A 57,671-nucleotide genomic window follows, 5' to 3' on the forward strand; every position below is an offset into this window, starting at 1 on the left:
TCTTTCTAGGAATTAGCCTACGCAAAACCGCTTTGCGCTTTTGCTGGAAATGCTTTAGCGAACAACAAGAACCGGCACGGTGCTGCGTGTGACCACTTCGTGTGTCTGACTACCAAGCAGCAGGCCCTTCAAGCCACGGCGCCCATGTGATGCCATCACAATCAGATCATTGCGCAATTCTTTTGCGGTTTCGATGATTGAGGTGGCGGGATGCTGTGCCACGACATGTAATGTGTGAATTTCAACGCCAGCTTCGCCCGCCAGTTCGCGGGCGCGCGCAAATGCGGCGTCAGCGTAATTGTTCCATTCTTCTTCGTAACGCTCGATGAATGCTGGGCTATCAGTAAAACCACCGGGCAGGCCGGAAAGCGAATAGGGCGCGGTAACGGTAAGGACAGTCACCTTGCTTCCCATGGCTTTTGCTGTGTCAAAGCCATGAATAAGGCCGCGTTCTGCAAATTCTGAGCCATCAGTGGTGATCAGGATATTCTTATACATCATGCCCTCGCTTTGTCTTTATGAACAATTAAAGTAGGTAGCCTAGCAGAGTGATCATATCAAACAGCTTATGCGTTGATATTAGAATAGAATGGGACTTCGTTAATCCATGCCACTTGATTGCGATACTTTTCATGCGAGTTGGGTTGCAACTGTCCTTAACCTAGACTGGCCGTCCCGAATATCCACGCAGATTGATGATGATTCCGAGCGCGTAAAGCTTCAGAAGCAGGAACTGGTGCGGATGTTTGATGAGGCGTCCGAACATGGCATCAATGCCGTGATTTTTCAGGTTTCACCGGCCGCTGATGCTTTCTATAAATCTGACTATCTGCCTTGGTCGTCCTATCTGACAGGCAAACTGGGAAAAGACCCGGGATTTGATCCCTTGCGGTTTGCGATTTCAGAAGCACACAAGCGCGGAATAGAGCTTCATGCATGGCTTAATCCCTATCGTGTTTCGATGGATATTCGCCCCGCAACACGCAAAGAACTGATAAATTCGTCCAGCGATTCCCCGGCCAGTGTTTACAAAACCAATCCCGGTTGGGTTGGCATATCTGCGGAGCGCTATGTGCTTGACCCGGGTATACCGGCCGTACGCAATTGGGTGACAAACATCGCAGCCGAAGTTGTTCAGAAATACGATGTCGATGGTATCCAGTTCGACGACTACTTCTATTACGAAACGCAAGGCTCACCGCTCAAGGACGACAAGACATTCAAGCGTTTCGGGACACGCTTTTCCAGCAAGCAAGATTGGCGGCGCTACAACACTTACACTTTGGTGCAGGAAATCTCGAACAAGATCAAAGCGATCAAACCGCATGTTCGTTTTGGCATAAGTCCTGGTGGTGTCTGGCGCAATCAAATGGACGATCCGCTCGGCTCGCCAACGCGTGCCGGTAAAACCAACTATGATGGCGACTTTGCCGATACACGTGCCTGGATTAAGGATGGTTTGATCGATTATATTGCTCCGCAGGTCTATTGGTCATCAGGTCGCAAAGATGTGCCTTATGGCCCCATCGTAAAATGGTGGGCGGATACTGTCAGGGGTACAAAGACTGATCTTTATATCGGTATCGCGCTTTATCGCGCTGGGAGCGCGACCAAGACGGAGCCCGAATGGCTCGCCGGAAATGGCGTGGATGAAATCAAGCGTCAGCTTGATCTCAACAATGCCATACCAGAGGTCAAAGGCAGTATACTTTTCCGGCACGGTTTCCTGTCGGATTCCAAATTTAAAAGCGTTTCTGCGTATCTGAAAAAGAGCTGGGGCAAGTGCCGCGCCCGAAAATAATGCGACGAAATGCGAGTAATTATTATCTCATTGATTTAAATCAAAGAAAATATCTGTGCGCTGGTGTTAGTGATTGATTGTTGTCAGGTTCCACCAGAACTGATGGCCCGGGATGTCGAGGCCCAACCAAAGCGACATCCCGGCTAAGAATCTCTTATTCAAGGATCTGTCGAGCGCACCAGCGCGATCTTTTTTTGCAGTGTTGCCCCGATCGACAGCCAGCGGGTGCTGTCAACATTGCCCTCCATCTCTCTCAATCAGCACCCGCGAATTTTCTCATATGGATTATGATTTACTGCATGAAGTTGTGGTTCATTTGGGTATAGTTACTTTCAATGAATGTGTGCGTTCTCGATTTGAATACAGTTTTTCGATCTGACAGCGGTTGACTGAAGTACGTGGTTACTGTGCGACCAAAGAAATGATGATGCAGAGGATGTTTGGGTATGGGGTTCAATCGCAAGCAGTGGATCGCAACTGGTATTGTCGTAGTTCTGGCCGTCGGGGGCTACTATGCCTTTAAAGCATTGAGCGCCCCCGGATTGCCGGAAGGTATTGCTGCCGGAAACGGGCGAATTGAAGCCGTCGAGATCGATGTATCCACCAAAAGCCCCGGACGCATCCGCGAAATTCTGGCCGATGAAGGGCAGTTTGTTGAGGCCGATGAAGTTCTGGCGCGCATGGATACTGCCCAGCTCGAGAGTCAGCGCAAACAGGCGGAGGCGCAACTTCGTCGCGCAGAAATAAGCATTGAAACAGCCAAGAGCTTGGTTGCCCAGCGTGAAGCCGAGCAGACCTCGGCACAGGCAATAGTCGCGCAGCGCGAGGCGCAACTGGATGCCGCCAAACGCCGTCTCGTTCGTTCGCAACAACTTTCAGAATCACGCACGGTCTCCCAGCAGGTGCTGGATGATGATCGCGCTACGGCACAGGGTGCTGAGGCAGCCGTAGCGGCAGCCAAGGCGCAACTGGCTGCAACAGCGGCTGCAATCAGCGCTGCACAAGCTCAAGTTGTTGATGCGGAGGCCGCCGTTGAAGCTGCAAAAGCGGCGATTGCCACCATCGACACGGACATCAACGATGCCACATTGCGTTCGCCGAAGCCGGGCCGTGTTCAGTACCGCGTTGCTCAGCCGGGTGAAGTGCTGTCGGCTGGCGGACGCGTGCTTAACCTGGTCGATGTCAGCGATGTCTATATGACTTTCTTCCTGCCGACTTCACAGGCTGGCCGAGTGGCCATAGGTGCTGACGCGCGTATCGTACTTGATGCAGCACCTCAATATGTGATCCCTGCCACGATCAGTTTCGTAGCCGATGTTGCGCAATTCACGCCAAAGTCGGTTGAGACGGAGGAAGAGCGTCAGAAGCTCATGTTCCGCGTTAAGGCAAAAATCCCTCAGGAATTGCTTCAGAAATATATTCAGCAGGTCAAAACGGGACTTCCGGGCATGGCTTACGTGAAACTTGACCCAAGTGCTGAATGGCCGAAAAACCTTGCGGAAACAGTAAAATGATTGCGGCTTCGATAAAGGCTGGCGTGGATGACGGCAGCTTTGTCATCCGCGCCGACGGCGTGAAGCTGTCTTATGGATCAACGGAAGCATTGCGCGACATTTCGCTCAACGTGCCTTCAGGTTGCATGGTGGGCTTGATCGGCCCCGATGGCGTTGGCAAGTCAAGCCTTCTGTCGCTGATTGCTGGCGCTCGCGTTATGCAAAAGGGCAGGGTAGAAGTTCTGGGTGGCGACATTGCCGACAAGCGCCATCGCCGGTCGGCGTTTCCGCGTATTGCCTATATGCCGCAAGGGTTGGGGAAGAATCTTTATCCAACGCTCTCTGTCTTTGAGAATATAGAGTTTTTTGGTCGGCTGTTTGGCCATGACAAGCATGAGCGCGAACGCCGCATTGCCGATCTTCTGGCGCGGACGGGCATGTCGCCTTTTGCGGATCGTCCGGCGGGTAAGCTTTCCGGCGGGATGAAGCAAAAGACCAGCCTTTGCTGTTCGTTGATTCACGACCCCGATTTGCTTATCCTTGATGAGCCGACAACGGGCGTTGACCCCTTGTCCCGTCGCCAGTTCTGGGAACTGATCGACGATATCCGCAAAGATCGCCCCGGCATGAGCGTTATTGTGGCCACCGCCTATATGGAAGAAGCGGAGCGTTTTGACTGGCTTGTTGCGATGAATGATGGCCAGATTCTTGCGACCGGTACGCCGCACGAACTGCTTGAGAAAACCAAGACACCCAACTTGGATGCTGCCTTTATTGCGCTTTTGCCGGAAGAGCTTACGCGGGATCACACCGAAGTTGTTATGCCCCCGCGCGACGTAAATGCAGATAGCGGTATTGCAATAGAAGCCGAGCATGTCACTGTGCGATTTGGCAATTTCACTGCCGTCGACAATGTGAGTTTTCGTATTCCTCGCGGTGAGATCTTCGGCTTTCTTGGCTCGAATGGCTGCGGTAAATCCACGACGATGAAGGTCTTGACTGGTTTGTTACCCGCAAGCGAAGGCACAGCCAGGCTGTTTGGACGTGAGGTCGACCCGAAGGATATCGATATACGCCGTCATGTTGGCTACATGTCGCAGGCGTTTTCACTCTATTCCGAACTGACCGTTCACCAGAATCTGGAGCTTCACGCCAAACTGTTTGGCATGGCAGAGGACGATACCAAACGCAGAATCAAGGAACTAACCCAAAGGTTTGATTTGGCTGGGGTTTTGGATGATCTGCCCGACTCGATGCCGCTCGGTATCCGCCAGCGCCTGTCGCTGGCTGTGGCGCTGATCCATTCGCCGGATATTCTCATTCTTGATGAGCCTACTTCTGGCGTCGATCCGGTTGCACGCGATGCTTTCTGGCAAATCCTTGCCGATCTGTCCCGGAACGACAATGTCACGATTTTCGTGTCGACACATTTCATGAATGAAGCGGAATTGTGTGATCGTATCTCTCTGATGCATGCCGGTAAGGTGTTAATCAGCGATACGCCAAAAGCCATTACCGCAAGCCGCAATGCAGCAACACTTGAAGACGCTTTCATTGCATATCTCGAAGAAGCAATTGGCGAAACAGCGCCTGAGAAGGAAGTTCAGGAAGCTGTGAAGGTTCAGCCTGCAAAGGTTGAGAAAAGCAAGACACCAACGGTTAGCTGGCTGCCAAATCCTCGGCGAATGCTGGCTTTTTCGCGTCGGGAAGCACTGGAGTTAAAGCGCGATCCGATCCGGGCGACATTGGCCATTCTCGGTACTGTGATCCTCATGTTCGTGATTGGATATGGTATCAATCTCGATGTCGAGGATCTTACATTTGCGGTTCTGGATCGTGATGATACGACGATCAGCCGGGATTATACCCAGCAGCTTGCAGGTTCCCGGTATTTCACCGAAAAAGCACCCATCACCGATTATGATGATCTTGATCGGCGGATGCGTAAGGGTGAAATCAGTCTGGCGATTGAAATTCCGCCGAATTTCGGTAGCAATGTCGCGCGTGGCCGTCCTGTCGAAATAGGTGCGTGGATTGATGGCGCCATGCCGACGCGTGCGGAAACCCTGCGCGGTTATGTTCAAGGCATGCACGCTAACTGGCTGACGCAAAAGGCGCGCGAACTTTATGGAAGCGCGGCCACTGTCGGCAATTTCAATTTGGAAATTCGTTATCGCTACAACCCGGACGTCCAGAGCCTTGTAGCCATGGTGCCGGCGGTTATCCCGCTGCTTTTGCTGATGATCCCGGCCATGCTGGCAGTTCTGAGTGTCGTGCGAGAGAAGGAGCTTGGCTCGATCATAAATTTCTATGTGACGCCGGTGACGAAGTTTGAGTTTCTGCTCGGCAAACAGCTACCTTATATCGCGCTGGCCTTCCTCAACTTCCTGATGCTAACCGCCTTTGCGGTTTTCATATTCCGTGTGCCGTTTACAGGCAGTTTCCTGACCTATGCCACGGCAGCGCTTCTCTATGTCATCATAACAACTGGTATGGGCTTGGTGATCTCTACCTTTATCAATAGCCAGATTGCAGCGATCTTCGGCACTGCATTGCTGACGCTCATTCCGGCGGTGCAATATTCCGGCATTATCGACCCTGTCTCGTCTTTGCAGGGGGCTGGTGCCTTTATTGGCAAGATTTATCCGACGACTTATTTCGTGACGATTTCGCGCGGGACTTTTTCGAAGGCGCTGGACTTTTCCGATCTCGCCGGATCATTTGTGCCACTGCTCATTACCATACCGGTTCTAACCATTCTTGGCATTCTACTTCTCAAAAAACAGGCGGGCTGAGATGCGGATTTCCAATATTTTCCAGCTTGGGGTCAAGGAACTGCGCGGGCTGGCACGCGACCCTATGCTTCTCCTGCTCATCGTTTACGCCTTCACGCTTGCGATTTATACGGCTGCGAAAGCTATGCCGGAAAACCTCAACAACGCGGCGATTGCAATCGTTGATGAGGATCAGTCGCCAGTTTCTGGCCGTATCACAACTGCGTTTTACCCGCCGTATTTTGTGCCTCCGAAGCTTATCACCTCTCATGAGATGGATCAGCGGATGGATTCCGGCCTCGATACGTTTGCGCTTAATATCCCGCCAAACTTTCAGCGCGATCTGCTCGCCGGGCGTTCGCCAACCATACAGCTGAATATCGATGCAACCCGCATGAGCCAGGCCTTTACCGGTGGCGGTTATGTACAGTCGATTGTTTCCAGCGAAGTGAACGAGTTTGTTAATCGCTATCGTGGCGATGCAGAAGCGGTCGTAGGATTAGGTTTACGTGCGCGGTTCAATCAGGAACTGAACAAAGGCTGGTTTGGAGCAATCACCAATGTCATCTCATCGGTGACCATGCTTTCAATTATTCTGACAGGCGCAGCGCTTATTCGAGAGCGTGAGCACGGCACTATCGAGCATTTGCTGGTCATGCCGGTGACGCCACTTGAGATTATGGTATCCAAGGTTTGGTCGATGGGTATGGTGGTGCTGGTGGCAACGGCCTTTTCGCTGATTGTTGTTGTGCAAGGCATTCTGGCAGTACCGATCAATGGTTCGCTGACTCTGTTTTTAGCAGGAGCCGCATTGCAGCTTTTTGCGACGACAAGCCTTGGCATCTTCCTCGCAACGATTGCTGGATCAATGCCGCAGTTCGGGCTTTTGCTTATGCTGGTTCTGCTACCGCTGCAGGTTCTATCAGGTGGTACAACGCCGCGCGAAAGCATGCCGGAAATTATCCAGAACATCATGCTGGCGGCACCCAATACCCATTTCGTAATGCTCGCGCAATCGGTGCTGTTTCGAGGCGCGGGATTGAGTGTTGTGTGGCCGCAATTGCTGGCCATGATTGTGATAGGAAGTGCTCTTTTCTATTTTGCCTTGCGTCGTTTCCGCGACTTCCTGAGGTGATAAATCTATATAATTGAACAATTTATACTGCTTCTCTCTGAATGTGATTCAGATGGGGCAGATTGTTGCAGTTGATAATTTGCCTTCGCCTTGCTATCGCTCGGCACAGGAAACGGTTCTGTCCGCAAGGATGGATGAAAAGGGAACACGGTGAGGCTCGTTTGAAGAGCCGAGACCGGGACTGCCCCCGCAACTGTAACCGGCGAGTCATCCTCCTATGATCGTATGTTGCGATCATAGCCACTGAACATTCAAGTTCGGGAAGGCGGAGGACCGATGAAGACCCGGAAGTCAGGAGACCTGCCGTATCCAGTCACCCATGGCTGACACGAGGGGTGTCCAGTCGCGGCCGTCCGTAGCGGTGACATTGTGAAATGTTGCCGTGGGACAAATACGGGGTACTTGCGCCCTGATTTCTGACACCTGCGGTGAAGCAACGCTTGCGCGCAGGGAGTGGAAATAAATGCATATTCTCAAGCTATCGACATACCTCGCATCGACTGTTCTGGCGGTTTTGCCGCTGGACGCTTTGGCCCAAACGAGGGCGAGTGAACAGGATGGTGTTGTGCTCGATACGATCGTCGTCACACCGTTGAGGCGTGCAACATCGTTGCAACGCTCCACTTCATCTGTCACGGTCATTGATCGCGACCAAATCGATCGATCAGCAGCGCCCGATCTGCAATCGCTGCTTCAATACTATCCGGGAATTTCGATCACCACCAATGGCGGGCAGGGATCATCTTCCAGTCTCTATATTCGCGGCATGTCATCGAAACAGACAGTGGTACTGGTCAATGGCGTGCGAACTGCTTCGGCCACGACGGGTGCTACAGCGCTTTCCAATATTCCGCTCAGTTCAATTGATCGGATCGAAATCGCAAAAGGTGCGCATTCCTCGCAATATGGTGCCGATGCGATGGGGGGCGTCATCAACATTATCACAAAACAGGGTGGGGCCTGTGGTGAGCGTTCCTTCTGCGGCAGTGTGACGACGGGTGTAACCCATCCATGGGGCGGTTATGCTTCGGGTTCGCTTCAGGGGCGCAGCAAAGATGGTATAGACTATGCTTTTGGTGCTGCTGTCACAGGCACGCAGGGATATAATTTTACAACGCCGGAAGCTTTTGGCTATGAGCCGGATCGCGACGGTTTTCTGCAGGGGTCGTTCAACTTTTCCCTGTCGAAAGATTTTGACTGGGGTAAGATTTATACCGATGGACTCCTGAGCCGTGGACGTAATCAGTATGATGCCAAAGCTCCTTCAGCAAATGAAGCTTACACAACAGCATTCAGCGGCAAGCTGGGCGCACGTATCGATCATAGCGCTGACTGGTCTTCGACCATCGAGTTGAGCTCTGGTCTCGATCACAGCCGAAATTTTCGTAAAGGCGTTAGTGGATCTGATCTGTTTGAAACCAAGCGCTATGGGATCTTTGCCTCGACGGAAAAGCAGTTTGAAACCGGTAATTTTTCCCATGTCGTGACAGGTGGCGTTGAAGCTTACCGCGAGGAAGTGAATGCGACGACCGACTATGCCAAAACAAGTCGAGATCTGGCTGCCGTATTCGGCCAATATTCGCTTGAATATGAAGCGCTGCGCTTTGATGGTGGTGTGCGCTACGACTATAATGAGCAGTTTGGCGATATCGTTACGTATAATCTTGGCGCGAGCTACGAAATTCTGCCGGATCTCGTGCTGCGTTCGTCGTTCGGCACCGGCTTTCGTGCGCCTACCTTCAATGAGCTTTACTATCCCGGCTATGCGAATCCTGATTTGCAGCCGGAAAAATCGAGGTCTTACGAGATTGGTCTGAATTGGCAGCCGTCCATCGATACAAGTCTTGATCTGGCTTTCTATAAGACTTGGCTTCGTGATGCGATTATGAGTACGGCGCCGTCCTATCTGCCCTACAATATCGCGCGTGCAGAAGTGACGGGTTTTGAAGCAACACTGTCTCATAGCTTCAACGAGATGTGGGCAGCGAAAGGCTCACTCGACCTCAAGAAGCCAATTGATGAGGAGAACGATAGCGATCTTCCATATCGTGAGCGGGTGAAGGCTACGGCTGAAGTGAATTTCAAGCCGGTTGATAAGCTCGATCTAACGGCTCGGTTGCTTTATGGCGGTTCGCGCTACACAACTGCCTCGAATACCAAGAAGCTTGATCCTTACGTTACGGCGGATTTCATCGCACTGTATGACATCGACATGCAGTCGCAGCTGAAGCTTTCGGTGGAGAATATCTTCGACAAGGATTACCAGACAACATCCGGCTATAATGCTCCGGGGCGCAGCTTCAATATTGGGTTGACGCGGAATTTCTGACGAGATGCGCAACATGAATACGCAGTCCAGATTATGGAAAAGCAGGTTTGGCCTTCTGGTCGGCCTGTTTCTCGCTGTGTTTCATACCGCTCACGCGGATGGACTGCCCAAGCGTGTGGTGTCGATCAATGTCTGCACAGATCAATTGGCGATGTCGCTGGCAGATGCCACGCAGTTGCAGTCAGTATCGTATCTTTCGCGTGATCCGCTCCTCTCTGTGATGACGGAGAGGGCAAGTGAGTTGCCGGTCAACCATGGGCAGGCTGAGGAAGTCTTCCTCATGAAACCTGATCTGGTATTGGCAGGCACATTTTCTTCGCGTGCGACAGTCGGATTATTGCGGGATTTGGGTATTCGGGTAGAGGAATTTGCGCCTGCACGCTCCTTTGAGGATATCAAGGCGCATATGAAACGTATGGGCGAATTGCTCGGAAAGGAAACCGAAGCGGCGCAGCAAATTGCCAAAATGGATGCAGCGCTTTCAGCCATCCAAAAGCCGGAGCATAAACAGACCGTTGCGCTTTATTATGCGAATAATTACACGGCGGGGCGCGGCACGCTAATTGATGACGCGATCCGTCTGGCCGGGCTTGATAATATTGCCGATAAGGCGGGCGTTCGTGGCTCGGCTATGTTACCGCTGGAACTGCTTGTCATGGAAAAGCCCGATATTCTGGTGCGTGGATCGCGCGGGAGGCCACCGGCTTTGGCATTCCAGAACTTCGAGCATCCGGCACTGCGTGCGCTTGAAGGGAATACGCGAAGCGTGGCACTCAACGATAATCTGACAGTATGTGGCGGGCCGTTCAGTATTGAAGCTGTTGCGAAGCTCGCGGAGGCTGCACGTGACTGAAACTGGTCGTTTTTATCTGCTGCTTGTTATTCTCGGCTTGATGGTTCTGGTGCTGTTTGTGCTCTCGCTGCTGGTTGGACCAGCCTCCATCAGCGCCGGCGAAAGTATTCGGGCGCTATTAACCGGGAAGGGCGATGTAATCGTGCTGGTTATGCGCGAGATCCGTCTGCCGCGTGCTTTGCTCGCATTACTGATCGGTGCCTCGCTGGGGCTTTCAGGCGCTGCCCTTCAGGGCTATTTGCGAAATCCGCTCGCTGAGCCGGGATTGCTTGGCGTGAGTTCATCGGCCTCGCTTGGTGCGGTGATTGCGATCTATACGGGACTGTCGCAGGCTTTCCCGCTGGCTTTGCCATTGCTGGCGCTGGTCGGTGCATTTGTGTCAGTTTTTCTGGTAAAGACGCTAGCCGGACAACATGCTGGAACACTCACTGTTATTCTGGCAGGTGTTGCCGTAACCAGCCTTGCCGGGGCAATGACGGCACTTGCGCTTAATCTTTCGCCCAATCCATTCGCTGCGATGGAAATCGTGTTCTGGATGCTCGGTTCTCTGGCCGACCGGTCTATGACACATGTTTGGCTCGTAGCACCCTTCATTCTGATCGGTTGGGTGATGCTATTTTCGCTGGGGCGTGCGCTGGATAGTCTAACACTAGGATCAGATGCTGCGGCCAGTATGGGCGTCAATCTTTCTCGCGTTCAGTTTCTTGCGGTCCTTGGCACCGCTGCATCGGTTGGTGCATCGACGGCTGTGGCCGGAGCAATCGGCTTTGTCGGGCTCGTGGTGCCACATCTGTTACGTCCACTGGTCGGCTCGAAACCGTCGCGGCTACTTGCTGCCAGTGGCTTTGGTGGAGCAGCCCTTCTACTGGCTGCCGATGTGCTGGTGCGCGTGATTATGCCGGGGCGCGAATTAAAGCTTGGAGTGTTAACGGCAATCATTGGCGCGCCGTTCTTCCTGTGGCTTGTCTTCAAGTATAGGAGGCGGCTGGTATGACGACACTTTCAGTCCACAATCTCGATGTTTTGCTGGGGCGCAAAACCGTACTTGAAGCCATTAATTTTAAGGCTGGTGAGGGCGAGTTTATCGGCCTGATCGGTCCGAATGGTGCAGGCAAGACCACGTTGTTGCGCGCGCTTTTGGGGCTTACGTCTTCGACAGGCGATATTCTGCTCGATGGCTCGAACCTAAGAAGAATGCATGTCGCGGATCGTGCCAAAATAATCGCATATCTGCCGCAGGAGCGTGATGTTGCCTGGCCGGTAACAGTCAGAATGCTGGTGTCGCTCGGACGTTCGGCGCTGAAGCCTGTGTTTGCAGGGTTGGACCATGACGATGAAGCGGCCGTCGCGACCGCGATGCAGCGCATGGGCGTCGATCAACTGGCGTCACGTCCTGCCAACGAGCTGTCGGGCGGTGAAAGAGCACGCGCCTTGATAGCGCGCGTATTGGCGCAGGACACGCCGGTGATCATGGCTGACGAGCCTGTGGCCGGGCTGGACCCGGCTCATCAGCTGGAACTGATGGAGCTTTTCGCCGGGCTTGCCAGCGAGAGCAAGACAGTGATCGCCTCGCTGCATGATCTTGGTCTGGCTGCGAAGTATTGCACGCGGCTGATTGTGCTTGATCGTGGGAGGCTTGTTGCTGATGGTGCGCCGGAAGCGGTGCTCAATCCGACGCTATTGAAAGAAGTCTATGGAATCGATGCGCGGCTAATGAAAATTGACGATGAAGTCATCCTGCACACACGTAAACGATTACGCTAGTTATTCCCCATTTTTTACTAAAAAATTTTCAGATTGGCGGGATTTTTCCACCGAGAGGTTAAAAAGCCCGAATTTCAACCAAACCTGCTTGCTCTTACAATTTCTTGTGATTAACCAATCATCTTCAAATACCGTTGAAATTGCGCTGAAAGGATGAGAAATCGTGAAGCAAGCAACGAGCGGAAAACGCAAAGGCGGCCGCAAAGCGCTTTGGGCAGCTGTAGCGCTTGTCGCGATCGCCGCTGCTGGTGCAGTCGGATACAAGATTACACTCGAAAAGACCATCAATGCGCAACTTGAAAGACGTGGCGGTAAAGCTGCCTCCGTTACCGCCGATTTTCTTGGTAACATCAAGCTGACTGATGTGGTTCTGCCGTTGAAAGATGGCGCAGATATCACGATTGGGTCGATTGAAGGACGCCCGAAAGTTTTGTTCCTGAGCGGCATGTTGGATGCCAAGGACGTCAAAACCGAGATTGCACAGTTTAAAATTGCGCTGCCAAGCGTTCGTATCGACGATGCAAATTTCGATATTGGAATGCTACGTGATACGTTTGGTAATGGCGAGTTGACGCTTGCAGAACGCGTAGGTCGTTTTTCTGCGAAGCGTATGTCAGTTCCGGAAATAAATATTGTTCAGATATTGAACGATAAGGAACAGAAGACGTCTTATAAGGATGTTACGCTCGAAGATATCGTTAACGGCCATGTCGCTCGCTATACTTCAAGTGGTGCTACATTTGATCTCGATCTTTCGCTGCCAGATGAAAATGGCACGATCAATGAAGAGCGGATGGCGGGAACTATTGGCACTTCGGAAGGCAAGGATATCGACGGTGTTTTCATCGCACGTCTTTATACTGAAGCTGCGGGTCCAAACGATACTGAAGCCCAGCCCGTATATGGTCCGTTTTCTGCCAAGAACATCGTCGTGAAGGCCACCAAGTCTAGCTTTAGCTACGATGAAGTTCGCAGCAATGGCATTACCATGCGCCTGCCTGCGCAGCCGTTCACAGAAATATTGCGGAAGCTGGATGCAGCACAAAAGATTGATTCACTTCCGCCGGAAGAGCAAAAAGAGTTCTTTGCAAATCTGATCGGCCTTTTCGATACTATTGGCAAGGGCGATGTAGAACTGCTCGGCATGAAGATCCAGCCGAGCGATCCTGAAAAGGGTGAAGGCGCCATCGAAAAGATGGCAATGTCATTTGACAACAAGACGTTCGATATGTCGCTCGACGGCTTCTCTGCCGGCAATGGCACGGACTATATCAAGTTGGACGAGTTTTCACTCAAAGGCTTCAACTGGGGGCCTTCGGCAGAGGCTGTTAAAAAGTTTGTAGGCCTTAGCGAAGAGGAAATGGAGAGCTTTCCTTTTACAACAATGCTGCCCGAATTTGGCACGATCGTTCTCAAGGGGATCGATGCAGACCTCCCATACGACAATAATGCATTTGACGATATTGATATTGAAGATGAAGACGGTAATCCGGTACCAAAACCTGATGGTTTGCCACATCGTCTGAAGTTTGGTCTCAAAAGCTATGAGATCGGTCTGAACAAGCCGCTTAATGGTATTCCCACCGATATTCGTGTCACCTACGAAGACATGTCGTTGCCTGTCCCTCAGGACAGCAATGAGGAAATGTATAAGCAACTGCGCGCGCTAGGCTATGACCGGATCACGATTTCATCGAACCTTGAAGTGAATTGGGACGAGGCGAGCCAGAGCCTTGTGATCAAGGATCTCTCTCTAAGTGGCAAAGATATGGGCAAGGTGACCATGTCTGGCCTGATGGGGGGCTTTACCAAGGAGTTTTTCTCCGGTGATAAGGTCCTGACTCAGGTCGCGCTTCTTGGTCTCAAGGCACGTGAAGTCAATCTCAAGATTGAAAATCAGGGGCTCGCTGAAAAGGGTCTTCAATTCTATGCCGATGAAAACAACATGTCTGTCGAAGAAGCGCGTAGCACGCTGACTTTGATAGCAAGTGCTGTTTTGCAGGAACTGGCCGCCGACCAGCCTAAACTTGAAGCTGTGATTTCAGCGCTCAACGCATTCATTGCGAAGCCGAATACCTTTGAAATGAGTGTGAAGTCGAAGTCTGAGAGAGGCATTGGCGCACTGGAAATGGTCGCGATTTCTCAGGATCCATTCTCGATTCTCGACAAGATCGAGATTGAAGCAAAGGCTGACTAACAGGCTTTTATATCTGCTTGAATCAAAGCGCCGGCTGTATTCAGCCGGCGTTTGCTTTTTGTTATGGCTTTCAGATAGGGTGAGAGGATCAGAACTCCATCATTCGGAAACCATCAATGCTTAAAAATATCAATCCATTGCTTACCGGATCGCTGCTTGAAGTGCTTGCGGATATGGGGCATGGCGACGATCTTGTGATCGTCGATGCTAATTATCCTGCGCAGGCTTCAGGCGTGCAGGTGATCGATCTGCCGGGCATCAGCGCGACTGATGTTGCAGAAGCGGTCCTTTCCTTGCTACCCCTCGATGATTTTGTCGATAAGCCAGCGGCTGTAATGGAAGCGCCGAATGATACGCCTGCAATCTTTGGTGAGTTTGAAACCATTATCGAGAAGGCTGAAGGCCGCAGGATCGCGGTTGACCCTATCGAACGCTTCGCCTTCTATGATCGCGCAAGTGCTGCTTATGCCATCATCCGTTCGGGTGAAAAGCGTCTTTACGGTAATATCATTTTCAAGAAGGGTGTCATTCGTTCCTAATTGAAAAAAGCCCCGCAATGCGGGGCTTTTCTTTATGGTTATTTTACTGTTATGGCTTTGGCTGATGGTGTTCCATCTTGCCTTTGCCTCCGTGATGCGGGCCCTTCGCGCCATGGTGGGCCTTCCTGGCGGCACGCAGTTCGTGGTGGTCAAGTCGGCCATCTTCATTGCGATCAAGCGCTGCGAATTCCTTTTGGCGCTGCTTTTCAATCGCATCCAGCGTGATTTTTCCATCGCCCTTCACATCAAGACGACGCTCCAGACGATCTGCGGCGTGGCTCACCATGCGCTTGAGCGCAAGTGCTTCAATTTCATCGCGGGAGAGTACACCGTCACCATTGGTATCGGCAGCCTTCAGTTCATCCATACGAGAGAACTTTTCAAGGTCTATAGGTCCGCGCTTCCCTTTTGTTCCATCTGTTTGTGTAATGGAAGTATCTGTCGTTGACTTGGCTGTATTTTCGCCGGTTTTATCCTGTGCGAACGCAGCAGTTGAAAGCAATGCAGAAGCGATAACTGCAATATACAATGTCTTCGATTTCATAGTATTTAACTCCATTACTCTATACTGATCGCCATTGATTGGCGTGTGAGTAATGTCAGCCATTGTAGGTGAACCTGGTATGAACAGGCCAATTAATAATTCGTAATGTTATCGAGCCTGCTTTGATCGCAATTTTTCTCTAAACATCGAGAACAGGCCTGCCGAGACAACGATGATCGCACCAACTATTATGTTCCACGACAGCTGTTCATGGAAAACGACGACAGCAATCAAAGCGCCTATGACCAGCTGCAAATATGTGAGGGGCTGAACTTCGACAGCTTCAAGAATATCATAGGCGCGGATGAGACAGTAATGACTTGCAATTCCAGTGACACAAAGCGCAGCCATCCATGGCCAATCGTGGATAGCAATCGACTCTAAATGAAACAGGCCAACCATAGTAAGAACAATTGCACCGCCTACACCTGTATAGAAAAAGCTGGTCAAAGAGCTGTCTGTTTTACTGACTGCGCGGGTTGCAATGGCATAAAACGCAAAAAGTACGGTAGCCGTGATCGGAAACATGAGCTGCCAGTCAAACTGGACATGTGTTGGGTCGATAATTAGCATGACGCCGAAAAGGCCGACAAAAATCGCGAGCCAGCGCCGCCAGCCAACTTTTTCACCAAGGAAAGGTACCGAGAGCATCGTTATAAGCAGCGGTGCTGCTTGAAAGATTGATTGCGTCATGGCCATGCCAACGCGGCTGAGGCCATAAACCAGAATAACTATTTCAGATGCGAGTAAAATCCCGCGCAGAACTTGCAAAACGGGCCGCTTGGTTGAGGCCGCATGTGCGATGCCGCCTGAGCGCGTAGCAACCAAAATCACAAAGACTGCAAAAACCCAATAACGCACCATCGTTACAAAGATGGGCGAATAGTGCGAGCCGAGATACTTCGAAATGCCGTCCTGAGTCGCGAAAATTGTGACGGCGAGAAGTGTAAAGGTGTAGCCTAGGCTTTTGGGGGTCATGGGGCACTCATAGTACCACTACGCCAGTTTCGCCATTTCTATTTATGTATGACACGGCTTTTTAGCAGATTAATATTTGAACAACTGCACACGTGCGTTTTACCCAACGGCTTCGCGAGCAATGCGATCAACTGCGCGGGCTGGAAGCAGATAAGCCTTAAGCCTGACAACGCCGTCTATCTGGCTGGAAATGACATTAAAGCTGGTCAGGGAATTGCAGGGCATATCACGGTAGGGAAGTTGCGGGGGTGCTGGAACCGAGTTCTCCAATGCCAGAGACAGAAGCATAGCTTTGTGCCCGCGTTATCGGGCTTCGACACGCGACACAGACCAATAATCATCGGCTTCCCATGCTAGAGACTTGGCAGCGCCAACGAGAGATTGAAAGCGCTCTTAATGATGAGAGACGGGTGGCAATGGAGGCCCGGATTGATACGCGGTTCTCAGGATTGGAGAACTCTGTCAAAGGTATCCAGTTTTCGCTATCTCGCATCAACTGGATGATTATTGGTGGACTGGTGGCGACCTTTGTTGCCTTCGTAGTTGGGTCGGGTTGAAATCAATTAACCAGAAGAGGTGATTAAGGCCACAGGCTTCACCCGAGTAAAAGCGCACTCTTTAAGATTGTAAGTGGTGTGAAAATAGAGCATTCAAATCAGGTAAATTGCTATTATTTAATGGGGAAAGTTGGCTTGAGCTACAAGAATTTCTATTTAGCAATGTCTGTTGTTGGGACATTTATCCCCTGGATATTCTTTGGGTCTTTCTTCTCACAGCATGGACTTGATATTTGGCTTTTTCTCCAATCTCTGTTTGTAAACGGAGCAGCTGCTGGCTTCTCCGCTGATGTGCTGATTACAATCTTGGTATTCTGGGTATGGTCATGGCGCGACGCGGCCAAGCACAACGTTGCACAATGGTGGTTGATATTCCCAGCTAGTTTCTGCGTTGGGCTGTCGCTAGCGTTTCCGCTCTATCTTTATTTGCGCGAAAAGAAATAAGTGAATGTCAGCAAGCTAACCGGAGTAAGTACAATCTCGCCTATCGCTTTGCAGCAAACGAGCAGGCCACTTTAACCGCCTTACAGAGCATCAGCAAAATTCAGGACACATTGTCGCAATTGGGGGTAGCGTGCGTCTGATGGCAGAGATTTTGCAACGCATTGAAGAGGTCGGAGAGCGTGGACATTGATGCCCCAAGCCAGAACAAAAGTCTGTAAACTATTTGTAAACTGGAGTTTTTCTGTTCAGCGGAATCTAGCGTATCTTATTGAAAAGATTGGTGGGTGATGTAGGGATCGAACCTACGACCCGCTGATTAAGAGTCAGCTGCTCTACCAACTGAGCTAATCACCCACTCGCTTCTCCGAGGCAGCGGCCCCGGTGAGGTGAGCGGTTCTATAAAGGCCGCTTTTCTTCGTGTCTAGCCTTCAATAGAAAAAAAACGAAAAAAAAATCAAATAAGTTCAAAAGTCCCGGAAATGCTGGCTCTTTCCAAATTATAATTTGCAACGATATCGTGTAATTGGTGTAAAAACTCTTTTTAAGAGCATGTTTGTTCCCGATTGTTTGGAATCAAACCACCTATGATTCTGCTTTTGAAACATTTTGAAGGCGTGCGGTTGCAACGAAGTGGCTGAATTTCCATATGCATGAAGCTTTAAACGAAACTACTGATGTTTCTCGATGAGTTTGAATGGATTGTCCGGATGATGACTGAGGCGACTTGTGATAAGAGCGCTGTAAATGTCGCAGCCGTGTCATCAATTTTTGATGCTTGTCTGAGATGCTTCGGCATATAAAAGACTTGATAGGCAAGTATATTCTTTGCCATTGAGATATTGCTGCAAGCGTAACGAACGCGCAGGCAGGCGAGGGGTTCACGCACCGGATTGTCCTCGTTTCAGAAAACCAGAAGTAGTATCCAGTTTCTGGGTGGCTTCATAATCCGGTTCGCGGCATTTTGAGGACGGAATGGAAAGCATAATCAGCGATCTCGGACAGTTCATCTCCGATCATCGGGCATGGGCAGCTCCCATCGTGGGCGTGATTGCCTTCGGCGAGTCACTCGCTATTATCGGAATGCTTATTCCGGCTACGCCGATCATGCTCGCGATTGGTGGTCTTGTAGGTGCAGGTATCGTTGAGCCATGGCCAATTATTATTGGTGCAATCATTGGCGCCGTAATTGGTGACATTGTTTCGTATCTGCTCGGTTGGTGGCTTGGCCGCAGCATCATCCACAAGTGGCCGCTCAATAAACACCGTACTGGCATTGCACGCGCGCGTCTGCTCTTCCGCCGTTACGGCTTTTCTGCTGTATTCCTGGGGCGTTTCTTTGGACCAGTGCGCTGCACGGTGCCGATGGTTGCCGGTATGATGTCGATGGATCAGAAGCGCTTCCAAACTGCAAACGTGCTATCCGCCATGGTCTGGGCTCCTGTCATGTTTCTGCCGGGATGGTTGGCTGGTCGTGGGATAGGTGTATTTGCCAAGATGGATGGCGATCATATGTTCTGGGCGGTTATCGGTATCACTGTTGTGACGATCATCGCAGCTTTGATTAGCATGCGTTTTTTCAAGGGACGCCCGCGGCGTGAACGTAAGCGTGGCATCCATGTTTCTCCTGCGGAATAGCCATAGGACTTGCATGGAAGCCGCGTGTCTGCATAATACAGGCAACTATACTCACTCGACAACATGACATCCGAGTGTAAGCAGAACGCTTACTCGATGTCTTTTTAAAAGGTTCATCGCGCTTTATGCCCGACGACAGTTCTGACGACCCGTCTTCTCGAAGTCCCGCTCCCTCACAGGGAGCATACGTCTTAAAAGGCTTTGAGCTTACTCACGCCGTTTGCACTTTCTTCGCACCGATCCGCTTTGCAGCGTTTCGGCAAGGAAATGCATGCGGCGTTTTTTCTGTTACCTCTTTTTTCTGATTTTATAGGAGCCGACACATCATGGATTGGTCCATGGACTGGATTGCCGACCCCAATGCCTGGATAGGGCTGATCACATTGGTGGTGCTCGAGATTGTTCTCGGCATCGACAATCTTGTCTTTATCGCGATTCTGGCTGACAAGCTGCCACCTCATCAGCGTAACCGCGCGCGTATAATCGGCCTTTCGCTTGCTTTGCTTATGCGTCTGATACTGCTTGCGTCAATATCGTGGATCGTGACGCTGCGTGAACCATTGATATCTGTAATGCAGCTTTCGTTCTCCGGTCGCGATATCATTATGCTGATTGGCGGGCTTTTCCTGCTCGCCAAAGGTACGATGGAATTGCATGAGCGCCTTGAAGGGGCTCATGGGCCGAAGAATTCACGGGTTGTTCACGCCGTTTTCTGGCAGGTTATTGTCCAAATTGTCGTGCTTGATGCGGTCTTCTCACTGGATAGCGTCATTACGGCTGTCGGTATGGTGCAGCACCTTCCTGTCATGATGATTGCAGTTATAATTGCCGTTGGTGTGATGATGCTCGCGTCTCGTCCGCTGATGGATTTTGTGAACAAGCATCCGACGGTTGTTATTCTCTGCCTTGGTTTCCTGATGATGATCGGTTTCAGTCTGGTGGTTGAAGGCTTTGGTTTCCACATTCCAAAGGGCTATCTCTATGCTGCGATCGGCTTCTCGGTGTTGATCGAAGCCGCCAATCAGATGGCGCGTAAGAATCGTGAGAAGCTGGTGACAACCAATGATTTGCGCGAAAGAACCGCTGGAGCTGTATTGAGGCTGCTCGGTGGTCAGCGCGATGACAGCCCACTTTCGGATACGGTTGATGTGATTGCACAGCAGACGGCATCCAGCGACATCTTCCTGCCGGAAGAAAAGGAGATGATCCGCGGCGTTCTCGATCTTGCAGATCGTCCTGTTCGTTCGATCATGTCGCCGCGTAATGAGATTGAGTGGCTTGATCTGGATGAAGATGAAACAGAGTTGCATCAGGCGATTCGAGAGCTTTCCCATTCTCGCGTCGTTGTAGCGCGCCGTCAGGTCGATGAGTTTGTCGGTGTTGCTCTTGTCAAGGACTTGTTGCTGGATATGAGTGATAAGAATCCGATCGACTGGGATAAGGTGATCAAGCAGCCGCTTGTGGTGCATGAAAATGCGAATGTGCTCAGGGTTATGGAACAGTTGCGTGTTTCGCCGGTTCAGCTCGCTGTTGTTGTTGATGAACATGGTTCATTTGAAGGTGTGGTTACGCCGACAGACGTACTTGAGGCCATTGCTGGCGAGTTTCCTGATGAGGACGAGGAAGCGTCCGTTGCAGAATCAGACGGTCAGGGTGGTTATCTGGTTGATGGCTTTACTGACATTCGTCGTCTTAGCAGTATTCTACAGCGCGACCTCGTTGATGATAGTGATCGTTACACGACCCTTGCAGGTTATGTTATCTGGCACCTGGGTCATCTGCCGTTAGGTGGAGAGAGTTTCACTGCGGATGGCTTTGAATTTACCATTCATGCGATGAACGGTCGTCATGTCGAAAAGGTGCGCATCAGGCCGGTTGATAATTACGAGGTCTAAAGCGAAATAATTTTGGGAGGAGCTACAGGGTTGCTCGCAAAATATTTCACTCCGTTAACTCCGATAGAATAAGTAGGATATTGACTTTATATAAGAAGCCTTCAGAATTAACACATCGTTCATTGTTGCGGCGAAACCGTGGCTTTGAAAAGATGATGCGAATGGGAGGCTCTTATGGACCGCAAATTTCAATTGCTGATTAAAAGCCTGAAAAGTTGCGTATCGTCAGTCTTTGCTTCTCTGGAACAGCCTTGGCGCGGTATGAAGCTCAATGCTGAAGAGATTGAACAGCGGCGTCGCAACCGGCTTGACAAAGGTGAGCAGAATTTTCTTTGGTGCTGGCAGCATCGTGGTTTTTGGTAATCCTTAATAGGTGAAAAAGTTTCGAAAGCCGGAAGCGCAAGTTTCCGGCTCTCTTCATTTTGTTGCGCGATTTTACCGGCAATTGAAAAATTATTCTCCATGTGATTTTTCTGATAGGTGCACTTTCCAAGGATGGGTGAAAAAGTAGTTTATATATTTAAATCAATGATTTAGATTGATTCTTGCTTATCTGTCTGTAGATTTGTTTCCCAATGAAAGTCGATTTAAGGGCGTTTTGCGCAAGCAAAGCGAGAAGGGTGCGATCTATGAAGAAAATTATTCTATACGCGGCTGTTGCTCTTGGCTTGGGTGCAGCTCCTGTCCACGCACAGGAGCCGAAGGAAATTCTCAATGTTTCCTATGATATCGCGCGCGAACTTTACGAGCAGGTCAACAAGGCATTCGTTGCCGACTGGAAAGCAAAGACTGGTGAAGACCTTACCATCAATCAGTCCCATGCCGGTTCATCCAAGCAGGCCCGTTCTATTCTTGAAGGTCTTGAAGCCGATGTTGTGACTTTTAACCAGGTGACGGACGTTCAGGTTTTGCATGATAAGGGCGATCTGATCCCTGCAGACTGGCAGAAGCGTTTGCCGAACAATTCTTCGCCCTATTACTCGTTCCCGGCTTTTCTTGTGCGTGAGGGTAATCCAAAGGGGATCAAGAACTGGGATGATCTCGCTCGTGACGACGTGAAAGTTGTTTTCCCGAATCCCAAGACTTCGGGCAATGCGCGCTATACCTATCTCGCAGCGACCGCTTATGCCAACGAAGCTTTCAAGGGTGATCAGGAAAAGGTTCACGAGTTCATCGGCAAGATATTCAAGAATGTGCCGGTATTTGACACCGGCGGCCGTGGCGCCACGACTACCTTTGCTGAACGTGGTATCGGGGACGTTCTCGTGACCTTTGAAGCTGAAACGCGTGGTACTGAAAAGGTTCTTGGTGCAGACAAGTATGATGTTGTCGTACCGGAAGTCAGCCTTCTGGCCGAGTTCCCCGTCACAGTTGTTGATAAAGTTGTCGACAAGCGCGGTTCGCGCAAGATCGCCGAAGCTTATCTCGATTATCTCTATACGCCTGAAGGCCAGGAAATTCTCGCTCAGAACTTTAATCGCGTCCACGACAAGGATGTGATTGCAAAGCACAAAGATATTTATCCTGATGTCCGCCTCATCACTATTGAGGATGCTTTTGGTGGCTGGGATAAGGTTCAGAAAGAGCATTTCGCTGAAGGCGGCGTACTTGATAAGCTCTTTACTGCCAAGTAAACAAAACTGCTCGGCGAGAGCATGCAGCTCTCGCCTTTCTTTTGGAAGAATTCTGTGTCGCTTCTGAGCATGAAACGCAATTCGGTGCTGCCGGGGTTCGGACTGACCCTTGGCTGCACTTTGTTGTATCTGGTGGTCATTGTCGCTTTGCCGCTTTTTGCAATGATCCTGAAGACTGCCAGTCTTGGCTGGAGCGATTTCTCGAACATTGTAACTTCGGATCGGGCGCTTGCGACGTTTCGTATTACAATCAGTGCCGCAGCTGTAGCCACCGTTTTCAATGGCCTGTTTGGTTTATTGCTTGCGTGGGTGTTGTCACGGTATCAATTTCCGGGCAAGCGACTGATTGATGCCGCAGTCGATCTACCCTTTGCCTTGCCGACTGCAATTGCCGGCCTCGCACTCGTCACGCTGTTTGCGCCAAATGGCTGGTTTGGCCGCTTTCTTGAGCCTATCGGCATCAAGGTTGCCTATGCGCCGCTTGGCATCATGATTGCGATGTTCTTCACCAGTATTCCCTTTGTCATCCGTACAGTTCAACCTGTGCTGGAAGATATGAGCGCTGATGTTGAAGAGGCTGCACGCAGTCTGGGTGCTACGCCATGGCAGATTTTCTCGCACATCATCTGGCCGACAATCTTTCCGGCATTTTTGGCTGGCGCTTCGTTGTCCTTTGCCCGCAGCCTTGGTGAGTTCGGCTCGATCGTTTTCATTTCGGGCAATCTGCCTTTTGAAACGGAAGTGACATCGCTTCTCGTTTTCATCAGGCTGGATGAATATGATTATCCGGCTGCCGCAGCACTCGCGTTCATGATGCTCTTGATGGCGTTTTTTATGCTTCTTGTGACCAATATTATTCAAGCAAGGCGGCTTCGTTATGCAGAGCGCTAGTGCAAGCGTGCAGGCGCGCAATCAATCCACACCGATGCGCAGCTTGTTGATCGGGCTTGCGGCCATTTTTTCGGCAATCTGCATCGGCGCACCTTTGGCAGTGATTTTTTCCTATGCCTTCAGCAAGGGCGTCGGGGTGTTTTTGGGCGAAATACTCAAGCCAGATACGCTTCATGCGGTGTGGCTGACGGTTCTGACCGCGATTGTTGTTGTGCCGATCAATATGGCATTCGGCATTTGTGTCGCCTGGCTGGTCACAAAGTTCCGCTTTCCGGGGCGCCGACTGTTGATCACATTCGTAGAAATCCCGTTCTCGGTGTCACCGATTGTTGCCGGTGTCACCTATCTGTTCTTGTATGGATCTCAGGGATTGCTCGGCCCACTGCTGGAGAGTTACGACATCAAGATCATGTTCACCGTTCCCGCGATTTTTCTGGTGAGCCTGTTCGTGACATCACCTTTTGTGGCGCGGGAACTGATTCCGCTCATGGAAGTGCAGGGAAGTGATGAGGAAGAAGCGGCTCTTACGCTTGGGGCGAATGCCTGGCAGACTTTTTTCTATGTTACGCTGCCCAATATCAAATGGGCGCTCCTTTATGGTGCGGTGCTTTGTAATGCCCGCGTGATGGGCGAATTCGGCGCAGTATCCGTTGTATCTGGCGCCATTCGTGGCAAAACGAATACATTGCCCCTACAGGTTGAGCTCTTGTTCAACGATTACAATGTAGCTGGCGCTTTCGCTGCAGCTTCTACACTGGCCGGCATAGCCTTGCTGACGCTTGTCCTGAAAATCTCGCTCGAGCGCAAACAGCATAGTTGAAAATAAAACCGCCCGACTTTTTAAAAGCGGGCGGTCCACGGTCACGCCGCTTGGGAGAGCGTGTGTGATATCGGTTCGCGTTGCAGCGAAGAGGCGAGGATTGCGCCCTCAGGCCAGTGTGTGAAGCCGCTAGCCACGTTGATGTGCCCTGCATGACCAATGTCGACAAAGCCAGAACCCCAAACATTCGCAATGGCTTCGGCCTTGGCAAAGCGCATGTATTCGTCATTGCGGCTCGCAACCACGATGGACGGAAATGCCAATTCATGCCGAGGCAAGGGCGCAAAGCTCGCAAAGCGGCTATCGCGACGCGACATGGTTTCAACATCTGCGGGAGCGACCAGGAGGGCACCGGCAACATGAGCTGCAGCCGGACGACTTGCGAGATGCGAAACAAGAATACAACCGAGACTATGGGCAACCAGAACTGCACCGGGATTTTCGGCGAGTTTAGCTTCGAGCGCGTGCATCCAGTCGGATAGCACCGGATAGTGCCAGTCGTCCTGTTCGACAAGCACTGCTGACGGATCGTCATGCAACCATTGGCGCTGCCAGTGGCCTGCTTCCGATCCCTTATAACCGGGGATGATCAATGTCGCAGGCATGCGTTAGTTCCTCTTGGAATGTGCCTTGGGAGGCGTTTCTGCTCTGCATCGGGAGGATATGCGAAGCAATTTCCAAGATAGGGGCTATTTCATACCAGTTTAAGAAATATAAATTCAATTTGAGGCGAGAGTGTAAAAATTAATCCCGCCTCCAAATGATTACTTCTTCTGCTTGTCGTTCCAGCGCAGTACGAATTGTGATTTTTCGAAGACGAGAACCACGATCAACGACATGGCGAATGGAATGAGAAGATAGAGCAGGCGGAAGACGATCAGAGCCGCCAGAACATCTGCTGGGTTCATATCCGGCAAGCCGGTGAGAAACACCAGTTCAAGCACGCCAAGCCCTCCCGGGGCGTGGGAAATAAGCGCTGCTGAGAACGATACCAGGAAAATGCCAAGAATGATCAGGAAGCCGGGATTGCCTGTTTCAGGCAGTGCAAAATAGATGATACCTGCAGCACCGATAAGTTCCAGAGGAGCGACGATAAGCTGCTGCGTCACCACAGGCAGACGCGGATATTCAAGACGGAACTTGCCGATTTGCAATGGGCGAAGCTGGAGCCAGCTGCCGAAGATATAAAGCAGTACAAAAGCCAACATTGCCAGAGCGATAATGATCGCAATGGTCGGGGTCAGTTCCTCATTGAAGCGCAAGAGGATATGCGGCTCCAGAAGCAGAACAACACTTGATGTGATGATGACGCCGAGGATGAAGGTGAAGGAACAGAAGGCAATCAGCACCGCAATTTCGCTGCCGGGCATTCCCTGTGAGGAATAAGCGCGATATCGAACGACAGCGCCAGATACGACCGATGCCCCGATATTATGTGATAAGGCATAGGTTGTGAACGAACAGAGGGCGATGAAGATCCAGGATATTTTGCGATGCAGATGAAGAAGTGCGATGCGGTCATAGCCAGCCAGCGAACTATAGGCGAGGAGAGCAGAAGCCGCTGCCAACAACCAATGATGTGCACGAATGGCGTAGAGGCTGTCCAGAACGTCATCGAGAGAGATACTGCGTAGCTCTCTATAAAGAAGCCATGCGGAAACAATCACTGCTAAAATGCCTATTATGGGCCAGATATAATCCTTGAGCTTCATTAACTGGCCACCGCACATTCAATTCGCATTAAATTCCCCTTTTACATCAGCCCCGGATTGAGCGTGTTTTGTGGAAACGCCCGTAATCCGCTCATCCTTTTTAATTGCCTTCTCCATTGCTGCGGCGATTTCAGCTTCGCCGAGAATGACAGCGTCTGCGCCAAGATCGCGCAGATATTGTGCTTCGGCTTGCGAACAGGCGCGCACAACAATATGCACTTTATCATTCGCTTGCCTCGCAAGACTTGTGATGCGTCCTGCCTCGAAGGCATTGGGAATAGCAATCACAACATTTTGGGCGAAAGATGGATTCGCCGTCTCCCATATTTCAGCATCCGAGGCATTACCCGCAATAGCTTCGATGCCGATTTCTTTCAATCTGAAATAAATCTTGGGCGAATCTTCGACAACAAGGAAAGGTATATGACTTTCCTGAAGGCTTGCTGCCACGCGCTTGCCGATCTGACCATATCCGACAATCACGGTGTGGTCTCTGAGCTTACTTTGAATAAGTGGTGCCGGTTCGGAAATATTGATTTCGGTTTCCAGAGTTTCATCCTCGGACCGTCGCAGGCCGAGACGCTTTTCAATCGAAGGGCGCAGACGTTCTGCAACAATAAACATAACCGGATTGAGGAATATCGAAAGGATGGCGCCCGCCAGTATTAGATCACGCCCTTCCGCTGGCAGCAGATTAAGTCCGACGCCAAGGCCTGCCAGAATGAATGAGAACTCACCGATTTGTGCGAGACTTGCGGAAATGGTTAGTGCCGTTCCGATCGGGCGTTTGAATGCACGGACGATGAAGAATGCTGCAACCGACTTGCCCACGAGAATGATAGCAAGCGTAGCAATCAGGGGCAGGGGATCACGGATGAGACTCATCGGATCAAACAACATGCCCACAGATATAAAGAAGAGTACTGCAAAGGCATCGCGGAGTGGCAGAGATTCTTCAGCCGCTCGATGGCTGAGTTCAGACTCGCTCATAACCATGCCAGCAAAGAACGCGCCGAGCGCAAAGGATACACCGAACAGATGGGCCGCACCGAAGGCAACACCAAGGGCGATTGCCAGAACGCCTAATCGGAATAACTCGCGCGAGCCCGTCTGAACAATGACGTTTAATAGCCAGGGTATGACTTTGCGCCCAACGACCAGCATAAGGGCGACAAAAACCGCGACCTTGGCAATTGTTAATAAAATGATGCCGCCAATGCCTAGGCCTAACCATTGGGCGATTGGATCGCTTGTAGCGGCATGGCCAGCTTCGCCACTAACACTCGCAAGTGCAGGCAAAAGCACCAGCGCCATAACCATCGCAAGATCTTCGACGATCAGCCAGCCAATGGCGATGCGGCCGCGCTCTGTATCGATGAGGCGCATGTCCTGCATGGCGCGCAACAGAACAACGGTACTGGCTGTTGATAGCGCAAGACCAAAAACCAGACCAGCTTTGATATCCCAACCGAGCGCTAAGCCGAGAGCGGTGCCGAGTGCCGCAGCCGTCGCAATCTGTGCCAGCGCTCCCGGAACAGCTATGGCTTTAACCGATAAAAGATCTTTGAGAGAGAAGTGCAGACCGACACCGAACATTAGCAGGATAACGCCAATTTCGGCCAATTGTAGAATGAGCTCCTGATCGGCAACGAAACCCGGTGTATGCGGGCCAGCGATGACGCCTGCGAGCAGATAGCCAACGAGGGGAGAAATTTTCAATCGGGTGGCTATGGTCCCGAAGATGAATGCAAGACACAGGCCAATGACGATTGTCGCTATCAGAGGCGTGTCATGGGGCATTGCGGGACCTTCCCGATTTCAGTCTTATAAACTTTTTTTGGAAGCCGGGCACGGCAAAACCATGCCCGGCAATGAGCTTACTTCTGCGGTGTAGCACTATTCTCAATAATTGCCTGATGTGCTTCCTGACGATGCTGCCACCAGTTGCCAAGCAGGAGCAGGATCGGTGCTGCAATGAAGATCGACGAAGTTGTCGCGATAAAGATACCGAACAGCATTGGTACGGCAAAATTATGCACAGCACTTCCACCCCAGATTGCCATAGGCAGCAAGCAAAGGAACGTTGTCACAGAGGTATAGATACAGCGGATGAGGACCTGATTGATACTCATATCCACGATCTCGCGCAGCGGTTTCGATTTATAAAGGCGCATATTTTCACGCATACGGTCATAAACCACGACCTTATCGTTCACCGAGTAACCGATGGCCGTCAGCAGTGCTGCAATGGCAGTCAGGTTGAAGTCGAGCTGGAGCAGCGCGAAGAAACCCACCATTTTTGTGGTGTCGAGGATCAGTGTGATAATAGCGCCGACCGCGAAGAACCACTCAAATCGCCACCAAAGATAGACGAGCATACCGAGTGCCGAAAGAACAACCGCGATGAAGCCTGAACGGGCGAGTTCACCAGAAACTTTCGGTCCGACGACTTCTGTACGATCAATCTTGGCATCCGCGTCAATTGCGATAATTGCTTCCCGCATCTTGTTGACAGCGACGGTCTGTGCCTCTTCGCCACCATCCTGACGCTGGATACGGATGAGAACATCGTTCGGGCTACCAGCAGATTGAAGTGCAACTTCACCAAGGCCAAGCCCACCAAGCTTTTCACGCAACTGTGCGAGATCGGCCGGCTGTGATGTCGTGATTTCTGCCTGAATACCGCCTTTGAAGTCGATTCCGTAATTAAGTCCCGGCTTGAAGAAGAGGCCAATCGAAGCAAGTGACAAAACGATGGAAGTCGCAATCCCGATGAAACGAGCATTCATGAAGCGGAAGTTTGGATTTTCCGGAGCTATCTTCATAAACGGCTTGATTTCAAGCACCTTGAGCTTGCGCTTGCGGACATACCAGGCCATCGCCATGCGGACGAGTGTCACATCGGTGAACATCGAGATGACGATACCGAGCATCATGGCGACAGCAAAGCCGCGTACCGGACCTGTGCCGAACATGAACAGAAGCAAAGTCGAAATCAACGATGTGACGTTCGAGTCAACGATGGTTGCAAAGGCCGCATGGAAGCCTTTATCAAGCGCGGCCATAGCGCCGAGACCTTTGCGGGTTTCTTCCCGTATGCGTTCATTGATCAGGATATTCGCGTCAACTGCGATACCAATACCCAGAATAATACCCGCTATACCGGGTAGTGTCAGTGTGGCTCCGATGAGGCTGAGGGCGGAGAATGTGAGAACCGTGTGCAGCAGTAGTGCTACGTTGGCAATCAGGCCCCAGACGCCATAAAGCAACTGAATGAAGACCGCGACGAGGATAAAGCCCGCAATACCTGTGATCAGGCCCATCTTGATAGCATCGCCACCGAGATCTGGACCAACGGTACGTTCTTCAATAACTGTCAGCGGAGCCGGCAAAGCACCGGCGCGCAGAAGCGCAGAAAGAACAACACTATCCTGAACGGTAAAATTACCCGTGATCTGGCCGGAGCCGCCGGTGATTGGCTCATTAATACGCGGGGCTGTCAGGACTTTGCCATCAAGAACAATGGCGAATGGACGTCCCACGTTCTTAGTTGTGATATCAGCGAACTGACGTGCGCCAAGACTATCGAAGCGGAACGAAACAATCGGCTCATTGGTGCGCTGGTCAAACCCTGCACGCGCATCCGTCAGACGCTCACCAGAAAGTGCCACCTGATCTTCAATTGGATATTTGATGTTCGGGTCTTTGGAATCAGGCAGCACTGTCACGCCCGGAGGGGGGGCATCATTTGGATTTGCGTCCGCCACCATGTGGAAGCTCATCTTTGCGGTACTGCCCAGAAGCTGGCGGAGATGTGCCGGGTCCTGCAGACCTGGAAGCTGCACCACAATGCGATCAGAACCCACGCGCTGGATCGATGGTTCAGCAACACCAACCTGATCCACACGCTGGCGAATAATTTCAAGGCTCTGCTGAAGAGCTGCGTCAAGGCGGTATGTAAAGCCAGCCTGTGTCAACGTCAGGCGGATTTGGTTGTCACCGCTGGTAACATCAATATCGTTGATGGCCGTTCCGAAGCCGGTCGTATTAACCTGAGAAATGAGGGTTTTGAGAGCCGTATCGGCTTTCGCCCGCTGATCGGCATCCGGAATTGTTACGATAACAGAATCGCCCACTGCACGGATCGACTGTGGCTGAATACGTTCAGCGCGCAGTTTGCCTCGCGCATCATCGAGCAATGCCCGCATACGATCTTTCTTGAGGCTTGCCGCATCTACTTCGAGAACAAGGTATGAGCCGCCACTCAGATCAAGACCGAGCGTAACCTGTCGTTTCGGGAACCACGACGGCATTGCTTCAAGCTGTTGTTTTGTGAAGAAGTTGGGCAAGGCAATAATGATACCGATCAGAACAATCAGTCCATAAAGCACAGCGACCCATTTAGAAGTACGCATGAGTTCAATTTCCAGAGATTAGGCGCGTATAAACTGTATTGAAAACAAAGACTTATAGCGCAATTTTGGGTAGTTGATTCAGGGGTGTCGGGCCTGTCCATTAGAAGGACACTTTAGCCAATCTTCGGTGGCGCACGCGCGAAAGCATGATTGCTTTGCGAGAGCCTCAAAAAGCGTGAGCTTGCTGCGGCTTCGGCAGGCCGTGCATTGAAGAACACAATTTCATGGGAGAGAGTGGCTATCGCATCTCCGTTTCCGAGAGGATAAGCGGCCTTGATTTTAGCCGCTATCGCCTCGGTCAGGACTGCCCGCATGGGCTGCGTTGCGGGTGTGGACTGCTGACGCGCAGGGATCGTAGGTGCGTTGTCGATCTGTTGCGCCGCCATTTTTCCGGGAAGCGCGCGGGATGTTTCACCGCCGAGCGCAGAAAGGTCTATCGCGAACAAAAAGGCTGCAAATGATACAACACACGTCACGATCAGCATAAATCCATGCTGATGATAACGAACAGTGCGTCGATCCTTGTTGCTCATGCCTTTAATCAAACCGCGTGAACTTTCTTTGAGAGACTTTCCGCAGAAACAAGCCATTTTCGGAATGATTGTGCCGAGTGCTAAACCATTCTGTTTATTCGATTTTGTGCAGTGCCCGATTCAAAAACATCGTATTTTTCTCGGTGCTTAGCGATGACACCTACAGCATCGATTCAAAAAAGGGAATCGTTTTCTGAATCGGTGTCCGGTGATGCTTTGAAATCACTGAATAAAATCGAAAACCCATTTTGGTATGGCTGTCGCCATAGTATTGCTTCTGTCGTGATGCGCTTTATGTTCAAAAGCAGATCGAGAAACCGGCAGAGTTGAAATTGACATATTTATCGATTTTCCGCGCAGTTGCATTTGCAATGATCGCTTTGGCTACTTCGTTTGGAGTAACGGCTCATTCCTTTGCACAAGATATGAAAGCAGCAAATCCTAAGCCTGCGGTGGTCGCTGAACAATCTGTCGTCGAGGAAAAGGCAGACCCCAAAGCGCCGGACGCTGTTGAAGGCAGTACGCCTGTCTCGAGTGTGGTGCAGCAGCAAAAGCCGGTTATCAACGATCTCAAGCAACAAACCAAAGCCATCAATGACCAGTTACAGAAATCTGTAACGAGCGATGAATCTCTCGCCAATCTTAAGCTGCAGCTTGATGGTCTTTCCAAGAAGTTGCTGGATGCAGGTGTTGCGTTTCGTCCTCGACTGACCGAAATCAATACACGGCTGGAGCAGTTGGGTGCGGCTCCTTCTGCGGATCAGGCGGCGGAACCGGCAATCGTTGCCGAAGAGCGTGCGCGTTTGATTGCTGAAAAAGCTGAAATCAACGCGGTTATCGGTGAAACCGAAGATGCTTCGCTCGCGGTCAATCAGATGTCAGCGAAAATCGGCAACATGCGCCGCGATCTGTTCACTCAAACCTTGTCTCAGCGCGTAAACCTTGATCTCAGTCTCGGTTCTGAAGTCTCGAGTGCTGCTGGCAAGCAGATGATGTCACTTTGGAGCATTGTGAAATCATGGTGGCGTTTCGTTTTCACCTTCAAGCTGAATTCATTTCTCGCCGCAGCTTTCTTCGCAATCGTTGCAGCTTTGGTCATTCAACTCGGTGCCCGACGCGTTCTGGGATCGCTTTATGAACGTGATGTAACCAACCAAGCGCCGTCCTATCTAAGCCGCTTGTCCGTTGCCTTCTGGTCAACAGCAATCCCTTCGGGCGCGGTCGCTGTATTTCTCGCGACAACCTATTTTTGCCTAGACTATTTTAATGTGCTCAGGCCCGATATCGGCACGCTTCTGCAATCCCTATTTATCGTTTTAGGTATTGTGTTTTTCATCAGCCGATTGGCTTTTGCTTGCATTAGCCCCTACACACCGGCGTGGCGTTTGGTGCCCATTGCTCCGCGGCCTGGCAGGGCTTTGGTCTGGCTCATCACAGGTATGGCCCTGATCAACGGTCTCGACTCTTTTTTCAGCAAGGTTAATCAGGTTCTCTCTTCGCCTTTGTCTTTGACAATGGCCAAAAGCCTGCTCTCAACTGTCGCTATTGGTGTACTGATATTGATCATCGCACTTTTAAAGCCTATCGAGAGAAACAGTGGAGAGGCCGTTCGAGCGTGGCCTAAAGCGTTTCGGGTATTTCTTATCCTCCTCGGCCTTGTGCCGATTGTTGCGGCATGTCTTGGCTTTGTTGGCCTTGCACGGTTTATGGCACAACAGATCGTCGTGACTGGCGCGTTTCTCGTAACGATGTATTTAGGATTCCTGACTGGTCGTGCTATCTCTGAAGAACAGGCTTTTGCATCCAGCCCCATTGGTCGCGTGATGCATGATCGCTTCCATTTTGATGAAGCAAAACTAGACCAGCTGGGCCTCGTCGTCGGCATTGTTATAAATCTTGTCGTCGCTTTGGTTGGAATTCCCCTGGTGCTTATGCAATTCGGCTTCCAGTGGGTAGAACTCAAGAATACCTTCTATCATTTGATGACCGGCTTCCAGATAGGAAGCATTTCCATATCGCTGATGGGCATCCTGACGGGCGTGGCTCTGTTCGCCATTGTCTATCTGATGACGCATTGGTTTCAAAATTGGCTCGATAGCAAAGTTCTAGCGCGTGGTCGTGTCGATTCAGGTGTGCGCAATTCCATCCGTACGGTTGTCGGTTATGTAGGACTCGTGCTCGCAGCGCTGATCGCGGTATCGGCGGCAGGCTTCAATCTATCCAGTCTGGCGCTCATCGCGGGCGGTCTTTCGCTCGGTATCGGTTTTGGTCTTCAGAATATTGTCCAGAATTTTGTTTCCGGTCTTATCCTGCTTGCTGAGCGCCCGTTCAAGGTCGGAGATTGGGTTGAAGCGGGGACAGTTAGCGGGATTGTCAAAAAGATCAGTGTGCGCGCTACAGAAGTCGAAACTTTCCAGAAACAGTCAATCGTTGTTCCGAATTCGACGTTGATCAACGGCAATGTTGGCAACTGGACACTTCGTAACAAGCTTGGCCGTATCGATATCAATGTACAGGCTGCCTATACGGACGAGCCCCGTCGTGTTCATGCTCTGTTGTTAGAAATTATTCGTGGACATCCATCGATTTTGAAAAACCCAGAGCCATTTGTGGCACTCCAGAGTATGACGGAGTCGCTGCTGGTGTTCGATATCTATGCACATGTTGCAGATATTACATCGACGGGTGGTATCAAGAACGAGTTACGCTTCCAGATTGTCGAGCGGTTCCATGCCGAGGGAATTCAACTGGCTTCTTCTTCCACTGATCTGGTGCTGGGTATGTCTGAAATTGAAAAGCTCTCGGAACTGGTCAACAAAGACGCAGCGCGTGTGGCAAAGCCGCGTAAGGAAAAGGTCGTGGAGGCGGACAAACCGGAACGTGATGACAAGGTATGAACAAGGTGTTCAGTTGCGGTTCAGTTTTGAAGTCTTATAAGTAATAACGAGGGCAGGGAACTGCTTCAAACAATAGGGCCGGTATTCGGCTTGTAGCGGGAGCGGCGGAAACGCTGATATGATATGAATAAAGTTCAGGTCAACTTTGCTGGCAAAGTCGCATTTGGCGCAGTGCTTGCGCTCTCCTTCTCGGTGCCGAACCTCTATGCTGCGACCGTTTCCAATAGCGATGCATCTGAACGCACAATTGTCGTGACCGAAGGTGCCTCAAAACGCGAAATGCTGATTGCTGCCGGTGAGACAGTCGATTTTTGTGACAGTGGTTGCTTCGTAACGTTTCCAAATGGTGACCGTGAAGCGCTTAAAGGCGACGAAAAGATTGTCATTTCGGGTGGAAAGGCATCTTTTCAGTAGTCATCGTTTGAATGAAAAAAGCCGACTGAACATATCCAGTCGGCTTTTTGTTCGCGTTTGTTAGCTGCGGGGCTTTGAATTTTCAGGATCGTAGAGCGGTTTATAGCCAATCGATACGACTTCTACCGGATACGTCTCTCCAAAATATTCTACATTCAGTTTTCGGCCTTCCTGACAATAGGACCACGGCAGATAGGCGAGCGCGATGTTTTTGCCGATACTTGGTCCGTAAGCGATAGACGAGGTATAAGAACGCCGCCCCAATGTATCGACCAGTGTTTCTCCGGTCGCAGGGTCGAGCACAGGCAGAATGCCAACCGGATAGCGTGCGACGCCGTTTGAATCGACATTCTCACTCATGACCAGAGTGCAGAGCATGGCTGGCTGATGTTCGCGGGCTTTATATTCAAGGTGTTTTGCCTTGCCACGGAAGTCCGCTTCCTTGACTTTTGGCCGTGCCAGATCTGCTTCAAGCAGGTTATATTCGGTGCGCAAGTCTGCATTCTGAAGACGCAAGCTTTTCTCCATGCGGCGCGTATTGGCATAGGTTTCCACACCGACTGCGATTGCGCCCGTCGAACGCAATGCGTCCCAGATAGCAAGACCGTCTTCATAACGCATATGCAGTTCCCAGCCTTGTTCCCCGACATAGGAAATACGAAACGCAGTTACGTCTTTTCCTGCGATACGAATCGGTTTGATGGCGGCAAATGCGAAGTTTTCTGGATTAAGACCCTCCGGATCTTCCACTACCTTTTTGAGATTGTGGCGGGCATTCGGCCCCCATATGCCTATGGTGACGTATTTTTCGGTGACATCAGTGATGGTGACATCAAAACCCTTATCTTCGGCTACGCGGCGCATGTAATGGAAATCTCGTGGGCCGGCATCGGCACCGTTGATCATACGCATATGGTCAGCCATGCGAATTACGGTGAAGTCAGCGCGCACCATGCCTTCATCATCAAGGAAGTGCGTGTAGATGCCTTTGCCGATATTGGCATCGCCACCGACCTTGGCAGCACAAAGCCATTCCATTAGCTCGACATGATCAGGGCCTTCGATGTCGTACATGGCAAAATGCGATAGGTTGATGATGCCGCAATCTTCGCTCAGAGCGAGATGTTCGGCGTTGGAGACGCGCCAGAAATGGCGATTGTCCCATTCGTTCTGACGTACCGGAATACGGTCGCCATATTTTTCCAAAAGATGCTCGTTTGCGGCATAACCGTGCGCACGCTCCCAACCACCCAGTTCCATGAAGTAGCCGCCAAGCTCCTTTTCACGCTCATAGAAAGGTGAGCGGCGAATATTGCGGCCTTTGGAGAAGGGTTCACGTGGATGAACTGCCGGATTATAGACCTTCATCGCGGTTTCGGTGCAACGATCCCAGATGAATTGCTCGGTCATCTGATGCGGGTAGAAACGCGAATAGTCGATGGCGTTGTGATCTATCGCCGTGCGGCCATCGGTCATCCAGTCGGCAATAAGCTTGCCCATGCCAGGGCCATCTTTGACCCAGATTGCAACAGCATACCAGAGGCCGCGCACTTTCTGGCTTTCGCCCATTGAAGGACCACCGTCTGTGGTAACTTGCAGGAAGCCGTTGAAGGAATGGCTTTCATTGTAACCCAGTTCGCCTAGGATTGGGGTCAGTTCTATGGCACGTTCGAGCGGTTCGAGCACTTGTTCCATATCCAGATCGCGTTGCGATGGCGACAGACGTGCTTCATGCTTTTCAAGCAAATCGCGCGGATGACAGAGGCGAGGATTGGTTTCCTCATAATACCCCCATTCGATCTGGCCACCTTCGGCCGTCTTTGGGTCGCCTGTATCGCGCATATAGGCCGAATTGCCCTGATCGCGCATAAGGGGCCAGCCGATTTCTTTGCCGGTTCCCGCAAATTCGTTATAGGGGCCAAAGAAGGTCAATGGATGATCAATCGGCATGACTGGCAGGTCTTCACCAACCATTTCTGCAATCAGACGACCCCACAGGCCAGCGCAAACCACGACGTAATCCGCTTCGATCGTGCCGCGATGAGTGACAACACCTTTGATACGACCGTTTTCAATGACAAGCGATTGAGCAGGCGTATTAGCGAAGCTCTTGAGCTTGCCAGCGGCTTCTGCCTGATCGATCAGTTTGCCTGCAACTGTCTGAGAGCGTGGAATAACAAGACCTGCATCCGGGTCCCACAAGCCGCCCTGAACCAGGCTTTCTTCGATTAGCGGAAATTTCTCTTTGACTTCAGCTGGCTCCATCAAGCGGGCACGTGTGCCAAAAGCTTTGCCGGACGTAACCTTGCGTTTCAATTCTTCCATGCGGGAGTCGTCGCCGACGCGGGCAACCTCAATACCGCCCACGCGGGCATAATGGCCCATTTTCTCATAGAAATCGATGGAGTAGAGTGTTGTCCAGCATGAGAGGAAATCATGGCTGGTCGCATAGCAGAAATCAGATGCATGTGCTGTGGAGCCGATATCGGTGGGGATGCCGGATTTATCGATGCCGACAATATCATCCCAGCCACGCTCGATCAGGTGATGGACGACCGACGCGCCGACGATGCCACCAAGCCCGACAATGACTACTTTCGCCTTCTTAGGAAACTCTGCCATTTTATGCGATCCCATTTTTCATTTGTTGGAATCATAGTGATTGGCTGGAGGTGACAATTGTCATTCTACGACATAATCACGGCATGAGGCGACCGAACCTCGTTGGCTGTTTTCTGTTTTTAGAATCATGAAATCTGGCGTTCTACTGCGTTGAGAACTAGATTCACAAGGCGCGGCTATCTCAATGATTTAAAAAGAAAAGCCGCATCGTGATAGATGCGGCTTTGATGGTTTGGCTTACACTTATGCAGCCATAAGAATTTTACGCTCTGCACGTTCCTGCTGTGGTGAGCGGCCATAGAGTTCGCGGTAGCACTTGGAAAAATGCGACGCGGAAACGAAGCCGCAGGCAACGGCGACTTCAACGACAGGCATCGATGATTGCAATAGCAAATGCCGGGCCCGGTCGAGACGAATTTCAAGATAGTAACGCGCTGGTGAGCGACCCATTTCCTGACGGAACAGGCGTTCGACCTGACGACGCGAAAGCCCGATATTATGCGCTACGTCAATAAGGGCTTCCGGTTCCGAAAGATTGGCTTCCATCATTTCGATGATCGTGAGAATCTTTGAGTTCTGGATGCCGAGACGTGCACGGAGCGGCAGGCGCTGGCGATCATGCGGATTGCGCACGCGATCCGTGAGAGCTTGTTCGCAGATGCGGTTGACCAGATTATCATCGAAATCATCGCCGATGAGCTTCAGCATCATATCGAGTGAGGCCGTCCCTCCCGCACAAGTGTAGATGTTGCCATCGACTTCGAATAGATCTGCATAGACTTCCGCTTTTGGAAAAGCTTCAGAAAAGCCGGGTAAATTTTCCCAGTGAATGGCACAGCGCTTGCCTGACAGGAGGCCGGCAGCGGCCAAAATATGTGCGCCTGTGCAAAGACCGCCAACCGCGACTCCGCGGTTATATTCCTCGCGCAGCCAGGCAAAGACTGATTTGTTGCGGAATTCTTCGACATAAACTCCAGAGCAAACAAACACCATGGAAGGGCGCTGTTCACGCTGAAGGAAGCGACGCTCGTCGTCCAGCGAAGCATTGACGGCGCATTCGACACCGTTTGACGCCGTGACCGGCTTGCCATCGGTAGACGTCAAGCGCCAGCGATAGGCTTCATAACCCAGCATCCGATTAGCAATGCGCAGCGGTTCGATCGCTGTCGCAAACGCGATCATCGAGAAGTCCGGAACCAGAAAAAAAACAATAGACCGCTTAATCGATGAAGCTTGATTCATAGCCTGATCGTTCCCATTCTCGAAAGCCCAAACTGCGGTTCCCGACGCAGTTGAGGCTTTGTGCCTCCGTCATGACACAGGGACTTTAACAGACCCTGTCAGTCGGTCGCTTTCTGACCGTCTACCCTGTTCTTCCCGCCCGGATTTATAGGGGATAGGCTATGGCGCAAACAGGACAGACATATTGAGACATAGAACTTTCAGATTGCATAGTGCGGCTAAATGCCTGCCGTAAATTGGTGGCTATATGTCGCTTAATTGAGGGCAAAGAATATCCTTCCCTCAATTGCTCACTTCTTTATGCTGCTGCGTCGGGAGACAGGAAGGCGATCATTCATGTTTGGCCAGCCGATATCTTCCAGAATATGCTCAGGCAAAGACTCCAGCATCTTGCGGCTTTTCTTTAGGCGCCGCTGATAAGACCATTCAGTATGGAATGCGACAACCGATCTAATACGCGCTTGCAACCAGCTTTGGATAAGTGACGGGTGCACCCTACATTCGTTTTGCAGTGCTTCACATTGAATTCTCATTTTCGTTCTCCTGACAAAAGTGAGATCAGGTGATGGGGCATTCTGATCTCGTTGAGCGAACTTGTAATCATCTTGACGTTCAATCAAACGAAATATAGAAAGGTATAACATCAGAAAAATTGAACTGAAGGAAATCGCGGAGTTCAATATGACGGCGCCGGTTCAACATCCTCTACCAACACTTGATATGGATGTGTTGCGCACATTCGCTGCCATAGCCGATACAGGCAGTTTTTCAGCGGCTGCAAATGTGGTGTTTCGGACGCCTTCGGCTGTTTCGATGCAGATCAAAAAGCTCGAAGACCAATTGGGTGTCGCAGTCTTTGAGCGCGATGCGCGGTCGGTCACGCTGACGAGCGATGGCGAAGTGCTTCTTGGTTATGCGAGGCGACTGCTTGCTCTGAACCGTGAAGCGGTAGCGAAGTTTGTGGCTCCAGCCATCACTGGCGTGGTGCGGCTTGGCTCACCGGATGACATCGGCGAGTGTATTCTGCCATTAGTTTTGAAAAGATTTGCCGAGACGCATCCGGGCGTCACAGTCGATGTGGTTATCGATCAAAGCACCAACTTGCGCAAACGTCTGGATGAGCGGCGTTTAGACGTTACGCTGGTCAATCTCTCGCATACAGTGCCGAGCAAAGGTGATACCGAGGTTCTGCTGGATGAGGAACTGGTTTGGGCCGGCGCAAAGTGTGGAACTGCCTATCGTCGTGATCCGCTTCCACTTTCTATATGGGAAGAAGGCTGTGCATGGCGTGGCAATGCATTGGAAGCGCTGGAAAATTCTGGACGGCCATATCGCATCGCTTATATGAGTTCACATTCGACAGGTCAGCGTGCCGCAATACAGGCAGATCTTGCTATTGCGCCTTTCGGCAAGACGCTTCTTGGCGAAGGAATCGTTGCATTGGGACCCGAACATGGCTTGCCGGAATTGGGACGCTATCAGCTTGGTATGCTTATCCGGCCAGACGCGCGTCAGCATATTCAGGTTGTCGCGGATCATCTGCGCAGCGTTTTTGAATCATATCGTCGCACTGGACGTTTCGAGACATTCCGATCTGGTTGGGGATCTGCGGCAGCTGCTTGCGGCTGATCATAGGCTGTCAGCATTTTTGGTAAAATTGCTGTAATTGCTTCTCTTGCCCATGAAAAATGCTGCGCTAGATATCTAATATGACGGCTGTAAAGACAGCTTCACCGCCAGAATACCGGGCAGCACGCGTCAGGTAGTTTGGGAGGCATATTTGGTTGAATTTAGCATCTCAATGGAGAGACTGTTATGAAGCTATCCCGCATTGTCCCGGTTGCCATCGTTCTTTGCGCTTTTACTCTTGCCTCATGTGCCAACACCGTTCGTGGTGTGGGGCGCGATGTTAAAAGCACTGCACACGCCGTTCAGGAAACCGTGGAATAATATGTGAAGGTCCGGGCCAACAACCCGGACTTTTTTACTTTTCCAGAAAATAACTCACTGTGAGGTGCGTGTCTGGGCGGGTCCGGTAAATGATATTTACAGTGTTGATGCCTGTATCAGGCGGTGTGATATTCGCTTCACGCATAAGAGACGATATACTCTTATTTGGTGTAGCATCACCAAACCACATGACAAGAACAGGTTTGGACGCATGCGATGCACCATAAGGTGTTTCAGGGTGGATCACTTCGATTGATGGATCGAAGAGCCTGAAGTTTCCTGCAATTTGGGCGTTGTCCGTCAGGATCGTCGTGAAGTTTCCATCCTTGCGCATTTGTTCATAAAGACCGTGATAGTCGAGCTGCCCGTAGGGTGGGTTTCCCGAGCCATACGTCAGATAATAGGCAAGCACAGGCGGAACGATGAGTGCGACGATAACTCCTAAAGCAGCGAATTCCTGCAAAGCGCGACTGTTACGACGATATTGAGCAAACAGACACGCAATAACTGCAGGAGCCAGAAAAAGCACCGGCTGTAACCAGCGATCCTTGATGTTGCTGACACCTGCCACAAGCACACCAGCAAAGACAATTACCATTCCCACCACCAGAAGACGACGCATGAACACTTCACCAGATGTGAAAGGTTTGGCCGCGGGCGTACGCTTTGCTGAATGGAGAAGGGAAATTATGCCAGCAACTGCTACCACAACGATCGAGAACAGAAATGCTGCCCCTATAAAGCTTTCGATCCCGTGAAGGCGATCAGAGAAAAAATTGCCCGACGCACCGATTTGAAGTTTACCCGAACGTGCAACAACGCTCGATTTATGTGCCAGCATCCAGAGTGCGGTTGGGGTAAAACAGATTGCAAATGCCGCTATCGTCACAAGCGAAAATTTTGATAACAGGATTTTGCGATATTCAGCGACCGAAAGCCCGGTGATGATGAGCATCAAGACAAATAGAGATGCATTGAATTTTCCGAGCATCGCTGCAGCCATCGTGATGCCAAGAGCGGCAGCGGAAACCGCGTTGCGTGCGCGCATATGCCAAGCGAAGGCCAGAAAAGCCCATCCACAGCCCGCAGTTCCAGCGATGGAATGGGTGAGGGCGCGTTGCGATTCCCAGCCGATTTGCGGAACGAGAAACAAACCCAGCATTGAAGCAGAGGCCACCAGACGGGAGAAGCCCAACAGTCGCATTCCGCCAAAGACGCTCAGAAAAAGGCTTGCAAGCATACCAAACTTGACGATCTGAAGCGTCAGCATTGAAGTGCCGAGCACTGAAGCTGCAAAATTGGTTACCCATGTGTAGAGTGGCGGCTGCGACCCGCCGTAACCCCAGTCCAGATAACCGATATTGGCCAGCTGTTCCGCGTCATCAAGACCAGCTCCGTTGGACACCAGTGTCACCAGAGCTGCTTGAAAGATAAAATAGCAAAGTATGAAGACCACCGCGAGAGGCAGGCCAAACAAGGATTTATCAGGAGATGGTGCTGTTATAGTTTTTAAAGTGGTCAAAACTCGATGGCCTGCAATTATCGATGCGTTTTTATATAAAGATGATCAAATACGTGTCACAGGAATACGTCTGAATTTCAATGATGATGGTAAAAACTTATATTAAAATCACGCATAATTTATAAATTTGCAAGCACGACAAAAACCGCGCTGCCTTTACGGTGCGCGGCTTTGCCAAATACGCATGGCAATCCCACCGAACTACACAGGGGTGAGAGAGACAAAAGCCCCGGTACGCAGTACCAGATCCGGAGCATCGAGAAGGTTTGAACCGTCTCTGGCTCCTTTTTAACTCAACATCGTTACCGGACCGTTATCAGATACTTAAGCAAATCTAAACATGGCAGGTTTTTCGCTGTTTTGCAGAAGAACTTGTCAGATATCGGCTTTCGTTGAACGTAAAAAATTGATGATGCCGGAAAAATCGTCTCCGCCATGCCCTTCATCCTCAAAGCGGCTGTAAAGCTCACTAGCATGCGCCCCCAATGGCGTTGCCGCACCTGAGTTCTTCGCAGCCTCCTGCGAAAGCTTGAGGTCCTTGAGCATCAGGGCTGCGGCGAATCCGGGCTTATAGTCACGGTTGGCTGGCGATGTCGGTACTGGCCCGGGCACAGGACAATATGTTGTCAGCGACCAGCATTGTCCTGATGAGGTGGAAGCCACATCAAATAAGGCCTGATGCGAGAGGCCCAGCTTTTCTGCCAGTACGAATGCTTCACTGACCCCGATCATCGAAATGCCGAGAATCATGTTGTTGCATATTTTTGCAGCCTGACCTGCACCATCACTCCCGGAGTGAACAATTTTACCGGCCATAGGTCGAAGAAGCGGTTCAGCCCTGGCAAAGGCCGTATCGCTGCCGCCCGCCATAAAGGTGAGGGTGCCTGCTGTGGCGCCGCCTGTACCGCCCGAAACCGGCGCATCAACAGAGAGATGGCCATGCTGCGCTGCTATCTCGTGCGCTTTGCGTGCCGAATCAACGTCAATGGTCGAACTGTCGATGAAAAGTGAATCTTTACGAGCCTTAGGCGCGATGTCTTCATAAACCGAAAGAACATGTTTGCCCGCAGGCAGCATGGTAATGATTGCATCCACATCGCTGACCGCTTCTGCGGCACTTGCCGCTATCTGAAGGCCATTGGCTCTAGCCTCTTCAAGATGAGCGGGCAGCAGATCAAAGCCGATGACCTTGTGACCGGCCTTCACCAGATTGGCGGCCATCGGGCCACCCATGTTGCCTAAGCCGATAAAGGCGATATTGGCCATTATTTCCTCCCGTTCAATATATGTATCAGCGTCCGATCAGCTGGCGTGCAATGATGACGCGCATGATCTCGTTGGTGCCTTCAAGAATCTGATGAACGCGCAGATCGCGGACAAGCTTCTCGATGCCGTAATCATGAAGATAGCCATAACCGCCTAGAAGCTGCAGCGCGTCGTTAGTAACGTTAAACCCGATATCGGTTACAAAGCGTTTGGCCATTGCTGACCACTTGCCTGCATCATGTGTTTTGCGGTCAAGCTTGCTTGCGGCCGTATAGAGAAGCTGTCGTGCGGCCGAAAGCTCGGTCTCCATATCAGCAAGGCGGAACTGCAACGCCTGAAATCGGTCAATCGTCTGGCCGAAGGCCTTGCGTTGGCCTGTGTATTCCAAAGCTTTATTGAGCGCCGATTGTGCTCCACCCAATGAGCAGGCGGCGATGTTCAATCGTCCACCATCAAGGCCGGCCATGGCTATTCGGAAACCTGTGCCCTCGTCCCCAAGACGGTTGGTGACAGGCACGCGGCAATTGTCGAAAATTACCGTGCGGGTGGGTTGCATGTTCCAGCCCATCTTGTGTTCATTGGAACCAAAGGACAGGCCGGGTGCATCTTTCGGCACAATGATGGCGGATATTCCTTTCGGGCCGTCCTCGCCGGTACGCACCATTGTTACATAAAGATCGGTGGCACCTGCACCGGAAATGAACTGCTTTGTGCCATTAAGCAGATAATGATCGCCATCACGCTCTGCGCGGGTGCGAAGTGCGGCTGCATCAGAACCTGATCCCGGTTCAGTCAGACAATAGCTTGCAAGCCATTCCATCGACGTGAGTTTTGGCAGAAAACAATGTCGTTGGATTTCATCGCCAAACGTATCGATCATCCATGCGGCCATGTTGTGGATGGAAATAAAGGCCGAGAAAGCAGGGCAGGCCTCGGCGATTGCCTCAAAAATAAGGACCGCATCCGAGCGCTTGAGTGCGGAACCACCTACGTCTTCGCGAACATAAATGCCGCCCATACCGAGCGGGCCGGTTTCCTTTATGACGTCAATCGGGAAATGCTTGTCGCGATCCCATCGCAGCGCATGAGGCGCAACAAAATCCGATGCGAAGCCGCGTGCCATATCTTGAATGGCGAGTTGATCTTCGTTCAGTTCGAACTGGTTCTGGTCGGCAGTATCCATGGTTTCCTCCCTATGAGCACCGCACCCTCCTGATGCGACTAGATCACAATGGCGCGTGGCTGCCAACGCTCCATTGGAATAATGTTGCTTACTTTTGTAATAAACTGATGCGCATTTTTGCATATAAGGTTGCCGCAATCACTGGCGATTGCCAGTCGCTTAAACTTGGGATAGGCAAGCTCGTATGACACGCGCAATCATGTTTCAAGGAACGGGTTCAGATGTCGGCAAAAGCGTGCTTGTTGCGGGACTTTGCCGGGTCGCACGCAATCGCGGGTTGAAAGTCCGGCCATTCAAACCGCAGAACATGTCGAACAATGCAGCCGTCAGCGATGATGGCGGAGAGATTGGGCGCGCGCAATGGCTTCAGGCTCTGGCTTGCGGCGTGCCTTCATCGGTTCATATGAACCCTGTCCTGCTGAAACCGCAAACTGACATGGGCAGTCAGATCGTTGTGCAAGGAAAAGTGCGCGGCGAAGCGCGTGGACGCTATTACCAGCAGTTAAAGCCGCAACTGATGGCGGCTGTGATGGAATCCTTCGGCATTGTCAGCGAAGGAGCCGATCTGGTGCTGATTGAAGGAGCGGGGTCGCCCGCGGAAATCAACCTGCGCGCCGGCGATATTGCCAATATGGGCTTTGCCACGCGTGCAAATGTGCCGGTGGTCTTAGTAGGTGATATTGATCGTGGTGGAGTGATTGCGTCGCTGGTCGGCACGCACACCATTTTGCACGAAGAAGATCGCGCCATGGTGCGCGGTTTTCTGATCAACAAGTTTCGTGGTGATGTTTCGCTGTTTGATGATGGTCTGGAAGCGATTTCTCGCTTTACGGGCTGGCGTTCCTTTGGGGTCGTCCCATGGCTGAAAGCCGTATCGCGACTTCCTGCAGAAGATTCGGTTGTTCTAGAACGAGCGACGCGCGGAGATGCCAAAGCGTTGAAAGTGGCGGTTCCCATGTTGCCACGTATTTCGAATTTCGACGATCTCGATCCGCTGAAAGCAGAAAGCCAAGTTGAGGTCGTCATGGTTCCACCCGGGCAGCCATTGCCGCATGATGCTGGGCTTGTAGTTTTGCCGGGAACAAAATCGACGATTGCCGATCTGATTGCATTTCGCGAAAACGGCTGGGAGCGCGATTTGCAGCTTCATGTGCGGCGCGGCGGGCATGTACTTGGTATTTGTGGCGGGTTCCAAATGCTTGGCAATCGGATAAGTGATCCTGATGGCATTGAGGGGCAGGTGCGCGACATTGAAGGGTTGAGACTGCTTGACGTTGAAACGGTCATGGAACCGGAGAAAGTCGTGCGGAATGTTGTGGCTAGCTCAGAGCTTCATAATGCCTCGCTTGATGGCTATGAGATTCATATTGGGCGCACCAGTGGCCCGGATGCTTGCCGCGCCTTTTCGCTGATCGGCGATCACTATGACGGCGCTGTTTCAGTGAATGGCCGTATTACGGGGACTTATCTGCACGGCGTTTTTGCGTCAGATGAATTCCGGCGGCATTTTCTGGCAAGCCTTGGAGTGAGCAGTTCTGGTGAAAACTATCGTGCTAGTATTGAGGCGGCGCTTGATGAACTCGCTGAAGGTTTGGAAAACTGTCTGGATATTGATGGTTTGTTCGCCCTTGTTTAACGGCAGTTTTCAATTTCTTTCATTTTTATAATATTTTTAAAATTACTTACAATAAATTGCTATGTAATTTTTATTATTTTATAATTTAAGTATAGATGCCTATTTTTTTCCTAATTAAAGACAACTTTTGAACTATATTTTTTAGTCAATTCACCGCGGATTTTATTATTTATATTTCCATAGGTGTTTTATGCGTATTGCGGCATCGCCTGGCCCTGGTTTCGAATATTACTCCCTTCGTTGGGAGCGAAATTTTTTATATCTGTTCATTGTTGCCAGTGGCTTTTTTATTCTTTTCCCGCAAGTTGATCTCGCGGTATCGCGGCATCTCTTTGCGTCCGGTGTGTTTCCTGCATCTCAACACCCTTACTGGATCGCTCTGAGGGAATTTCATCGGCTCAGCGTATGGTATATTCTTGGGTTGTTGGTGGTGCTTTTGATGCTTTATATGCTTTGGCACCAGCCTCTAGTTCGTATAGCGCCGCACAAGCTTCTTTTTATCACACTGACCTTCGCGCTGGGGCCGGGGTTACTCGTTCAGACTGTTAACCTTATCATCGGTCGGGCGAGGCCGAGAAATCTGATCGAATTTGGTGGTCTGATGGATTTTACGCCAGCATGGCAACTCGCAGGCATGTGTCGGCATAGTTGTTCGTTTCCCTCTGGAGAGGCCGCGTCGGCTGCGGCAATGCTTCCATTGTTGATCCTTTTGCCAGCCCGCTATCGCGCAGGTGTGGCGGCAGTATTTGTGCCGTTACTGGTGCTTATCTCGTTCAATCGGGTTTTTATGGGCGCTCATTTTCTATCCGACATTGTCATTGCATGGACATTGATTCTCGGCGTGATGCTTTGGCTGTGGCCGAGAATTTTGCGTAATGCTGATACGATTGATCAATGGGTGAGAAATAAGGGCGCAGGGCTGCGCCGGCGGCTTTACGCCAAGGCTGATTGACGCCGCATTGGCGAAAGCCTAGTGTCGATTTACACAACAGGTTTTCCCGGGACGAATCCCGGCGATACAAAAAGGGAATGCGACGGACGGACCCAATCCGGGCGTCTTTATCGCAGCCGACCCCGCGACTGTAGAGCGGAGAGGGATGATGCAAGCCGGTTAACCGGCAGCCACTGGAAGCGGAAAGTTTCTGGGAAGGCGGCTTCAAACCCTACGACCCGTGAGCCAGGAGACCTGCCTGTTGCGTGAAGGACATTTTGTCCGCACCCGATGGGAGGTTTTTCCCTGCTGCCTGCACGGAGGTTGTCATGGCTGCGCGTACCCAAAATTCTATTCCCAACACATTAGCTCTGCCACTCGCAACGCGTCTTGGCACCGCTGTCGTTTCGCTGCTCCTTGGTGCGTTTCTGATTTACGGCGTTGGTCTCGCCCATTCCGATACGCTGCACGATTCAGCGCACGACACGCGCCATTCATATGGGTTTCCCTGCCACTAAGCCGTTTGGCTTTTAGAAACAGGAAATGAGCGTCGCTTGATGGTGGACGGCCATCGGAGCGAAATTGCTGTTGAGGGAATGAAATGTTGATCCGATATTTGTTGGCTACGCTTGCTGCGGGCCTTTTGGCAGGGCTTCTGGTCACGCCTGCTATGTATTTAAAAACTGTTCCGCTGATCATTCAGGCGGAAACTTATGAAGACGCTGGTGGTGGTCATAGCCATGGTGATGCCGAAGTGGCTGCACCGCACGATCATGCCGCGGCGGAAGCCAGTGAAAGTGAAGAAGAGGCCGGGGCAGAACTGCCGTTTGGTCGTTTCGGCAATACATTGCTTGCCAATCTCGTAGCCGGTGCAGGGTTTGCTCTTCTTTTGGGTGGCGTTGCGCTTTTTCTCGGCCGGCGAATTACGCCGCAGAACGGTATTCTCTGGGGTATGGCCGGTTTCTTTGCAGTCGCTTTCCTGCCAGCTCTGGGGCTTTCGCCGGAGCTGCCTGCAATGCCTGCCGCCGATCTTGCGCAACGTCAGCTTTGGTGGCTTTCGACCGTGGTGTTGAGCGGTGTCGGCATTTATCTGATGGTTTTGCGTGGTGAGATCGTTTCCAAAATTCTCGGACTTGTGCTCATTATTGCACCGCATCTTTATGGTGCGCCGCATCCTGAAGACATTACATCGCCAATCCCGTCGCTGCTTGCTTCGCAATATGCTGTCGCATCGCTTGCAACAAATCTGTTCATGTGGGCCTTGATCGGTCTTGCGCTGGGCTGGTTCATTCAGGCTTATGCAAAGTCGGAAATCGAAGGCTGATAAGCATGGCTCCGCCCCGAAATGAAAATGCAAAAATCACGTTCGTTCTTGGCGGAGCCCGTTCTGGTAAATCGTCTTATGCAGAAAAACTGGTTGAAGGCACATCGAAAGATCTAGGACTTCAACCAGTCTATCTCGCTACAGGGCGCGCATTCGACGAGGAAATGGAAAGTCGTATTTCCATTCACCGCGACCGTCGTGGCGGCGAATGGCAGACGGTGGAAGAACCACTCGACCTTGTTGGGGCGCTTGAAAAACACGCAGGTAGTGACCGTTTTGTGCTGGTCGATTGCCTGACGCTATGGATCACCAATCTGATGATGGCAGAGCAGAATATCGCTGCTGAAACTGAGACACTGGTAACAGCATTGCCTAGGCTTTCAGGTCCGGTTGTATTCGTTTCCAACGAAGTTGGGCTAGGCATTGTGCCGGAAAACCGGATGGCGCGGGATTTTCGCGATCATGCCGGTTTTTTGCATCAGGCGGTCGCATCAGTAGCGGATGAAGTTTATTTCATGGCGGCAGGTCTGCCGCTCAAAATGAAGGGATAATTCGATGCAGGGACAAAAGATTCCAGCAACTGTAATCACCGGCTTCTTAGGTTCCGGAAAGACAACGATGATCCGCAATCTGCTGGAAAACGCCAATGGCAAGCGCATCGCACTCATCATCAATGAGTTTGGCGATCTGGGCGTCGATGGTGGAATTCTGAAAGGCTGTGGTATTGAAAGCTGCCGTGAGGAAGACGTGATCGAACTCAACAATGGTTGCATCTGTTGCACTGTTGCTGATGATTTCATTCCGACCATGACCAAACTTCTCGACCGCGCAGACCGCCCAGATCATATCGTTATCGAAACCTCCGGTCTGGCGCTGCCACAGCCGCTGGTCGCAGCTTTCAACTGGCCTGAAATCAAGACGCAGGTAACAGTCGATGGCGTTGTGACGGTTATCGATGCCGCTGCCGTTGCTGAAGGTCGTTTTGCGGATGATCACGATAAGGTGGATGCGCAGCGCGCGGCGGACGATTCCCTTGATCATGAAAGCCCTTTAGAGGAACTTTTTGAGGATCAGATTCATGCGGCTGACCTTATCGTTTTGAACAAGGCCGATCTGGTTGATCCGTCGAAACTCGACAGCGTGAAGGCCGATGTGGCTGAGCGCTCAACACGACGCGTCAACATGGTGCCCGCAAGCTTCGGCAAGCTTGGTGCGGATGTTCTGCTCGGTCTTGGTGTAGGTACGGAAGACGATATTGCCAATCGCAAGTCGCATCATGAAATCCATCATGCTGATGGCCATGAGCATGATCACGATGAGTTCGAAAGCTTTGTTGTTGAAGCCGGATCGGTTGCTGATCCTAAGGCATTTACCGAGAAGCTCAAGGCTGTGATTGCGGAGCACGATGTACTGCGCCTCAAGGGTTTTGTGGATGTGCCGGGAAAGCCGATGCGTCTGGTGGTGCAGGCTGTTGGTCCACGTATTGAGCATTATTTCGACCGCCCGTGGGGCAAGGATGAAGTGCGCAATACGCGTCTTGTCGTTATTGGTCTTCATGAGATCGATGAACAGGCAATCACCAAAGCCGTGAAAGACGCCGTTTCGTAATGCACTTATTGCTTGCCCAGAAAGGAACGATAAGCGACGGCAATGAGGCCGTCGATCTCGGCCAGACGCCGGGTGATATAGTGTTCCTTTCCGCTGCCGATACGGAGCTGGCCAGTCTCTCACAGGCCTATAAGCTTGTGGAAGAAGGACCAAGTCTCCGGCTCGCTAATTTTCTGAGCCTTACACATCCTATGTCGGTTGACGCTTATATTGAGCGTACGGCACAGCATGCGAAGCTTATTGTGGTGAGGATTATCGGTGGCGAGACCTATTGGCCTTATGGGCTTGAGGCGCTTCATGCCTGTGCAGTTTCGCACGGCATAAAGATTGCTGTGCTTCCGGGTGATGATAAGCCCGATTATGGACTTGAACGCTTTTCGACCGTTTCTGCTCAGGAGCGAGACGCATTGTGGCAATATCTGATCGAGGGCGGGGCTGCCAATACGTCCCGCTTTCTCGATTATTGTTGTGCACTAATTGATGAAAGCGATAAGCCGGAAGAGGCGGCACCGCTTCTGAAAGCTGGGCTGTGGTGGCCGAATATGGCGACGCCAGCTCTCGATCTGATTCGCCAAAAATGGCAGGACGCTGATGCGCCTGTTGCAACAATCATTTTTTATCGTGCGCTGGTGCAAAGTGGGCAGACACAGCCGGTTGAAGCACTCGTTAATGCATTGCTGGCCAAAGGCTTGAATCCGCTTCCGATCTTTGTTTCCAGCCTCAAGGATCGGCTTTCAGCAGCGGTTGTCGATGGCGTGTTTGAAGATTGCCAGCCTGATATTGTGCTCAATGCGACCGGCTTTGCGATTTCGTCGCCGGGTGCGGAGCGCAAGCCGACCGTGCTGGATAAGCGCGGCAATATGGTTTTGCAGGTGATCTTTTCCGGTACGCCAAAAGCCACATGGCAGGCATCGCAGCAAGGGTTGCTGGCACGCGATCTTGCAATGAATGTGGCGCTGCCGGAAGTGGATGGTCGTGTACTGTCGCGTGCAGTGTCGTTTAAATCGGCAAAGCAATTCGATAGCGCTGTTGAAGCCAATATCGTCACCCATGAACCGGATGCCGGTCGTGTGGATTTTGTTGCTGAACTGGCGGCAAACTGGGTGCGTCTTAAGCGCAAAGCGCGGCAAGAACGCCGCGTGGCTCTGATCCTTGCCAATTATCCCAACCGAGACGGCAGGCTGGGTAATGGCGTTGGGCTCGATACGCCAGCCGGAACGGTGGAAGTGCTGCGGGCCATGGCGGGTGAGGGGTATAGGGTTGGTGATGTGCCGGCCAATAGCGACGCTTTCATGCAGCTTTTGATGGCTGGCCCAACCAATGCCGCTCGTGATGGACGTGTGATCCGCGAGGTCATTTCTCTCCATCAATACAAGGCCTTCTTTGCAAAGCTTCCGAAAGCGATTCAGGAGGAAATTGAAACCCGCTGGGGAGATCCCGAGAACGACCCGTTTTTTCATAAGAAGCTTGAGGGTTTTGCGCTGCCGCTGATGCGCTTTGGCGAAACAATTGCCGGTATTCAGCCAGCGCGCGGTTATAATATAGATCCGAAAGAAACCTATCACTCGCCCGATCTGGTGCCGCCGCATGGCTATATCGCGTTTTATGCTTATCTGCGTGACGTAGCGAAGATCGATGTCATTGTGCATATGGGCAAACACGGCAATCTGGAATGGCTACCCGGTAAAGCCTTGGCGCTGTCGGAAAATTGCTATCCAGAAGCGGTCTTTGGACCCACGCCGCATGTATATCCGTTTATCGTGAATGATCCGGGTGAAGGTACGCAGGCGAAGCGTCGTGCGGGTGCTGTAATCATCGATCATCTCACACCGCCATTAACGCGCGCCGAAAGCTATGGTCCGCTCAAGGATCTGGAAGCACTGGTCGATGAATATTACGAGGCATCGGGCGTCGATCCGCGTCGCTTGTTGCGACTTAAGGCACAGATACTTGATCTCGTGCGTGATATTGGTCTCGACCGCGATGCAGGCATTCACGACCATGACGATGAAGACATGGCGTTGCAAAAGCTCGACGCTTATCTCTGTGATCTCAAGGAAATGCAGATCCGAGACGGGCTGCATATTTTTGGCCTCGCGCCGAGAGGCCGTTTGCTCACCGACTTGCTGGTCGCACTTGCCCGCGTGCCGCGCGGCATTCCTGTTGCGCTGGGTGGGTTGCCGGGCGAGCAAAGCCTGCAACGTGCCATTGCCATGGATGCGGGACTTGGTGAAGAATTTGATCCACTCGATTGTTCGATGGCTGATCCGTGGGTTGGGGCGAAGCCTCAATTGCTCTTGGCTGCAAGTCCTGCAAGCTGGCGTATTGCTGGTGATACGGTTGAGCGTATCGAATTGCTCGCGGCTCAGTTTGTCGAGGGCGAAGTCGAGTGTCCGGAAAATTGGACGCAAACCAACGCCGTATTGCAGTCGATCAACGAACATTTACGCCCTCAGGTGACATCCTGCGGGCCTTCGGAGATAGAAGGTTTTCTGTCAGCTATTTCAGGGCATTTTGTGCCGCCGGGACCGTCGGGTGCGCCGACGCGTGGACGCCCAGATGTTTTGCCGACCGGACGCAACTTCTTTTCAACCGACAGCCGTGCGGTGCCGACACCTGCCGCATGGGAGCTTGGTCGGAAATCAGCTGAAATGCTGATCACCCGTTATGCGCAGGATCATGGCGAATGGCCGACCTCGTTTGGTTTGACCGCATGGGGAACGTCCAACATGCGCACGGGCGGTGATGATATTGCGCAGGCCTTGGCGTTGATTGGCGTGAAACCTCTTTGGGATATGGCTTCGCGCCGTGTCACTGGCTACGAGATCGTACCTTTGCCAAAGCTTGGACGTCCGCGGGTTGATGTGACGTTACGTATTTCCGGCTTTTTTCGCGATGCTTTCCCTGAACAGATTGCATTGTTTGACAAGGCCGTTCGTGCTGTGGGCGCTCTTGATGAAGAGGCGGAAGACAATCCGATTGCTGCACGCATCAAAACAGAGCAGGCTCGGCTGATCGCAAGCGGTGCCGATGAAAAGACTGCCGAACGTCGTGCAGGCTATCGCGTGTTTGGTTCAAAACCCGGTGCCTATGGCGCTGGCTTGCAGGCATTGATTGATGAAAATGGCTGGGCGGGGCGCAATGATCTGGCGGAAGCCTGGCTCGTCTGGGGTGGTTATGCTTATGGCGCAGGCGATGAAGGGCAGGCAGAGCGTGGGCTTCTTGAAGAGCGGCTGCGTTCTGTGCAAGCTGTTGTGCAAAATCAGGATAACCGTGAGCACGATCTGCTCGACAGCGATGATTACTACCAGTTTGAAGGCGGGATGGCGGCGACTGTTGAGAATCTGACTGGCACGATGCCGACCGTTTATCACAATGATCATTCAAGGCCTGAGAAGCCGGTCATCCGCACGCTGGAAGAAGAGCTGGCACGTGTCGTGCGTGGTCGCGCAGCTAATCCCAAGTGGATTGCTGGTGTTATGCGCCATGGCTACAAGGGCGCTGCGGAAATTGCAGCCACCGTTGATTATCTTTTTGCTTTTGCAGCAACGACTGGAAAAGTTGGCAATCATCACTTTGAGACGGTCTATCAGGCCTATATCGCTGATAGAGCGGTACATGATTTCATGCTTGATAAGAATCCGGCTGCGTTGAGTGAAACTGCTTCAAAGCTTAACGACGCAATTGATCGGGGCTTCTGGGTACCCCGTTCCAATTCAGCACGGTTTGAGCTGGCACACCTTATGAATTTGAATCCGGGCACTTGATCCTGAAAAGTTGCAGACTTTTCGGATAAGATCATACGCCAAAAATGGAGGCATTAAATGGCTGAGAAATCTGCAAAACTTCTTTCGATGACGGAAGAGGAATTAAATGCCCGTCATGCGGATAAGATGCGCAAGAAGAAAGCGGCGCGCGACAAGATTCAAGCCACCAAGACCGACGAAAAGGGCCTTGTGATCGTTCATACGGGTAAGGGTAAGGGCAAATCGAGCGCCGGCTTTGGTATGGTTTTTCGTGCGCTTGGTCATGGTATGAAAATTGGCGTCGTGCAGTTTGTCAAAGGTTCGTGGGATACCGGCGAGCGCTGGGTGTTGGAAAAATTTCCCGAACAAGTCACAATCTCGGCCCTCGGGGAAGGCTTTACATGGGAAACGCAGGATCGTGCCCGCGATATCGCCATGGCACGCGACGCGTGGGAACAGGCTAAGGCGCTGATCCTTGATGAAAGTTACGACATGGTACTTTGCGATGAACTTAACATCGTGTTGCGTTATGACTATCTGCCGCTTGAAGAAGTCATTGAAGTGTTGAAAGCCAAGCCTGAGATGAAACACGTCATCATCACGGGCCGTAATGCCAAGGACCAACTGATCGAGTTTGCCGACCTTGTGACCGAGATGGAAATGATCAAACATCCATTCCGTTCGGGTGTGAAGGCGCAAAAGGGAATCGAATTCTGATTTTCTCTAATTCAGCGCTCTAGAAACCAAGCATCTGGCGGATGGGATTGCTCGGTTCCAGGAGAAGTCGCACGGCAAGCGCGAGACTCACCACAATAAGCAGAGGTTTGATGATGCGCGAGCCAATTTTCATGGCAAGGCTTGCGCCAATCTGAGCACCGATGAACTGCGCAATCCCCATGCAGATGCCGAGTTTCCAGTTTATCGTGCCGACAAGCGCGAAAGTGGCAAAACCGCCGATATTGGATGCGCAATTGAGCAGCTTGGTATGGGCAGTTGCTTTGAGTACGCCGTAGCCGGCCAGGGCTACAAACGCCAGCATGAAGAATGAGCCGGTGCCTGGACCGAAAAGCCCATCGTAAAAGCCAATCAATGGCACCAGTGTAATGCCAAACAGGAATGGTCCGATACGGCGTGCGCGATCCACGTCGCCAAGGCTTGGCTTCACCGCAAAGTAAATGGCAATCGCGATCAGCAGAATTGGCAATGCTGCGCGCATGATATCGACGGGCAGAACGGTTGCGAGCAGTGCCCCAAGAACTGAACCGACCAGTGATGCAATAGCTTCCGGCCATTGTTCTCGGATATTTACATGGCCTTTGCGTGCATAGGCTATGGTTGCAGAGGAAGAACCAAACAGACCTTGAAGTTTGTTGGTACCGAGTGCTTCAACAGGTGGCACACCTGCAAGTAGCAAAGCCGGGATCGTAATCATGCCGCCTCCGCCCGCGATAGAATCGATAATGCCCGCAATGAAAGCGGCCATGGTCAGGAGGAGCGTCAATGTATCGAAAAATTCAAGCATGGAGGGGGTCCGGCAAAAGTTGATGCAACATAGAGCAGACAGTTTTTTTGTGCCAGACACCTATTTAGGGAACTTACCGCACCGAGCGTTGTTTTTCGGTTCGCGCAGCATTATCAATGCAAATTGGTTTGATTTCAGGAGACGGTCACACATGAGCGAAAGCTTTTTCGAACGTATTACTGCGTTTCTCAGCAAAAAGAGTGCTGTGCAGCGTGTCGCCGAAGATCCGGCACTCGCTTCGGAACTGCTTCTTCTGCTTCATGTGGTTTTTGCCGATGGCGATCGTCATCCGGCAGAAATTAGTGCTTTCAGGCAGATTGTTTCTGAGAATTTTGGCATTTCGGCAGAAGAGTTACCGGAAGTAACCGAATATCTTAAAGACTTTGGTTACGAAACCACCACGAAACAAGCGGCCTCCATGCTTGCTGAAATGGCGCCTGAGCGTCGTGCGTCACTGCTTCGTGATCTGGTGCGGATTGCGCGTGCGGATGATCATGTTGATCAGTCCGAAACAGCGATGATCAAGCGGATCGCTGATATTCTTGGTATTACAGCTGACGATATCAGAGAAGCTCAGCAACCGGCACCTCGTGCAGTCTGAGAAAAAGCATTTCGCTCTTGGAATGGGCAGCTCGTCAGCGGCTAGCCTTGAGGAGCTTGTTTTGCTGGCAGATAAAGTGCTGGCCAGTGCTGAATTGAAACGACCGGATGTCTTAGCAACGATTGCCACCAAGCGAGGTGATCCTGTATGGGGCAAGCTTGCCCAGCATTATGGTTGCGAGTTGCGCTTTTTTGATGCTGAGCGGCTTGAACAAGAAACGCCAAAGCTGAAACACCCATCGGAAGTGGTTTTTGCTGCAGTCGGCTGTCATGGCGTTGCAGAATCGGCAGCACTTGCTGCGGCTGGGCCTGATGCAGAATTGCTGATCGAAAAAACGACCAGTGAATGTGCCACCGCAGCGATTGCCGTGACACGTATTGATTAGGCCGGTTTACGGCGCTGTACGAGGTAGGTCGCAACCGTCGCAACGAGCAGCAGGGCAGCGGTCGCAACGATGACAGCCACATAGGCATTCTCAAAGGCCTGCGATGCCAAAGCCGTCAATGCATTTGCGTCAGCTGTTGGCATTGATTGTGCAGCAAGAAGCGCTTCATCCAGACTGTCGCGGACTACAGACGGAATGTTTGAGCCAGCGGGCAGAATAAGGCTGGCGGTATAGAATGCCGACAAAATGCTGCCGAAGATTGTTACACCCAGCGCGTTGCCAAGCTCGAATGATACTTCTTCGACAGATGCTGCCATGCCAGCCTTTTCGGCAGGTGCATTGCTCATGATTGCCGAGGATGCGGCAGTCATGACAGCCCCAACACCAAAGCCGAGAATTGTAAGACCAGTGATGTAGAACAGCGGTGCTCGTTTATAAGTTAGGCTGTATATGATGATGCCAAGGGCTGTAATCCCTAGCGATGACCAGAGCACTTTGCCTGCACCAAGCCGCGGCAACTGAATACCAGCAAGCGGGCCTGCCACGAATGCTGCCAGAGGAATTGGCAGAATCATCAGACCAGCCTGTAATGGCGACAAGCCTTCGATCAATTGCAGGCGCTGGCTGAATACCAGTTCCATGCCCGTCAGCGAACCGGATGCAACAAGAGCCGCAAACACACCTGTCGAGAACAGCCTGTTATTAAACAGCGAGAAGTCGATGAGAGGCTCTTGGCTTGAAAACTGCCGACGCACGAAAATGGTCGTTGCAATGAGGCCGATAATCAATGCGCCGGCAAACACAGTCATCGATGCATCACGCTTGGCAAGTTCCTTCACGGCATAGGTGAGCGCGATCAGACCGATCATAATCTGGATTGAACCGACGAGATCCCATTTGCGCTTGGAGCCAAGGGGACGGTTTTCAAGGTTGAAGGCCGAAAGTGCCAGCGCCACTGCAACAACAGGCACGTTGATGAGGAACACCGAGCCCCACCAGAAATATTCAAGCAGTACACCGCCTGCCACAGGGCCGATGGCAGCGCCGCCCGAGGCAATTGCCGCCCAGATGCCAATGGCAAGTGAGCGTTCTTTTTCATCGGTAAAGGTCAGTCGAATGATCGAGAGCGTAGCAGGCATCATCATCGCCGCACCACAGGCGAGAAATGCGCGGGCTGCGATCAGCACTTCCGGGTTAGGCGAATAAGCTGCGCCTAGCGATGCAAGACCAAAAACCATCAGACCATTCATGAACATGCGCTTGTGGCCGAGCTTGTCACCCAGCGTGCCAAGGCCCGGCAGCAAACCTGCCACCACCAGCGGGTAGATGTTCATGATCCAGAGCTTTTCGGAAGCACTTGCCGCCAGATCATGGGTAAGGCGTGGTAGCGCTGTGTAAAGCACTGTCATATCTACAACGATCAGGAACAGCGCGCTGGAAACAATTGCGAGAACGAGCCAGCGATTTTGCGGCAACATCGGACTACACCTTTTCAATACAAACGTATTTAAACTTGGCAGGGTGGTCGACATAATATAAATCCGTCCGTATGGAAAGTAAGAAATTGCAGAAAACCGGCCGCCCGCGCTCAATTGATCGGGACCATGTTCTCGACATGGCCGAGAAGCTGGTTGCCGAAGGTGGTATCGTTGCACTGACCATGGATGCGGTGGCACACGCTTCCGGCGTCACCAAAGGCGGTGTGCAATATTGCTTCGGTAATAAAGACGGGTTGATGAAAGCCATGATCGAGCGATGGGGTGACCGATTTGACGATCTGGTCACAGCGCGCAAACAGCACAGACAAGATGCGATTTCGCACATTGCTGCCCATATCGCAGTGACGCGCGAAAGCGATGCTGAGGACGATTCACGATTT

At 51.5% G+C, this 57,671-nt stretch carries 48 protein-coding genes, 1 tRNA gene and 2 riboswitches (1 of these 51 running past the window's edge); of the genes, 32 read left to right on the forward strand and 17 right to left on the reverse strand.

Translation table 11 applies throughout. The features are described from left to right. Positions 1 to 54: 54 nt before the first annotated feature. Complete coding sequence (locus tag H5024_RS05950) at positions 55 to 498, reverse strand: universal stress protein (protein ID WP_187546653.1); 444 nt, start codon at positions 496 to 498, stop codon at positions 55 to 57. A gap of 109 nt (positions 499 to 607) precedes the next feature. Between H5024_RS05950 and H5024_RS05955 the strand changes: the two genes are divergently transcribed. The 10 genes from H5024_RS05955 to H5024_RS06000 all read left to right on the forward strand — a co-directional run bounded on the left by H5024_RS05955 (position 608) and on the right by H5024_RS06000 (position 14,885). Next, positions 608 to 1,801, forward strand: a complete 1,194-nt coding sequence (locus H5024_RS05955) for a glycoside hydrolase family 10 protein (protein ID WP_187544467.1) — start codon at positions 608 to 610, stop codon at positions 1,799 to 1,801. A gap of 446 nt (positions 1,802 to 2,247) precedes the next feature. Further along, positions 2,248 to 3,315: an HlyD family efflux transporter periplasmic adaptor subunit gene (locus tag H5024_RS05960; protein ID WP_187544468.1), complete on the forward strand. Its 1,068-nt coding sequence runs from the start codon at positions 2,248 to 2,250 to the stop codon at positions 3,313 to 3,315. Further along, entirely contained in the window at positions 3,312 to 6,089 is a 2,778-nt protein-coding gene (rbbA, locus tag H5024_RS05965) for a ribosome-associated ATPase/putative transporter RbbA (RefSeq protein ID WP_187544469.1), read from the forward strand. The genes H5024_RS05960 and rbbA overlap by 4 nt, the downstream gene beginning before the upstream one ends. Position 6,090: 1 nt before the next feature. Continuing rightward, entirely contained in the window at positions 6,091 to 7,203 is a 1,113-nt protein-coding gene (locus H5024_RS05970) for an ABC transporter permease (RefSeq protein WP_187544470.1), read from the forward strand. A gap of 96 nt (positions 7,204 to 7,299) precedes the next feature. Beyond that, positions 7,300 to 7,526: riboswitch (cobalamin riboswitch) on the forward strand. A gap of 140 nt (positions 7,527 to 7,666) precedes the next feature. Then, positions 7,667 to 9,532 carry a TonB-dependent receptor gene (locus H5024_RS05975; protein WP_187544471.1) on the forward strand — a complete coding sequence of 622 codons (1,866 nt, stop codon included), beginning with the start codon at positions 7,667 to 7,669 and terminating at the stop codon, positions 9,530 to 9,532. A gap of 13 nt (positions 9,533 to 9,545) precedes the next feature. Continuing rightward, positions 9,546 to 10,385 (forward strand): ABC transporter substrate-binding protein, encoded by an 840-nt coding sequence (locus H5024_RS05980; RefSeq protein WP_187544472.1) that lies wholly within the window; start codon positions 9,546 to 9,548, stop codon positions 10,383 to 10,385. After that, entirely contained in the window at positions 10,378 to 11,379 is a 1,002-nt protein-coding gene (locus tag H5024_RS05985) for an iron ABC transporter permease (RefSeq protein ID WP_187544473.1), read from the forward strand. Before H5024_RS05980 ends, H5024_RS05985 begins: the two co-directional genes overlap by 8 nt. Beyond that, entirely contained in the window at positions 11,376 to 12,149 is a 774-nt protein-coding gene (locus H5024_RS05990; protein ID WP_187544474.1) for an ABC transporter ATP-binding protein, read from the forward strand. The genes H5024_RS05985 and H5024_RS05990 overlap by 4 nt, the downstream gene beginning before the upstream one ends. A 163-nt stretch (positions 12,150 to 12,312) precedes the next feature. After that, a complete protein-coding gene (locus tag H5024_RS05995; protein ID WP_187544475.1) occupies positions 12,313 to 14,346 on the forward strand; it encodes a hypothetical protein in 2,034 nt (677 codons plus the stop codon). A 116-nt stretch (positions 14,347 to 14,462) separates the two neighbouring features. Further along, positions 14,463 to 14,885 (forward strand): RbsD/FucU domain-containing protein, encoded by a 423-nt coding sequence (locus H5024_RS06000; protein ID WP_187544476.1) that lies wholly within the window; start codon positions 14,463 to 14,465, stop codon positions 14,883 to 14,885. Between the two features lie 49 nt (positions 14,886 to 14,934). Here the strand turns inward: H5024_RS06000 and H5024_RS06005 are convergent, their stop codons facing one another. From H5024_RS06005 to H5024_RS06015, 3 genes are all read right to left on the reverse strand, one after another. Further along, a complete protein-coding gene (locus H5024_RS06005; protein ID WP_187544477.1) occupies positions 14,935 to 15,429 on the reverse strand; it encodes a calcium-binding protein in 495 nt (164 codons plus the stop codon). Between the two features lie 108 nt (positions 15,430 to 15,537). After that, positions 15,538 to 16,407, reverse strand: coding sequence for a DMT family transporter (locus tag H5024_RS06010; RefSeq protein WP_187544478.1), 870 nt, complete (start codon positions 16,405 to 16,407; stop codon positions 15,538 to 15,540). Positions 16,408 to 16,506: 99 nt separating this feature from the next. Continuing rightward, positions 16,507 to 16,695 (reverse strand): hypothetical protein, encoded by a 189-nt coding sequence (locus H5024_RS06015; protein WP_187544479.1) that lies wholly within the window; start codon positions 16,693 to 16,695, stop codon positions 16,507 to 16,509. A gap of 404 nt (positions 16,696 to 17,099) precedes the next feature. Between H5024_RS06015 and H5024_RS06020 the strand changes: the two genes are divergently transcribed. Continuing rightward, positions 17,100 to 17,408 (forward strand): DUF2834 domain-containing protein, encoded by a 309-nt coding sequence (locus tag H5024_RS06020; RefSeq protein ID WP_210309599.1) that lies wholly within the window; start codon positions 17,100 to 17,102, stop codon positions 17,406 to 17,408. Positions 17,409 to 17,686: 278 nt separating this feature from the next. On the opposite strand, the gene H5024_RS06025 is transcribed toward H5024_RS06020, so the two are convergent. Then, positions 17,687 to 17,762: transfer RNA gene (locus tag H5024_RS06025), tRNA-Lys, on the reverse strand. A gap of 618 nt (positions 17,763 to 18,380) precedes the next feature. Here H5024_RS06025 and H5024_RS06030 point away from each other — a divergent pair. The 6 genes from H5024_RS06030 to cysW all read left to right on the forward strand — a co-directional run bounded on the left by H5024_RS06030 (position 18,381) and on the right by cysW (position 24,283). Beyond that, positions 18,381 to 19,043, forward strand: coding sequence for a DedA family protein (locus tag H5024_RS06030; RefSeq protein WP_187544480.1), 663 nt, complete (start codon positions 18,381 to 18,383; stop codon positions 19,041 to 19,043). A 326-nt stretch (positions 19,044 to 19,369) separates the two neighbouring features. Then, the gene (locus tag H5024_RS06035) at positions 19,370 to 20,938 is read left to right on the forward strand and encodes a TerC family protein (RefSeq protein ID WP_187544481.1); all 1,569 of its coding nucleotides are present in this window, start codon (positions 19,370 to 19,372) and stop codon (positions 20,936 to 20,938) included. Between the two features lie 174 nt (positions 20,939 to 21,112). Continuing rightward, complete coding sequence (locus tag H5024_RS06040; protein ID WP_187544482.1) at positions 21,113 to 21,301, forward strand: hypothetical protein; 189 nt, start codon at positions 21,113 to 21,115, stop codon at positions 21,299 to 21,301. Between the two features lie 266 nt (positions 21,302 to 21,567). Further along, positions 21,568 to 22,572 carry a sulfate ABC transporter substrate-binding protein gene (locus H5024_RS06045; protein WP_187544483.1) on the forward strand — a complete coding sequence of 335 codons (1,005 nt, stop codon included), beginning with the start codon at positions 21,568 to 21,570 and terminating at the stop codon, positions 22,570 to 22,572. Positions 22,573 to 22,641: 69 nt separating this feature from the next. Continuing rightward, positions 22,642 to 23,463, forward strand: a complete 822-nt coding sequence (cysT, locus tag H5024_RS06050) for a sulfate ABC transporter permease subunit CysT (RefSeq protein WP_187546658.1) — start codon at positions 22,642 to 22,644, stop codon at positions 23,461 to 23,463. After that, positions 23,450 to 24,283 (forward strand): sulfate ABC transporter permease subunit CysW, encoded by an 834-nt coding sequence (gene cysW / locus H5024_RS06055; protein WP_187544484.1) that lies wholly within the window; start codon positions 23,450 to 23,452, stop codon positions 24,281 to 24,283. Before cysT ends, cysW begins: the two co-directional genes overlap by 14 nt. Positions 24,284 to 24,324: 41 nt before the next feature. Here the strand turns inward: cysW and H5024_RS06060 are convergent, their stop codons facing one another. The 5 genes from H5024_RS06060 to H5024_RS06080 all read right to left on the reverse strand — a co-directional run bounded on the left by H5024_RS06060 (position 24,325) and on the right by H5024_RS06080 (position 30,943). Next, entirely contained in the window at positions 24,325 to 24,888 is a 564-nt protein-coding gene (locus H5024_RS06060; RefSeq protein WP_187544485.1) for an alpha/beta hydrolase, read from the reverse strand. Positions 24,889 to 25,047: 159 nt separating this feature from the next. Beyond that, positions 25,048 to 25,995 carry a lysylphosphatidylglycerol synthase domain-containing protein gene (locus tag H5024_RS06065; RefSeq protein ID WP_187544486.1) on the reverse strand — a complete coding sequence of 316 codons (948 nt, stop codon included), beginning with the start codon at positions 25,993 to 25,995 and terminating at the stop codon, positions 25,048 to 25,050. A gap of 18 nt (positions 25,996 to 26,013) precedes the next feature. After that, entirely contained in the window at positions 26,014 to 27,795 is a 1,782-nt protein-coding gene (gene ybaL / locus H5024_RS06070; RefSeq protein ID WP_247875216.1) for a YbaL family putative K(+) efflux transporter, read from the reverse strand. A gap of 77 nt (positions 27,796 to 27,872) precedes the next feature. Continuing rightward, entirely contained in the window at positions 27,873 to 30,410 is a 2,538-nt protein-coding gene (secD, locus tag H5024_RS06075) for a protein translocase subunit SecD (RefSeq protein WP_187544487.1), read from the reverse strand. 113 nt (positions 30,411 to 30,523) lie between these two features. Beyond that, on the reverse strand, positions 30,524 to 30,943 hold the full coding sequence (locus H5024_RS06080; RefSeq protein WP_210309600.1) for a hypothetical protein: 420 nt from the start codon (positions 30,941 to 30,943) through the stop codon (positions 30,524 to 30,526). Between the two features lie 332 nt (positions 30,944 to 31,275). On the opposite strand from H5024_RS06080, the gene H5024_RS06085 reads away from it, so the two are divergent. Together H5024_RS06085 and H5024_RS06090 are read left to right on the forward strand one after the other, a co-directional pair. After that, positions 31,276 to 33,840: a mechanosensitive ion channel family protein gene (locus tag H5024_RS06085; protein WP_187544488.1), complete on the forward strand. Its 2,565-nt coding sequence runs from the start codon at positions 31,276 to 31,278 to the stop codon at positions 33,838 to 33,840. A 123-nt stretch (positions 33,841 to 33,963) separates the two neighbouring features. Next, positions 33,964 to 34,254, forward strand: coding sequence for a hypothetical protein (locus H5024_RS06090; protein ID WP_187544489.1), 291 nt, complete (start codon positions 33,964 to 33,966; stop codon positions 34,252 to 34,254). 60 nt (positions 34,255 to 34,314) lie between these two features. Here H5024_RS06090 and H5024_RS06095 read toward each other — a convergent pair whose 3' ends face one another. Next, positions 34,315 to 36,876: an FAD-dependent oxidoreductase gene (locus H5024_RS06095; RefSeq protein ID WP_187544490.1), complete on the reverse strand. Its 2,562-nt coding sequence runs from the start codon at positions 36,874 to 36,876 to the stop codon at positions 34,315 to 34,317. A gap of 243 nt (positions 36,877 to 37,119) precedes the next feature. Continuing rightward, entirely contained in the window at positions 37,120 to 38,118 is a 999-nt protein-coding gene (locus H5024_RS06100; protein ID WP_187544491.1) for a GlxA family transcriptional regulator, read from the reverse strand. Positions 38,119 to 38,799: 681 nt separating this feature from the next. Between H5024_RS06100 and H5024_RS06105 the strand changes: the two genes are divergently transcribed. Both H5024_RS06105 and H5024_RS06110 read left to right on the forward strand, forming a co-directional pair. Further along, positions 38,800 to 39,747: a LysR family transcriptional regulator gene (locus H5024_RS06105; RefSeq protein WP_187544492.1), complete on the forward strand. Its 948-nt coding sequence runs from the start codon at positions 38,800 to 38,802 to the stop codon at positions 39,745 to 39,747. 186 nt (positions 39,748 to 39,933) lie between these two features. Beyond that, positions 39,934 to 40,068, forward strand: a complete 135-nt coding sequence (locus tag H5024_RS06110; RefSeq protein ID WP_094539832.1) for an entericidin A/B family lipoprotein — start codon at positions 39,934 to 39,936, stop codon at positions 40,066 to 40,068. A gap of 34 nt (positions 40,069 to 40,102) precedes the next feature. Here H5024_RS06110 and H5024_RS06115 read toward each other — a convergent pair whose 3' ends face one another. The 3 genes from H5024_RS06115 to H5024_RS06125 form a co-directional block, all read right to left on the reverse strand. Further along, a complete protein-coding gene (locus H5024_RS06115; RefSeq protein WP_348770677.1) occupies positions 40,103 to 41,473 on the reverse strand; it encodes a glycosyltransferase family 39 protein in 1,371 nt (456 codons plus the stop codon). A 492-nt stretch (positions 41,474 to 41,965) separates the two neighbouring features. After that, a complete protein-coding gene (gene mmsB / locus H5024_RS06120; RefSeq protein ID WP_187544494.1) occupies positions 41,966 to 42,856 on the reverse strand; it encodes a 3-hydroxyisobutyrate dehydrogenase in 891 nt (296 codons plus the stop codon). 25 nt (positions 42,857 to 42,881) lie between these two features. Beyond that, the gene (locus tag H5024_RS06125) at positions 42,882 to 44,039 is read right to left on the reverse strand and encodes an isobutyryl-CoA dehydrogenase (RefSeq protein ID WP_187544495.1); all 1,158 of its coding nucleotides are present in this window, start codon (positions 44,037 to 44,039) and stop codon (positions 42,882 to 42,884) included. A gap of 184 nt (positions 44,040 to 44,223) precedes the next feature. On the opposite strand from H5024_RS06125, the gene H5024_RS06130 reads away from it, so the two are divergent. The 8 genes from H5024_RS06130 to cobO all read left to right on the forward strand — a co-directional run bounded on the left by H5024_RS06130 (position 44,224) and on the right by cobO (position 54,001). After that, complete coding sequence (locus H5024_RS06130) at positions 44,224 to 45,675, forward strand: cobyric acid synthase (protein ID WP_187544496.1); 1,452 nt, start codon at positions 44,224 to 44,226, stop codon at positions 45,673 to 45,675. 190 nt (positions 45,676 to 45,865) lie between these two features. Next, entirely contained in the window at positions 45,866 to 46,627 is a 762-nt protein-coding gene (locus H5024_RS06135) for a phosphatase PAP2 family protein (RefSeq protein ID WP_187544497.1), read from the forward strand. Positions 46,628 to 46,648: 21 nt separating this feature from the next. Next, positions 46,649 to 46,884: riboswitch (cobalamin riboswitch) on the forward strand. A 51-nt stretch (positions 46,885 to 46,935) separates the two neighbouring features. After that, positions 46,936 to 47,124 carry a CbtB domain-containing protein gene (locus tag H5024_RS06140; RefSeq protein ID WP_187544498.1) on the forward strand — a complete coding sequence of 63 codons (189 nt, stop codon included), beginning with the start codon at positions 46,936 to 46,938 and terminating at the stop codon, positions 47,122 to 47,124. An 83-nt stretch (positions 47,125 to 47,207) separates the two neighbouring features. After that, positions 47,208 to 47,930 carry a CbtA family protein gene (locus H5024_RS06145; RefSeq protein ID WP_187544499.1) on the forward strand — a complete coding sequence of 241 codons (723 nt, stop codon included), beginning with the start codon at positions 47,208 to 47,210 and terminating at the stop codon, positions 47,928 to 47,930. 5 nt (positions 47,931 to 47,935) lie between these two features. After that, entirely contained in the window at positions 47,936 to 48,481 is a 546-nt protein-coding gene (gene cobU, locus H5024_RS06150; protein ID WP_187544500.1) for a bifunctional adenosylcobinamide kinase/adenosylcobinamide-phosphate guanylyltransferase, read from the forward strand. Between the two features lie 4 nt (positions 48,482 to 48,485). Then, the gene (gene cobW, locus H5024_RS06155) at positions 48,486 to 49,538 is read left to right on the forward strand and encodes a cobalamin biosynthesis protein CobW (protein ID WP_187544501.1); all 1,053 of its coding nucleotides are present in this window, start codon (positions 48,486 to 48,488) and stop codon (positions 49,536 to 49,538) included. Further along, positions 49,538 to 53,305 (forward strand): cobaltochelatase subunit CobN, encoded by a 3,768-nt coding sequence (gene cobN / locus H5024_RS06160; protein WP_187544502.1) that lies wholly within the window; start codon positions 49,538 to 49,540, stop codon positions 53,303 to 53,305. Before cobW ends, cobN begins: the two co-directional genes overlap by 1 nt. A 57-nt stretch (positions 53,306 to 53,362) precedes the next feature. Further along, positions 53,363 to 54,001 (forward strand): cob(I)yrinic acid a,c-diamide adenosyltransferase, encoded by a 639-nt coding sequence (gene cobO, locus H5024_RS06165; RefSeq protein WP_187544503.1) that lies wholly within the window; start codon positions 53,363 to 53,365, stop codon positions 53,999 to 54,001. Between the two features lie 19 nt (positions 54,002 to 54,020). Here cobO and H5024_RS06170 read toward each other — a convergent pair whose 3' ends face one another. Beyond that, the gene (locus tag H5024_RS06170) at positions 54,021 to 54,806 is read right to left on the reverse strand and encodes a TSUP family transporter (RefSeq protein ID WP_187544504.1); all 786 of its coding nucleotides are present in this window, start codon (positions 54,804 to 54,806) and stop codon (positions 54,021 to 54,023) included. 151 nt (positions 54,807 to 54,957) lie between these two features. Here H5024_RS06170 and H5024_RS06175 point away from each other — a divergent pair, with 151 nt between their 5' ends. Further along, complete coding sequence (locus tag H5024_RS06175) at positions 54,958 to 55,407, forward strand: TerB family tellurite resistance protein (protein ID WP_187544505.1); 450 nt, start codon at positions 54,958 to 54,960, stop codon at positions 55,405 to 55,407. Between the two features lie 22 nt (positions 55,408 to 55,429). Then, complete coding sequence (locus H5024_RS06180; RefSeq protein ID WP_187546662.1) at positions 55,430 to 55,792, forward strand: cobalamin biosynthesis protein; 363 nt, start codon at positions 55,430 to 55,432, stop codon at positions 55,790 to 55,792. Here the strand turns inward: H5024_RS06180 and H5024_RS06185 are convergent. Continuing rightward, a complete protein-coding gene (locus tag H5024_RS06185) occupies positions 55,789 to 57,270 on the reverse strand; it encodes an MFS transporter (protein ID WP_187544506.1) in 1,482 nt (493 codons plus the stop codon). The genes H5024_RS06180 and H5024_RS06185 overlap by 4 nt on opposite strands. Positions 57,271 to 57,356: 86 nt before the next feature. Here H5024_RS06185 and H5024_RS06190 point away from each other — a divergent pair, with 86 nt between their 5' ends. Further along, positions 57,357 to 57,671: the 5' portion of a TetR/AcrR family transcriptional regulator gene (locus tag H5024_RS06190; protein ID WP_247875217.1), read on the forward strand. 240 nt of this gene lie beyond the right edge of the window; the window shows 315 of its 555 coding nt (coding positions 1-315); its start codon is at positions 57,357 to 57,359; its stop codon lies beyond the right edge, outside the window.

The organism is Ochrobactrum sp. Marseille-Q0166 (assembly GCF_014397025.1).
Classification (GTDB): domain Bacteria; phylum Pseudomonadota; class Alphaproteobacteria; order Rhizobiales; family Rhizobiaceae; genus Brucella.

Bases quoted from the DNA above. Each gene is read 5' to 3' on its own strand.
- H5024_RS05950 (WP_187546653.1), bottom strand. From the start codon at position 498: ATGTATAAGAATATCCTGATCACCACTGATGGCTCAGAATTTGCAGAA.
- H5024_RS05955 (WP_187544467.1), top strand. From the start codon at position 608: ATGCCACTTGATTGCGATACTTTTCATGCGAGTTGGGTTGCAACTGTC.
- H5024_RS05960 (WP_187544468.1), top strand. From the start codon at position 2,248: ATGGGGTTCAATCGCAAGCAGTGGATCGCAACTGGTATTGTCGTAGTT.
- rbbA (WP_187544469.1), top strand. From the start codon at position 3,312: ATGATTGCGGCTTCGATAAAGGCTGGCGTGGATGACGGCAGCTTTGTC.
- H5024_RS05970 (WP_187544470.1), top strand. From the start codon at position 6,091: ATGCGGATTTCCAATATTTTCCAGCTTGGGGTCAAGGAACTGCGCGGG.
- H5024_RS05975 (WP_187544471.1), top strand. From the start codon at position 7,667: ATGCATATTCTCAAGCTATCGACATACCTCGCATCGACTGTTCTGGCG.
- H5024_RS05980 (WP_187544472.1), top strand. From the start codon at position 9,546: ATGAATACGCAGTCCAGATTATGGAAAAGCAGGTTTGGCCTTCTGGTC.
- H5024_RS05990 (WP_187544474.1), top strand. From the start codon at position 11,376: ATGACGACACTTTCAGTCCACAATCTCGATGTTTTGCTGGGGCGCAAA.
- H5024_RS06000 (WP_187544476.1), top strand. From the start codon at position 14,463: ATGCTTAAAAATATCAATCCATTGCTTACCGGATCGCTGCTTGAAGTG.
- H5024_RS06005 (WP_187544477.1), bottom strand. From the start codon at position 15,429: ATGAAATCGAAGACATTGTATATTGCAGTTATCGCTTCTGCATTGCTT.
- H5024_RS06010 (WP_187544478.1), bottom strand. From the start codon at position 16,407: ATGACCCCCAAAAGCCTAGGCTACACCTTTACACTTCTCGCCGTCACA.
- H5024_RS06015 (WP_187544479.1), bottom strand. From the start codon at position 16,695: ATGCTTCTGTCTCTGGCATTGGAGAACTCGGTTCCAGCACCCCCGCAA.
- H5024_RS06030 (WP_187544480.1), top strand. From the start codon at position 18,381: ATGGAAAGCATAATCAGCGATCTCGGACAGTTCATCTCCGATCATCGG.
- H5024_RS06035 (WP_187544481.1), top strand. From the start codon at position 19,370: ATGGATTGGTCCATGGACTGGATTGCCGACCCCAATGCCTGGATAGGG.
- H5024_RS06040 (WP_187544482.1), top strand. From the start codon at position 21,113: ATGGACCGCAAATTTCAATTGCTGATTAAAAGCCTGAAAAGTTGCGTA.
- H5024_RS06045 (WP_187544483.1), top strand. From the start codon at position 21,568: ATGAAGAAAATTATTCTATACGCGGCTGTTGCTCTTGGCTTGGGTGCA.
- cysT (WP_187546658.1), top strand. From the start codon at position 22,642: ATGAAACGCAATTCGGTGCTGCCGGGGTTCGGACTGACCCTTGGCTGC.
- cysW (WP_187544484.1), top strand. From the start codon at position 23,450: ATGCAGAGCGCTAGTGCAAGCGTGCAGGCGCGCAATCAATCCACACCG.
- H5024_RS06060 (WP_187544485.1), bottom strand. From the start codon at position 24,888: ATGCCTGCGACATTGATCATCCCCGGTTATAAGGGATCGGAAGCAGGC.
- H5024_RS06065 (WP_187544486.1), bottom strand. From the start codon at position 25,995: ATGAAGCTCAAGGATTATATCTGGCCCATAATAGGCATTTTAGCAGTG.
- ybaL (WP_247875216.1), bottom strand. From the start codon at position 27,795: ATGCCCCATGACACGCCTCTGATAGCGACAATCGTCATTGGCCTGTGT.
- secD (WP_187544487.1), bottom strand. From the start codon at position 30,410: ATGCGTACTTCTAAATGGGTCGCTGTGCTTTATGGACTGATTGTTCTG.
- H5024_RS06080 (WP_210309600.1), bottom strand. From the start codon at position 30,943: ATGAGCAACAAGGATCGACGCACTGTTCGTTATCATCAGCATGGATTT.
- H5024_RS06090 (WP_187544489.1), top strand. From the start codon at position 33,964: ATGAATAAAGTTCAGGTCAACTTTGCTGGCAAAGTCGCATTTGGCGCA.
- H5024_RS06095 (WP_187544490.1), bottom strand. From the start codon at position 36,876: ATGGCAGAGTTTCCTAAGAAGGCGAAAGTAGTCATTGTCGGGCTTGGT.
- H5024_RS06100 (WP_187544491.1), bottom strand. From the start codon at position 38,118: ATGAATCAAGCTTCATCGATTAAGCGGTCTATTGTTTTTTTTCTGGTT.
- H5024_RS06105 (WP_187544492.1), top strand. From the start codon at position 38,800: ATGACGGCGCCGGTTCAACATCCTCTACCAACACTTGATATGGATGTG.
- H5024_RS06110 (WP_094539832.1), top strand. From the start codon at position 39,934: ATGAAGCTATCCCGCATTGTCCCGGTTGCCATCGTTCTTTGCGCTTTT.
- mmsB (WP_187544494.1), bottom strand. From the start codon at position 42,856: ATGGCCAATATCGCCTTTATCGGCTTAGGCAACATGGGTGGCCCGATG.
- H5024_RS06125 (WP_187544495.1), bottom strand. From the start codon at position 44,039: ATGGATACTGCCGACCAGAACCAGTTCGAACTGAACGAAGATCAACTC.
- H5024_RS06130 (WP_187544496.1), top strand. From the start codon at position 44,224: ATGACACGCGCAATCATGTTTCAAGGAACGGGTTCAGATGTCGGCAAA.
- H5024_RS06135 (WP_187544497.1), top strand. From the start codon at position 45,866: ATGCGTATTGCGGCATCGCCTGGCCCTGGTTTCGAATATTACTCCCTT.
- H5024_RS06140 (WP_187544498.1), top strand. From the start codon at position 46,936: ATGGCTGCGCGTACCCAAAATTCTATTCCCAACACATTAGCTCTGCCA.
- H5024_RS06145 (WP_187544499.1), top strand. From the start codon at position 47,208: ATGTTGATCCGATATTTGTTGGCTACGCTTGCTGCGGGCCTTTTGGCA.
- cobU (WP_187544500.1), top strand. From the start codon at position 47,936: ATGGCTCCGCCCCGAAATGAAAATGCAAAAATCACGTTCGTTCTTGGC.
- cobW (WP_187544501.1), top strand. From the start codon at position 48,486: ATGCAGGGACAAAAGATTCCAGCAACTGTAATCACCGGCTTCTTAGGT.
- cobN (WP_187544502.1), top strand. From the start codon at position 49,538: ATGCACTTATTGCTTGCCCAGAAAGGAACGATAAGCGACGGCAATGAG.
- cobO (WP_187544503.1), top strand. From the start codon at position 53,363: ATGGCTGAGAAATCTGCAAAACTTCTTTCGATGACGGAAGAGGAATTA.
- H5024_RS06170 (WP_187544504.1), bottom strand. From the start codon at position 54,806: ATGCTTGAATTTTTCGATACATTGACGCTCCTCCTGACCATGGCCGCT.
- H5024_RS06175 (WP_187544505.1), top strand. From the start codon at position 54,958: ATGAGCGAAAGCTTTTTCGAACGTATTACTGCGTTTCTCAGCAAAAAG.
- H5024_RS06180 (WP_187546662.1), top strand. From the start codon at position 55,430: ATGGGCAGCTCGTCAGCGGCTAGCCTTGAGGAGCTTGTTTTGCTGGCA.
- H5024_RS06185 (WP_187544506.1), bottom strand. From the start codon at position 57,270: ATGTTGCCGCAAAATCGCTGGCTCGTTCTCGCAATTGTTTCCAGCGCG.